Annotated in this window: 52 protein-coding genes, 2 tRNA genes and 1 pseudogene (1 of these 55 cut by a window edge); 34 read left to right on the top strand and 21 right to left on the bottom strand. The window is 33.8% G+C overall.

Annotated features, from left to right (window positions below):
• Window positions 1-37 precede the first annotated feature (37 nt).
• Together apaG and LQ189_RS12625 are read right to left on the bottom strand one after the other, a co-directional pair.
• Window positions 38-424, bottom strand: coding sequence for a Co2+/Mg2+ efflux protein ApaG (gene apaG, locus LQ189_RS12630; protein ID WP_086453974.1), 387 nt, complete (start codon window positions 422-424; stop codon window positions 38-40).
• Between the two features lie 82 nt (window positions 425-506).
• Window positions 507-1,757 carry a DUF5103 domain-containing protein gene (locus LQ189_RS12625; protein WP_230157629.1) on the bottom strand — a complete coding sequence of 417 codons (1,251 nt, stop codon included), beginning with the start codon at window positions 1,755-1,757 and terminating at the stop codon, window positions 507-509.
• 165 nt (window positions 1,758-1,922) lie between these two features.
• On the opposite strand from LQ189_RS12625, the gene LQ189_RS12620 reads away from it, so the two are divergent.
• The gene (locus LQ189_RS12620) at window positions 1,923-4,733 is read left to right on the top strand and encodes a pitrilysin family protein (protein ID WP_230157627.1); all 2,811 of its coding nucleotides are present in this window, start codon (window positions 1,923-1,925) and stop codon (window positions 4,731-4,733) included.
• Between the two features lie 54 nt (window positions 4,734-4,787).
• Here LQ189_RS12620 and LQ189_RS12615 read toward each other — a convergent pair whose 3' ends face one another.
• The 12 genes from LQ189_RS12615 to LQ189_RS12560 form a co-directional block, all read right to left on the bottom strand.
• Entirely contained in the window at window positions 4,788-7,694 is a 2,907-nt protein-coding gene (locus LQ189_RS12615; protein WP_230157625.1) for a DEAD/DEAH box helicase, read from the bottom strand.
• Window positions 7,695-7,805: 111 nt separating this feature from the next.
• On the bottom strand, window positions 7,806-8,570 hold the full coding sequence (locus LQ189_RS12610; RefSeq protein WP_230157623.1) for a class I SAM-dependent methyltransferase: 765 nt from the start codon (window positions 8,568-8,570) through the stop codon (window positions 7,806-7,808).
• Window positions 8,571-8,671: 101 nt separating this feature from the next.
• A complete protein-coding gene (locus LQ189_RS12605) occupies window positions 8,672-9,046 on the bottom strand; it encodes a GxxExxY protein (RefSeq protein WP_230157620.1) in 375 nt (124 codons plus the stop codon).
• A gap of 56 nt (window positions 9,047-9,102) precedes the next feature.
• A complete protein-coding gene (gene map / locus LQ189_RS12600; RefSeq protein WP_086453979.1) occupies window positions 9,103-9,921 on the bottom strand; it encodes a type I methionyl aminopeptidase in 819 nt (272 codons plus the stop codon).
• 43 nt (window positions 9,922-9,964) lie between these two features.
• Window positions 9,965-11,353 (bottom strand): TolC family protein, encoded by a 1,389-nt coding sequence (locus LQ189_RS12595; protein WP_230157618.1) that lies wholly within the window; start codon window positions 11,351-11,353, stop codon window positions 9,965-9,967.
• Window positions 11,353-12,699: an HlyD family secretion protein gene (locus tag LQ189_RS12590; RefSeq protein WP_230157615.1), complete on the bottom strand. Its 1,347-nt coding sequence runs from the start codon at window positions 12,697-12,699 to the stop codon at window positions 11,353-11,355. Before LQ189_RS12590 ends, LQ189_RS12595 begins: the two co-directional genes overlap by 1 nt.
• Window positions 12,700-12,701: 2 nt before the next feature.
• Window positions 12,702-14,369 (bottom strand): peptidase domain-containing ABC transporter, encoded by a 1,668-nt coding sequence (locus LQ189_RS12585; protein WP_230157613.1) that lies wholly within the window; start codon window positions 14,367-14,369, stop codon window positions 12,702-12,704.
• Window positions 14,370-14,374: 5 nt separating this feature from the next.
• Complete coding sequence (locus LQ189_RS12580; RefSeq protein ID WP_230157605.1) at window positions 14,375-15,046, bottom strand: TetR/AcrR family transcriptional regulator; 672 nt, start codon at window positions 15,044-15,046, stop codon at window positions 14,375-14,377.
• Window positions 15,047-15,098: 52 nt separating this feature from the next.
• Window positions 15,099-15,731, bottom strand: coding sequence for a leucine-rich repeat domain-containing protein (locus LQ189_RS12575; protein WP_230157603.1), 633 nt, complete (start codon window positions 15,729-15,731; stop codon window positions 15,099-15,101).
• 172 nt (window positions 15,732-15,903) lie between these two features.
• Window positions 15,904-16,056 carry a hypothetical protein gene (locus LQ189_RS12570; RefSeq protein ID WP_230157601.1) on the bottom strand — a complete coding sequence of 51 codons (153 nt, stop codon included), beginning with the start codon at window positions 16,054-16,056 and terminating at the stop codon, window positions 15,904-15,906.
• An 8-nt stretch (window positions 16,057-16,064) separates the two neighbouring features.
• Window positions 16,065-17,582, bottom strand: a complete 1,518-nt coding sequence (gene gpmI, locus LQ189_RS12565; protein WP_230157600.1) for a 2,3-bisphosphoglycerate-independent phosphoglycerate mutase — start codon at window positions 17,580-17,582, stop codon at window positions 16,065-16,067.
• A gap of 139 nt (window positions 17,583-17,721) precedes the next feature.
• Entirely contained in the window at window positions 17,722-20,142 is a 2,421-nt protein-coding gene (locus tag LQ189_RS12560) for a DUF5916 domain-containing protein (protein ID WP_230157598.1), read from the bottom strand.
• Window positions 20,143-20,493: 351 nt separating this feature from the next.
• Here LQ189_RS12560 and LQ189_RS12555 point away from each other — a divergent pair, with 351 nt between their 5' ends.
• From LQ189_RS12555 to LQ189_RS12545, 3 genes are all read left to right on the top strand, one after another.
• A complete protein-coding gene (locus LQ189_RS12555) occupies window positions 20,494-21,216 on the top strand; it encodes a murein L,D-transpeptidase catalytic domain family protein (RefSeq protein WP_230157590.1) in 723 nt (240 codons plus the stop codon).
• A 252-nt stretch (window positions 21,217-21,468) separates the two neighbouring features.
• Window positions 21,469-21,541, top strand: a tRNA-Gly gene (locus LQ189_RS12550).
• Window positions 21,542-21,584: 43 nt separating this feature from the next.
• Window positions 21,585-21,657 (top strand) — tRNA-Gly (locus LQ189_RS12545).
• A 163-nt stretch (window positions 21,658-21,820) separates the two neighbouring features.
• Here the strand turns inward: LQ189_RS12545 and pepE are convergent.
• Window positions 21,821-22,528 carry a dipeptidase PepE gene (pepE, locus tag LQ189_RS12540; protein WP_230157584.1) on the bottom strand — a complete coding sequence of 236 codons (708 nt, stop codon included), beginning with the start codon at window positions 22,526-22,528 and terminating at the stop codon, window positions 21,821-21,823.
• 180 nt (window positions 22,529-22,708) lie between these two features.
• Here pepE and LQ189_RS12535 point away from each other — a divergent pair, with 180 nt between their 5' ends.
• From LQ189_RS12535 to LQ189_RS12495, 9 genes are all read left to right on the top strand, one after another.
• The gene (locus tag LQ189_RS12535) at window positions 22,709-23,431 is read left to right on the top strand and encodes a hypothetical protein (RefSeq protein ID WP_230157582.1); all 723 of its coding nucleotides are present in this window, start codon (window positions 22,709-22,711) and stop codon (window positions 23,429-23,431) included.
• Entirely contained in the window at window positions 23,421-24,152 is a 732-nt protein-coding gene (locus tag LQ189_RS12530; RefSeq protein ID WP_230157580.1) for a carboxypeptidase-like regulatory domain-containing protein, read from the top strand. The genes LQ189_RS12535 and LQ189_RS12530 overlap by 11 nt, the downstream gene beginning before the upstream one ends.
• Window positions 24,136-24,858, top strand: coding sequence for a hypothetical protein (locus tag LQ189_RS12525; RefSeq protein WP_230157578.1), 723 nt, complete (start codon window positions 24,136-24,138; stop codon window positions 24,856-24,858). The genes LQ189_RS12530 and LQ189_RS12525 overlap by 17 nt, the downstream gene beginning before the upstream one ends.
• Window positions 24,845-25,606, top strand: coding sequence for a carboxypeptidase-like regulatory domain-containing protein (locus LQ189_RS12520; RefSeq protein ID WP_230157576.1), 762 nt, complete (start codon window positions 24,845-24,847; stop codon window positions 25,604-25,606). The genes LQ189_RS12525 and LQ189_RS12520 overlap by 14 nt, the downstream gene beginning before the upstream one ends.
• A gap of 26 nt (window positions 25,607-25,632) precedes the next feature.
• Window positions 25,633-26,382: a hypothetical protein gene (locus tag LQ189_RS12515; protein ID WP_230157575.1), complete on the top strand. Its 750-nt coding sequence runs from the start codon at window positions 25,633-25,635 to the stop codon at window positions 26,380-26,382.
• Complete coding sequence (locus tag LQ189_RS12510; RefSeq protein WP_230157573.1) at window positions 26,379-26,882, top strand: DUF6702 family protein; 504 nt, start codon at window positions 26,379-26,381, stop codon at window positions 26,880-26,882. The genes LQ189_RS12515 and LQ189_RS12510 overlap by 4 nt, the downstream gene beginning before the upstream one ends.
• Window positions 26,883-26,945: 63 nt before the next feature.
• Complete coding sequence (locus LQ189_RS12505; RefSeq protein WP_230157571.1) at window positions 26,946-29,189, top strand: M1 family metallopeptidase; 2,244 nt, start codon at window positions 26,946-26,948, stop codon at window positions 29,187-29,189.
• 123 nt (window positions 29,190-29,312) lie between these two features.
• Entirely contained in the window at window positions 29,313-29,714 is a 402-nt protein-coding gene (locus LQ189_RS12500; RefSeq protein ID WP_158729564.1) for a twin-arginine translocase TatA/TatE family subunit, read from the top strand.
• Window positions 29,714-30,286, top strand: a complete 573-nt coding sequence (locus LQ189_RS12495) for a phosphatase PAP2 family protein (protein ID WP_230157569.1) — start codon at window positions 29,714-29,716, stop codon at window positions 30,284-30,286. The genes LQ189_RS12500 and LQ189_RS12495 overlap by 1 nt, the downstream gene beginning before the upstream one ends.
• A 145-nt stretch (window positions 30,287-30,431) precedes the next feature.
• Here the strand turns inward: LQ189_RS12495 and LQ189_RS12490 are convergent, their stop codons facing one another.
• Window positions 30,432-31,073, bottom strand: coding sequence for an O-methyltransferase (locus LQ189_RS12490; RefSeq protein ID WP_230157557.1), 642 nt, complete (start codon window positions 31,071-31,073; stop codon window positions 30,432-30,434).
• An 80-nt stretch (window positions 31,074-31,153) separates the two neighbouring features.
• Between LQ189_RS12490 and rlmN the strand changes: the two genes are divergently transcribed.
• From rlmN to dnaG, 6 genes are all read left to right on the top strand, one after another.
• The gene (gene rlmN, locus LQ189_RS12485; RefSeq protein ID WP_230157549.1) at window positions 31,154-32,212 is read left to right on the top strand and encodes a 23S rRNA (adenine(2503)-C(2))-methyltransferase RlmN; all 1,059 of its coding nucleotides are present in this window, start codon (window positions 31,154-31,156) and stop codon (window positions 32,210-32,212) included.
• A 63-nt stretch (window positions 32,213-32,275) separates the two neighbouring features.
• Complete coding sequence (locus LQ189_RS12480; RefSeq protein ID WP_158729689.1) at window positions 32,276-33,253, top strand: polyprenyl synthetase family protein; 978 nt, start codon at window positions 32,276-32,278, stop codon at window positions 33,251-33,253.
• 211 nt (window positions 33,254-33,464) lie between these two features.
• Window positions 33,465-34,034 (top strand): RNA polymerase sigma factor, encoded by a 570-nt coding sequence (locus LQ189_RS12475; RefSeq protein ID WP_230157547.1) that lies wholly within the window; start codon window positions 33,465-33,467, stop codon window positions 34,032-34,034.
• Window positions 34,021-34,746, top strand: coding sequence for a hypothetical protein (locus LQ189_RS12470; RefSeq protein WP_230157545.1), 726 nt, complete (start codon window positions 34,021-34,023; stop codon window positions 34,744-34,746). Before LQ189_RS12475 ends, LQ189_RS12470 begins: the two co-directional genes overlap by 14 nt.
• Window positions 34,747-34,773: 27 nt before the next feature.
• Window positions 34,774-36,369 carry a hypothetical protein gene (locus tag LQ189_RS12465; RefSeq protein ID WP_230157543.1) on the top strand — a complete coding sequence of 532 codons (1,596 nt, stop codon included), beginning with the start codon at window positions 34,774-34,776 and terminating at the stop codon, window positions 36,367-36,369.
• 130 nt (window positions 36,370-36,499) lie between these two features.
• A complete protein-coding gene (dnaG, locus tag LQ189_RS12460) occupies window positions 36,500-38,476 on the top strand; it encodes a DNA primase (protein ID WP_230157537.1) in 1,977 nt (658 codons plus the stop codon).
• On the opposite strand, the gene LQ189_RS12455 is transcribed toward dnaG, so the two are convergent.
• Window positions 38,473-39,102, bottom strand: coding sequence for a response regulator transcription factor (locus LQ189_RS12455; RefSeq protein WP_086453011.1), 630 nt, complete (start codon window positions 39,100-39,102; stop codon window positions 38,473-38,475). The genes dnaG and LQ189_RS12455 overlap by 4 nt on opposite strands.
• Window positions 39,103-39,200: 98 nt before the next feature.
• Complete coding sequence (gene nadE / locus LQ189_RS12450; protein WP_230157536.1) at window positions 39,201-39,998, bottom strand: NAD(+) synthase; 798 nt, start codon at window positions 39,996-39,998, stop codon at window positions 39,201-39,203.
• A gap of 98 nt (window positions 39,999-40,096) precedes the next feature.
• Between nadE and gldB the strand changes: the two genes are divergently transcribed.
• Together gldB and gldC are read left to right on the top strand one after the other, a co-directional pair.
• Entirely contained in the window at window positions 40,097-41,053 is a 957-nt protein-coding gene (gene gldB, locus LQ189_RS12445; RefSeq protein WP_230157534.1) for a gliding motility lipoprotein GldB, read from the top strand.
• The gene (gene gldC / locus LQ189_RS12440; RefSeq protein ID WP_086453014.1) at window positions 41,053-41,391 is read left to right on the top strand and encodes a gliding motility protein GldC; all 339 of its coding nucleotides are present in this window, start codon (window positions 41,053-41,055) and stop codon (window positions 41,389-41,391) included. Before gldB ends, gldC begins: the two co-directional genes overlap by 1 nt.
• Window positions 41,392-41,419: 28 nt before the next feature.
• On the opposite strand, the gene LQ189_RS12435 is transcribed toward gldC, so the two are convergent.
• From LQ189_RS12435 to LQ189_RS12425, 3 genes are read right to left on the bottom strand one after another with little or no spacing between them, the layout of a single operon-like run.
• On the bottom strand, window positions 41,420-42,067 hold the full coding sequence (locus tag LQ189_RS12435) for a hypothetical protein (protein WP_086453015.1): 648 nt from the start codon (window positions 42,065-42,067) through the stop codon (window positions 41,420-41,422).
• 13 nt (window positions 42,068-42,080) lie between these two features.
• Window positions 42,081-42,701, bottom strand: coding sequence for a ribosome biogenesis GTP-binding protein YihA/YsxC (gene yihA / locus LQ189_RS12430; protein WP_086453016.1), 621 nt, complete (start codon window positions 42,699-42,701; stop codon window positions 42,081-42,083).
• A gap of 30 nt (window positions 42,702-42,731) precedes the next feature.
• Window positions 42,732-43,505 carry an alpha/beta fold hydrolase gene (locus LQ189_RS12425; RefSeq protein ID WP_086453017.1) on the bottom strand — a complete coding sequence of 258 codons (774 nt, stop codon included), beginning with the start codon at window positions 43,503-43,505 and terminating at the stop codon, window positions 42,732-42,734.
• Between the two features lie 372 nt (window positions 43,506-43,877).
• On the opposite strand from LQ189_RS12425, the gene LQ189_RS12420 reads away from it, so the two are divergent.
• The 13 genes and pseudogenes from LQ189_RS12420 to ftsA all read left to right on the top strand — a co-directional run.
• On the top strand, window positions 43,878-44,351 hold the full coding sequence (locus LQ189_RS12420) for a division/cell wall cluster transcriptional repressor MraZ (protein WP_086453018.1): 474 nt from the start codon (window positions 43,878-43,880) through the stop codon (window positions 44,349-44,351).
• Complete coding sequence (rsmH, locus tag LQ189_RS12415; protein WP_176330677.1) at window positions 44,326-45,234, top strand: 16S rRNA (cytosine(1402)-N(4))-methyltransferase RsmH; 909 nt, start codon at window positions 44,326-44,328, stop codon at window positions 45,232-45,234. The genes LQ189_RS12420 and rsmH overlap by 26 nt, the downstream gene beginning before the upstream one ends.
• A 3-nt stretch (window positions 45,235-45,237) precedes the next feature.
• Window positions 45,238-45,585, top strand: coding sequence for an FtsL-like putative cell division protein (locus tag LQ189_RS12410; protein WP_230157533.1), 348 nt, complete (start codon window positions 45,238-45,240; stop codon window positions 45,583-45,585).
• Window positions 45,576-47,579 carry a penicillin-binding transpeptidase domain-containing protein gene (locus tag LQ189_RS12405; protein ID WP_230157531.1) on the top strand — a complete coding sequence of 668 codons (2,004 nt, stop codon included), beginning with the start codon at window positions 45,576-45,578 and terminating at the stop codon, window positions 47,577-47,579. Before LQ189_RS12410 ends, LQ189_RS12405 begins: the two co-directional genes overlap by 10 nt.
• Window positions 47,576-49,039, top strand: coding sequence for a UDP-N-acetylmuramoyl-L-alanyl-D-glutamate--2,6-diaminopimelate ligase (locus tag LQ189_RS12400; protein WP_230157529.1), 1,464 nt, complete (start codon window positions 47,576-47,578; stop codon window positions 49,037-49,039). The genes LQ189_RS12405 and LQ189_RS12400 overlap by 4 nt, the downstream gene beginning before the upstream one ends.
• Before the next feature lie 74 nt (window positions 49,040-49,113).
• Window positions 49,114-50,343 (top strand): phospho-N-acetylmuramoyl-pentapeptide-transferase, encoded by a 1,230-nt coding sequence (gene mraY / locus LQ189_RS12395; RefSeq protein ID WP_086453022.1) that lies wholly within the window; start codon window positions 49,114-49,116, stop codon window positions 50,341-50,343.
• A gap of 41 nt (window positions 50,344-50,384) precedes the next feature.
• Window positions 50,385-50,738, top strand: a pseudogene (locus LQ189_RS12390) (four helix bundle protein).
• Between the two features lie 110 nt (window positions 50,739-50,848).
• Entirely contained in the window at window positions 50,849-52,180 is a 1,332-nt protein-coding gene (gene murD / locus LQ189_RS12385; protein ID WP_230157527.1) for a UDP-N-acetylmuramoyl-L-alanine--D-glutamate ligase, read from the top strand.
• A 79-nt stretch (window positions 52,181-52,259) separates the two neighbouring features.
• Window positions 52,260-53,546, top strand: coding sequence for an FtsW/RodA/SpoVE family cell cycle protein (locus tag LQ189_RS12380; RefSeq protein WP_230157525.1), 1,287 nt, complete (start codon window positions 52,260-52,262; stop codon window positions 53,544-53,546).
• A 19-nt stretch (window positions 53,547-53,565) separates the two neighbouring features.
• Entirely contained in the window at window positions 53,566-54,657 is a 1,092-nt protein-coding gene (murG, locus tag LQ189_RS12375; protein WP_230157523.1) for an undecaprenyldiphospho-muramoylpentapeptide beta-N-acetylglucosaminyltransferase, read from the top strand.
• 42 nt (window positions 54,658-54,699) lie between these two features.
• Window positions 54,700-56,049 carry a UDP-N-acetylmuramate--L-alanine ligase gene (murC, locus tag LQ189_RS12370; RefSeq protein WP_230157522.1) on the top strand — a complete coding sequence of 450 codons (1,350 nt, stop codon included), beginning with the start codon at window positions 54,700-54,702 and terminating at the stop codon, window positions 56,047-56,049.
• Window positions 56,036-56,758, top strand: coding sequence for a cell division protein FtsQ/DivIB (locus LQ189_RS12365; protein ID WP_230157520.1), 723 nt, complete (start codon window positions 56,036-56,038; stop codon window positions 56,756-56,758). The genes murC and LQ189_RS12365 overlap by 14 nt, the downstream gene beginning before the upstream one ends.
• Before the next feature lie 6 nt (window positions 56,759-56,764).
• Window positions 56,765-57,671: the 5' portion of a cell division protein FtsA gene (gene ftsA / locus LQ189_RS12360; RefSeq protein ID WP_086453028.1), read on the top strand. The gene runs 485 nt beyond the window's last position; 907 of the gene's 1,392 nt are visible here — the first part of the coding sequence; the start codon lies at window positions 56,765-56,767; its stop codon lies beyond the right edge, outside the window.

Genomic DNA, 57,671 nt, shown 5'->3' with positions numbered 1-57,671 from the left:
TGAAATGGATCGCAGGATGTGCTCCTAAGTAAATATATTAATTAAGTGCAAATGGTGCACAAAGTCTGAAAGCAGGAACTATTACTTTGAAATTTCTAGTTGAGGTAAAGTTAATCATGTTGAAGTGCCCTTTCATAGCTCCATACGGTGATGATAGCAAGCAACCTGAACTGTAAGTGTGTTGTTCACCTGGTTTTAATACTGGTTTTTTTCCAATAACACCTTCGCCATCCACAATTTCTATATCGTTAAGAGAATCAAAGATTTCCCAATGACGTGAAATTAATTGTACTGAATCTTTACTGTGGTTTTCTATGGTAATTACGTAACTAAAGGCAAAATGAATCTTGTAGTTCTTGAAGTAAGTGCCTTCAAAACTAGTTAAAACTGAAATTTTTATGCCTCTTGTTATTTGAGAAACCATATATAATGGATAAATACGTAATTATTATTGACAAATTTACAAAAAAATGATCTACATGCGGCTATATGATAAAAAGATTTTTCTAGTTAATTATATTTAGTGAGTTAGCTACTCCTTTGCCTACAACGCGCTCATACCTATCAATACTTTCTCTATAGTAAACTAATATGGTGTACTCATTTTCAGTTTGATAGAAATTACCATCTACGTTATTTTCGAGGTCAATTATACCCTTATCATCGGCAATAGTGTATTGAAAATTTGTGAATCCTTGCTTGATTAAAATTGCTTTTTCGTATCGACCATTTTTTGGGTTGTATTCCATTTTATACTCGGGAGTCAATGCATAATTGTTGAACATTCCTGTAACGTAAATACTTTTTTTTAACTGAAAAGCAGGCGCAGAAAGGTTGAAGTATACCCAAGCATAATCGGCCTCTATTTCACTTTTTTGGGTGTTAATGTTTTTTACTACAAAGGTACCATTAGCATCTTGAGTAAAAAGGTAAGGAAAGTTACCACGAGCAGGACTTGTATGTAAAAGGGTGCCGTATATAGGTGTGCTAGAATCTATTCTGGCAACGTTATTACTGGCTGATCGGATGTCTTTGTTTTCAAAAAATAAGAATTCATTTCCAGCCCAAAACTGCGTTTCGGTATCGTATTTATAAACTAAATCATTGCCTATTGTAAACTGCGGTGGAATATTTTTTAAGGCTGTTTTGAACTGAGCATTTTGTAAAATCAGCACTTTTACGTTTTTTATAGGGTTTTGAAAGGTGATACTGCTAGATTTAATGCTAAAATCAAGATTATGCTTGGCGTCATTACTTTGTACTGTTCTTGCTCTTTTTATTTGTAAAGGAACCGTAACAATGTCTTCATAGAGAATGAATTTTCTAGAAAAAACTACCTCCTTATTATCATCGGTAATTTTAAGGATGTAGTTTCCACTAATTTTAAGGCGTTGTGTAAATTGGTTTGGAAAAGCTAGTTTGTAATGAGAATAGATTTGTAAGGCATTGAAAGAGTTGGTGTGATCTTGTATTCTTTGATTGTCAAAGCCGTCTAGGTATTCAATTTTAGGGATAGGAGTGGGATTCCAGTTGTAATCACAGTGGATGATTTCATAGTAATAATTAGCCTCATTGCCGTAAAGATCATCAAATTCTAATTGAAATCCTTCGCCAAGTTTTATGAACGGAACGATATTTTGATTGTTTTGGATGAATGAAACGGTTTTTATGTGGTATGGTGGATCAATTTCTTTTTCGGGTTGTGCTTGTACAATAGTTCCCAATAGAAGAGCAATAAAAACAAAAAATTTAGTCATTTTATGGTTTTTTTATTTTGGTAAAGATAAGAATAACCTTTGTGTTATGCCATTATTAGCAACTGTTTTAGCAATTTCTTTCGTGTGTAATTTCTGTTAAATAAAATATAACTAAGCAATAAATTAGTAAGATTGTATTATTTTTACCCTAAACTAACAAAACTTATGAAAAAAATCACAAATTTGGTTCTGGGTATGATGTTGTTTCCAGCGGCTGTTTTTGCACAGCAAATGGATTTTTCAACAGCAATTCCCTTAGACCCTTCGGTCAAAACAGGAAAATTACCTAACGGGTTAACGTATTACATCAAGAAAAATGCCAAACCAGAAAAGAAAGTAGATCTTAGACTGGTTGTTAATGCAGGTTCTATTCTTGAGGAAAATGATCAGCAAGGTTTAGCGCACTTCATGGAGCACATGTGTTTTAATGGAACAAAGCGTTTCCCTAAAAATCAATTGGTAGATTACCTTCAAAGCATTGGTGTGAAATTTGGTCAACATTTAAATGCATACACTAGCTTTGATGAAACGGTATATTTTTTACCAATTCCATCAGATGATCCTGAAAAATTAGAAAAAGGATTTCAAATCATTGAGGACTGGGCTTTCAACACTGTTTTGACACCAGAAGAAATTGATAAAGAAAGAGGTGTTGTTCTTGAAGAATATCGTTTAGGTCTAGGCGCTGGAAAAAGAATGATGGGTCGTTATCTTCCTAAAATGATGCACGATTCAAAATACGCTACTCGTTTGCCAATTGGTCAAAAAGAGGTATTAGAAAAGTTCAAACATCAGTCCTTAATTAATTTTTACAAAGATTGGTACCGTCCTAACTTAATGAGTGTTATTGTAGTAGGTGATATTGATGTAGCCGAAATGGAGAAAAAAATTGTTTCTCACTTCTCTTCTTATAAAAATCCTGCAAATGAAAAACCAAGAAAAGTATTTGAAGTCCCTAATCACAAAGAAACTTTTGTAGCTGTAGAAAGCGACAAAGAAGCATCGAATACACAAGTACAATTATTGTACAAAGATTATGCTGCACCTAAGAAAATGGTAAATCTAGGTGATTTTAAAAATTACATGATCGAAAATTTATTTGCAACGCTTTTAAATACGCGTCTTGATGAGTTAACAAATTCTGCAACACCACCTTTCACTTATGGGTATTCTTATTATGGTGGTACTTTTGCAAGAACCAAAAAAGGATATCAATCTGTGGCAATGTCATCAGAAGACAAGCAACTAAGTGCCTTGAAAACATTGGTAACAGAAAATGAACGTGCTAAGAAATTTGGATTCACACAAGGAGAGTTAGACCGTGCTAAGTCTGAATTTATGGCTTCTATTGAAAAAGCATACAATGATAGAAGTAAAACGAATTCAGAGAACTTTGTTGGGGAGTTACAAGCAAATTTCCTTGAAAACGAGCCAGCTCCAGGAATTGAATGGACTTTTCAAACCTTTAAGCAAATCTTACCGATGATTGATCTTAAAGATGTAAATGGGTTAATTAAAGAGTACGTTAAAGAGGATAACCGAGTTATCATTTTAACGGGTCCTGAAAAAGAAGGCTTGAAGAAAGTAACAGAGCAAGAAGTATTAGCTGCAATAAAAGTGAATACTGACGAATTAAAACCTTACGAAGATGCTGCAGTCGCTACTAGCTTGCTTAGAAAAGAGGTAAAAGCGGGAACAGTGGTAAGCAGAAGTAGTAATGATAAATTGGGTACAAAAACCTTAGTTCTTTCCAATGGTGCTAAAGTGACGTATAAAAACACCGATTTTAAAAATGACGAAGTGCTTTTTGAAGCGGTTAGTTTAGGAGGGTCTAATTTGTATTCGAATGAAGAAATGAAAAAAGTTCAGTTTGCCAATGGTGCACTTGCTGAGGCTGGTTTCTCTGGATTAAAATTGAATGACATTAACAAATTCATGACGGGTAAAATTGCAAGAGTTAATCCTTATATTGGAGGTACTAGCGAAGGACTTAGAGGTACATCAACTCCTAAAGACTTAGAGTATTTAATGCAAATGACGTATGCTTACTTTACAGATTTAAATTTTGACCAAGAAGCTTTTGAAGGATTCAAACAAAAACAATCAAGCTTTTTCAAAAACATGGCTTCTACGCCACAGAATTACTTCCAACAGGAGTTTTATACCTATTTGAACCAGAATAACCCACGCTTTTTTGGAATCATGCCTACTGATAAATCATGGGCTGATACCGATTATAAATTGGCTTACGAAAAATACAAAGAGCGTTTTGCAAATGCTGCTGATTTTGAATTTTTCTTCGTAGGAAATGTTGATGATGCAACAATCGAAGCTTTGGCTACAAAATATATTGCCTCATTACCAGCGAATGATAAAAAAGAAAAAGCAGTAGATTTAGGTTACCGATTGCTAAAAGGCGACTTGAAAAAAGTAGTAAATAAAGGAGCAGATCCAAAGAGTAACGTTACAATCATGTTTTATGGTGATGCTAAATATTCTGCCAAAGATGCTATGAGTATGCAAGCGTTAGGAGAAGTACTTACTATTAAACTGGTAGAGCAATTACGTGAAAATGAAAGTGGTGTTTACGGTGTAAATGCTAGAGGAAGCATGAACAAAATGCCTTATGGATCGTATACTTTCTCAATAGGTTTCCCATGTGGGCCAGAAAATGCCGAGAAGTTGACTGCATCAGCCTTGAAAGAACTTCAGAATATTATTGATAAAGGACCAGATGAAAAAGATGTAGCTAAATTCAAAGAAGGTGAATTAGCCGATTTTAGAAAAGATAGTAAAGAGAACCGTTTTTGGTTGTCTAACTTGACAAGATCGTATTTAAACGCATCTAATGCTGAAGATGTTTTGAAAATGGAAGAAATGGTAAATGCCGTTACTGCCAAAGATATTCAGAACATCGCCAAACAATATCTTACAAAAGATAAAGTGATAGGTATATTGATGCCAGAGAAAAAATAATTTTTTTAGTCTTAAAACTAAAACCTGCTATTTCATTGAAGTAGCAGGTTTTTTTTATGCTAAAATAAAATCTAAATTTTCTTCAATTTCAGGGCTGATGTGGTTTTCATCAAGCAACGCATCCGAAAGTAGTTTTTTGTTTTCCTGCAAACGAATGATTTTTTCCTCGACGGTATTCTTGGTAATGAATCGAACGACATTTACTTTGTTCAACTGTCCAATACGATGAGCCCGACCAATTCCTTGCTTTTCAGCAAAAGGATTCCACCATGGGTCCAAGAACAAGACATAAGAAGCTTTAGTAATATTGAGTCCCACGCCACCCGCTTTTAAGGAAATGAAAAACAATTTTGAGGGTTCTTGTTCTTGAAATTTTTGCACTTGATACGCGCGTTCATTTTGTGGAGTTGCACCAGTCAATTCACAAAAATCAATTTTGTTTTCGATGCTCCATTTTTTATAAAATTCTAAGTTAGACACAAACGAACTGAACACTATCGTTTTTTGATTGGATTGCACTAAGGTTTCCAAATATCGGGTCACCGCAATATATTTTCCCGAATCAATTTCTGATTTTTTATCAATCATTTTAGGATGATTACTCAATTGCCGTAAGCGCATCAACGTATTGATAATATTGATTTTGCCAATTCCAAAACCATCGGTTTTTAAAAGTGCGTTTCTTGCTTTTGACTTTTCTTCTTCGTATAGTTTTTCTTGTTCAGGTTCCATATCACAATAAAAAACTTGTTCTGATAGTTCCGGCAAGTCTTTTAAAACCTGTTCTTTCGTTCGGCGTAAAATAAACGGACTGACTAGGTTTTTGAGTTCCAGCAGGCTGTTTTCGTCTTGGTTTTTCTCTATTGGAATTTTGTAATGCTCCGCAAAAAAAGCGTAACTCCCCAAAATATTCGGATTTATAAATTGCATTTGTGACCACAAATCGTCCAATGAGTTTTCGATAGGAGTTCCGCTCAATGAGATTTTATGAGTGGTTTGCAGTTGATTTATAGCCTTAAAAATTTTCGAGTTTTTATTTTTGATGTATTGACTTTCGTCCAAAATCAAAAAACGAAATTGGTATTTTTCTAAAATGGAAAGATCTCTCGCCACTACCGCATAACTCGTAAAGATCAAGTCGTATTTTTCTAATTTTTTAGAAATTAGTTTACGCTCTTGTCCTACATATTGAATTCTCCTGAAATGAGGCGTAAACTTTCTAGCTTCGTTGTACCAGTTGAACACCAAAGAGGAGGGAAGCACAATCAAAGCTTTTAGGTATTCTTTGGCTACAGGAATTTCATTGCCAAACAAATCGAGTTGTATGTTTTCGGCTTTTTCAAAATCTAATTTTTCTTGAACGGCGACCAGTGTTGATAGGGTTTGCAATGTTTTTCCCAATCCCATATCATCGGCCAAGCAAGCGCCTAAACCGTTATTGTAATGTTCTAGAAGCCATTGTACGCCTTCAATTTGGTACGGTCGTAACGTGGCATTAACCAAATCCGAAGGTTGGTATTGAACCGTTTCTTTTACATGCAAGGTCTGTTTTAATTGCGGGATGTCTTCAAAAACACCAAAATTACTTTTGAGCACTGCCATAGTTCCGTTGTTGATTTTAGCCAGCTTAGCCATAGCTCCGTAACGCGTCATCCATTCTAACGGAATCAAAAAATAATTCCCATTGGGTAAGAGAAACAAGCGATTTTGGCTTTTTATATTCGGAATCAAGTCGCTGAAATTGAATTCAAAATCATCACAAACTACAGTCATTTTAATATCAAACCAATCATTTTGAATGGTGTTGGAGAATGTAATGGTAACTGCATTATTATCAATATTTTTTCCGTCGATTTTAAGATTCTCTAACGAAAAACCTAATGATTCTAATTTTACACGATTTTCTAATGCCCATTGCACACAAGCGTAGGTGTCTTTTTGTTCTGGTTTTTGCAAAAGTCCAAAAAGCTGATTTTCTTGTTTGCCAAGACCAAGCGTTTGAAGGGATTCCGTAAATTTATCCTCACCTTGACTGCGCTTGTATTGGATTAATTTTATGTTCTCTAAGTCTTTTAAATCAATTTCAGTATGAGTATTTTTGGTTTTAGTGGCATCAAAAACGTATCCATCATAATCAAAAGAAAGACTGATGAAATAGGTGTTTTTAAAAAAATCATGCACCAATTGTAGGTTGCAAGAACGAATACTGGTTTGGGTAATCACCTCAAACCCCGTGGCGCTAATATCTACTTTTTGGGCAATGTCTTTAATGAATTTTTCAAAATAGTCGGGTACTAATTTCGAAGGAATTTCGACCGTTTTTTTATTTAAAAAAGGGGTTGCTTTTTTGGAATTGATGCTTTTTAACACATACAGTTTATGGTGTGAAACCAACCATCCCGGCTCATCTAACAACAATGTTACTGTTGTGTCCGAAGGATAAAAAGCAAGGTCATTTTCCTTGAGTTTTAAAGTATATGAAATTCCGTTTTCGTGTTTATCAAAATGGAGTTCGGTTTCTAAAGCTGGATTTTGAGTGCGAATACGACTGATCCGAAAATCTTTTTCTTTACCCAATTGAAATGAAAGTGGAAAATCATGTTCGCGAACTAAAGCATAAAAGGATGCTAATTGCAGTTGTATGAATTGTGTGATTCCGAATTTTAATTTCTCGTCTTGTAACAAGTCCTCAATCTTTTTGGCAGCTTTACTTTTTGTGCGGTATTTTTTAAACAGGACTTCTGGCTGCAGGCTTTCGCAAATGCTAAGTGTTTTTTGCGTTGCAAGCGGGAGTTTTTTTGTCTCAACGCCCATACTCTGCAGGACTTCTGAACTTGCTTTTTTTTCTAAATACGTGATGGTATCCACATGACCAACTACATACGAAGTAGGGATATAGCAATTGAGTTTCGCTTCAAAACTAAGATCAAAGCAAAACTGGAAATGATTTTCGGGTTCCAAAAGCAATACGTTATTTAATTATTTAGTTTTTTTAAACAAAGATTCCACAAATTTACACAGATTAATTTGTGCTAATTTGTGGAATCTAACTCGGCTTTTATTTTACAATAATTATTTAAAACAAACTGGGATAATTTCTCCTTTGGCCAAACAGTATTTTTCGACTAGTTCAGGAGCAATTTTGTTAGTGTAATCCTCTTCAACAACTGTAAAACCTATGCTTCTTAATTTGTCAAAATAATCACGACCGTAAATGCGCACGTGGTCGTATTGGCCAAATATTTTGGCACGTTCTTTTTGGTCGGTAATGCTATCATCTGCAAAAGTTACGTCTCTTTTTAAATCCTGCGGAATTTGTAAAATAGCCATTCCACCTGGTTTCAAAACGCGATACAATTCCTGCATGGCTTTGGTATCGTCTGGAATGTGTTCCAAAACGTGGTTGCACAAAATGACATCGTATTGATTGTCTTTGAAAGGCAAATTACAAATATCTGCTTTCACATCTGCCAACGGCGAAAACAAATCGGTGGTGGTGTAGTTTAGGTTCTTTTGCTTACGAAACAATTTATAAAAAGCCTGCTCAGGAGCAAAATGCAATACTTTTTTTGGAGCAGTAAAAAAATCAGTTTGTTCGTTGAGGTACAACCACAATAAACGGTGTCTCTCTAATGAAAGCGTACTTGGCGAAAGCACATTGTTACGTTGCGTTTCGTATCCGTATGGTAGCATCGATTTAAAGCTTTTGCCGTCAATAGGATCAGTGAATTTATCTCCTTTAAGAGTAAAGGCTATTATAGGGCGTGCCACATAACTCAAACGAATTAATAACGGACGCGGAATGGTATTGAGGATAAGTTTAAAAGCAGATTTCATTTAAAATTTATTATTGAACACGAATTTCAGATTAGTAAAATTATACGACACAGATTGCACAGATTTTCACAGATTCAAATAGGAGCGAAATAGATTTTTTATCATAATATAACTCTTTTGTATTTTAAACTATCCTCGCCAAAATTAATAACAAGTCCTATTTTATTTTTCGAACAAGCTAAATAGTTTAGAGTTTGCCCCGTATCACTAGTTGTTAATTGTGAGATTGCTTTTATTTCTAATATTATTTCATCAAAAACTACAAAATCAGCAAAATATTTTTTTGACAAAATAATATCCTTGTACTCAATTTTGTATTCTTTTTCTCTTTCAAAAGGAATATTATTTTTTATAAATTCATATTGCAAAGCTTCCTTGTAAACAATTTCATTGAAACCTTTCCCTAGAATTTTATGTACTTCCATACAGAGTCCAATTATTTTGTATGTTTCTTGTTTTAAATAAAATTCCTCCATATTCAAAAAAAAATAATCTGTGAAAATCTGTGTAATCTGTGTCAATCAAAGAAGTGTTACATCACCAATGGCACTTTTCTAAATTCATCTTCTTCATTGCTCACAATTCCCAGTTCTTTATAGATGTATGCAAAAGTGGATAAAATTTCAGGTTTTCCATCAATAATGGCTACATCGTGTTCAAAATGAGCTGATGGTTTTCCATCGGCAGTAGTGATTGTCCAGCCGTCTTTATGTTGTTTGATGTTGCGTGTTCCCATATTGATCATCGGTTCTATGGCAACCACCATACCTTCAATAAAAAGTTTACCACGACCTTTTTTACCATAATTTGGCATTTCTGGATCTTCATGCATTTTTTGGCCTAAGCCGTGACCTACCAGCTCACGCACAACACCATATCCATGTGCTTCGGTATATTTTTGAATTGCATTGCCCACATCTTCCACGCGATTTCCTAGACGGAGTTCGCGAATTCCTACGTACAATGATTCCTTTGTAACTTGTAATAATTTTTTTGTTTCGGGTGCTACTTCGCCAATTTCGAAAGAGTACGCATGATCACCATGATATCCGTTTTTGAAAGCCCCGCAATCTACCGAAATCACATCACCACTTTCTAGAGGTTTGTTGTTTGGGATTCCATGAACTACTTGTGAGTTAGGACTCATGCATAATGAATTAGGAAAACCGTACAATCCTAAGAAACTTGGAACTGCACCGTGATCACGAATAAAGGCTTCGGCAAGTTTGTCTAGGTATAATGTGGTTACTCCTTCTTTAATCTCAGAGGCAATCATTCCTAAAGTTTTGGATACGATTAAGGCACTTTCGCGCATTAATTCTATTTCTTCACGTGACTTTGCTATAATCATAATTTCGAATTTTCAGTTGGCAAAAGTACGATTTTATAATTATTTAATCCGGATTGGCCATAATTTTAAACAGCTCCGAATTTGAAATGTAAAAGCGGTTTTCCAATGCTATTTTTGAGAGTTGCGCACTCACTAAATTGTTCTCTCTAGTATTGATTAAAAACAGCGAGCTTTCGCCAAAAGAAAACAAGCGTTCCTCAGAGTTGAGCATGGTTTGATTGTCTTTTACCAAACCTTTTATTAATTCCTTTTGTTTTAATAAAGATTCAATTTCTGTCTTTTGAGCATTAATCTTGTTGGTCAATTGTACTTTTTCAAGATTTAAAGCAAACTCAGTTTCTTGTACTTTGAATTTAGCTAATTTAAGGCTACCTCGTTCTTTTCTTAAAAATAGTGGAAAGTAAAAGTTCAATCCAATTTTGTAATCTTCAAAACGATAATTATCTATATAACTTGGTTCAGAAAGATAGGAGTAACCGATGTCAATTTTGGGTAAAAGCATGTTGGCTTTGAGTTTTTGATCTACAGTTAACATATCAATCTTACTTTCAAGGGCGTTAATTTTAGGATGATTGGTTATGGAAAAGTCTTGATTAACCAGATCATTAGTTCTTAAACTTTCCTGAATGGTAAATTCTAATTGACTTTCCGGAATTAAATCTTCAGCTAGTTCGAGCGGAATGTTGTTCTCAAGCCATAAATAATTAGAAAGTTCTAATTTGGCTTTGGTAAGTTTTAATTTAGAATCTTCAAGACTTAAAGCTCTATTTTTTACAATAATTCCTGTCTCAACACTATCTATAGCGGGCTTGTCACCTTGAATAATTAAAGATTGAATTCCTTTAAATCGTATTTGAGCATTTTTATTGTATTCTTCATAAAGTTCTACTTCATTAAAGTTTCTTTTCCAATTAAAATAAGCCAGAGAAGCATCATAAAGAACAGCAATTGCTTCTAATTTTCGCTCTGCTTCACTAAGTTGTAATTGCATTTTTGCTTTCCTCACATCGGCCATTCTTTGATTAATAAGAAGACCTTGACCTAATGGAACCGTAATTCCAAGAGAGGTAAGCCCTTGATTAGGTACTGTATTTTCGGGATTCAGGTATATGCCTTCATTGTTATCAAATCCAGCTTTAATTTCAATTCCATACCAAGTTGGGATTTTAAAGCTGCTGTTTAAAATAGAATAATACTCTTTGTCTTTGAATTGTTTATTGCTAAAATCGACTTCTATTTTTGGATCAAAGCCACCTCTTGCCATCATTAAGTTAGCTTGTGCTTTGCTTATCTCAAGGTTAGCATTTTTTACTAAAGGATGGTATTTTTTTACGTAACCTAAAAATTCAGTGTATGTGAATTCCTTTGAAACCGTAGTTTGTGCAGATAATGTGATGCAAAAAAATAAAAACGCTACTAGTATTTGTTTCATTACTTCTTGTCTTTTGTAGGCTGTGCAGCTGGTTTGTAATAATTAGGTGGAAATCCGTTGAGTGTTCTCCAAAGTTCAAACCATACAGGAACATTGTTAAGTAAGGCTAGGGTTTGAGCACCAGCTCCTATACTTAATTGTTTAGGCCACTTATCTTCGTTTTCATCAGGAGCAATTAGCACTCGGTATTTACCGTTTACACTGATGAAATTTTCAATGGCTACAATTTTCCCACCAAAAGTTCCATAAGACATATTAGGCCAACCCGAAAAGACAATTGTAGGCCATCCATCAAACCAAACGCGTACTTTTTCACCTTTACTCAAAAGTGGTAAGTCAATTGGGTTTACAAATGTTTCTACAGCAATATCATAGGCAGATGGCATAATAGTAGCAATTGGGGTTCCCTCTTTTATGGTTTCTCCAATACCAGATTGAATAGCTCTGTTGACATAGCCGTTTTGAGATGCTTTGATATAATACATGCCGTTTCTGATGCTGTAGTTTGCATATTGATTTTCTAACTTATTCACTTGAGCATCCGTATCAAACTGGCTGCTTAAAGCAGTAAATTTGTCACTATTAGCTTTTGATGCTTTTTCTGCATACTCAGCACTAATTCGGTTAATTTCTACTTTTGCATTTATAAATTCGTTTTTACTAGTCAAGTATTTATTTTCTTGCGTAATAATCTTGGCTTCAACTTCCTGTAATTTCAGTCTTTTTTCTTCAATATCTGTAAGTGGTTTTAATCCCTCTTTGTTTAAAGCAACTGAACGATTATATTGGGTATTAGCAATTTTTAATTGTGTTTTTACAGCCACAAGATCAATACTGTCACTTTTAATTTTTAGTACCGCCTGTTTAATTTTGTTTTGAGCTTGTTCTAGTTTAAGCTCTTTTTCTCGTTCTATAGCCTCTATTTGTCCTGATAAAGTAGTCACTTTTGAACTGTAAGATTCTAAGGATTGTTTTTTTGCATTGATTTGGTTCCTAGTATTTTGTACTAAGTTTGGATCCATGTAATCTTCCTTAATCTCGGATATAAAAACTATGGTGTCTCCTTTTTTTACATAATCTCCTTCTTGTACGTACCATTTTTCAAGTCTACCGCTAATAACACTTTGTATGGATTGCGGTCTCTGGTCTGGTTTTAATGTAGTAACACTACCGCTTCCAGATATGTTTTGTGTCCAAGGTAAAAATAAAGCGATGACTCCAACCACTGAAACCGCAGCAATAATCTTATTTAAAATTTTGTAATGAGGTCTATTAGCCAAGTTATGTACCGTTTTGAAACGATCAAAGGACGGCAGTTTTGTTTTATTTTCGGATATGTTTAGCATGCCTAATTATTTATTAAATCTTGTTCTATTATACCGTTATTCATGATAATTACTCTAGAGCATTTCGTTTTCCAGTATGGATTTTTTGATGATACTACAATGGTCCATTTGTGTTTTTCTGACGTTATAAAATCTATAATTTCCTTTGCAACTGCAGCATCCATTTTATCTGTAGGGTCTTCATAAAATAGAATTTTAGGTTTATGTACGATGCTACGAGCTAATAATACCTTTTGAGCATTAGAGGATGAAAGTTGTTTTCCTTCGGGGAAAATAGCAGTATCTAGTCCATTTGGTAAGGATTTTATAAATGAAGTAAGTTGTACACCATCAATAGCCCATCTTAAATCATCGGCACTGATAAATTTATCATTAAAAGTGATGTTTTCTTGTAATGTCCCTTCAAACGGAGTTTCTCCCGTGATAATAGTTCCTATTTGAGAACGATATTGTTTTAAGTTTATCTTTTTAAACGTATCGTCATTGATAAACAAAGCTCCCGATGTGGGTTGTAATAAACCCGATAGGATTCTAATGATGGTAGATTTTCCTGATCCGTTTTCACCTTCTATAGCAATGCGTTCTCCTTGTTCAATATTTAAGGAGAGGTTGCTTAAGATTTCTGTAGGCGAATCTGGGAATTTAAAATATACTTTCTCCATTTCAAGAGATATTTTATTGTAACATGTATCACTAGTAAATGGTAATTCTTCTTCAAGTTCAAGATCAGTTACTTGTCCTATTTTTTCAATAGAAGTAAGAACATCATAAAAAGTTTCAAGTCCTAAAATTATTTTTTCTACAGAGTTGATGACTAGTAAGATGATGATTTCTGCAGCCACAAATTGACCGATGTTCATTTGTTGTGATAGCACTAAAAAACCACCTATAGAAAGTAAACTGGCCGTAATTATTATTTTAAAAATAATTAACTGGGTAAATTGTCTTTGTATAATTTTAAAATGTTTTTCACGATATGACAAGTAATCACTAACTAAATTGTCATTTTTTTGCAATCCAAAATTGTAATTTAAATCGTTTTTAAAACTGTAGCTGTTTCTGGCCATTTCTTGAATCCAACTTGCCACTTTATATTTGAATTTCGATTCTTTTAAACTCGTTTCAAGTCCAGATTTGTACGAAAATTTGAATATAAAATACAGTAATAAAAATAAAAGTGCTCCAAAAACAATGAAATAGGGGTGGTATAATGACAATAATATAATACCAAATACAATTTGAAGTAAGGCAGCCGAAAAGTCAATAAGCAATTTAGAGGTGCCTTTTTGAATGGCTAAAGTATCAAAAAAACGATTGGCAAGTTCTGGGGGATAGGTGTTGTATAGTTCTTCTATTTTTATTTTGGGTAAACGAGCGCCAAAATCAAATGAGGAACGTACAAATATTTTTTGTTGTAAGTTTTCTGTGATTCGGAGTTGCATTAAAGATAAAAGCCCTACTAAAGCTACTCCAAAAACAACTAATACAATTAACACAATCCAGGAGGCGCTTACTCGTCCAGATTGAATAAAATTTGTAATAGCTTGAATACCCAGCGGAAGAGATAAGCTTATTAATCCAGCAAAAATGGCATAGAAGAAAATTTGGTAAACATCCTTTCTATCTAAGGCAAGTAAATTATAAAATCGTTTTAATGGTGTTTTTTTCATAGTTTTTATTTTGCAATTTTTTCTACTAGATCTATGTAAAAATCTGTTGGTGAAGTGGTTTCATTACAATTTGTTATGGTTTTTAAATGGTCTTTTAAAAAATGTTGGTGCAAGGCTCCTTCAACAATAGAGGAGGCTAAGCTTTTAGCAAAAGGATAATCCTCATTTATATCCTTAATCATTTCTATCAATCTATTTATTACTCTCTTGTAAACTAAAAAGAAACCTTCTTTGTTTTCCTCATCAACTTCTTTAGTGAGTAGTGTTTTTGTAAACTCTGCAACAATAATTTTGTTCAAAACACTTTCGTTGATATGCGTTGTGGCGTAATCATCCTCTATTTTTTCAGTAACAATAGTGATGGCTCTTTTTAATCGGTCAAGAGGAACAAGAATATTATTTGTAGCAAATACAAGTTTGTACTCAATCCATCCCCAGTACCATGAAGAAAGGTAAAGGAGTAGTTTGTGTTTGCTTTCAAAATAGCGGTATATAGAACTTTCATTAGATCCTATTCGTTCTCCCAGCTTTTTGAAGGTGAAATTTTCAAAACCTATTTCATCAATAAGCAAAATACTGTTTTCTATTATTTTCTTACCTAAAGTGGAAGTTTCGGGATTTTTCACAAACAATTTTTCGTTGATTGCAATACTAATATTTGATAAAATAGCGTCCATAATGGTTGTTTAATCTCAATTTTAATATGATCAGTTTCAATTTATGTTGGTTTTAAAAGTTAACTTTTATACCAAAATTCAAATTTTTCATATCTTGTAAATCAGTTTTTATTTTGTTGTCTTTTAAGTCTAAATATTTAAGATGATCTAATTTTTTTAAAACGGGAACTTTATCTATTTGATTGTTTCCTAAAAATAAATTTTCTAGACTTTTCATTTTTAAAACCTCACTTGGGATGGTTTTAAGCTGATCGTTTTCTAGGTACAATGATTTCAACATGGGTAATTTTGCCAAAACATCAAGTGTTTTAGGTAGATTCATCTTTGTTTCATCATTTAGTTTTATTTCTTCAAGGAATTCTAGATTAGCAAAATCACTAGGAAGAACATCAAAGTCGTTACCACTTAAATCAATTGATTTTAATGTTTTTATTTTGGTAATACCACTTGGAATTTCTTTCAAATGGTCATTTTTTAAACTTAAATATTCAAGATTAATAAATTTAGACCAGTCTACACCATCAAGTTTAAGATTTTGATTACTCAAATTCAATCGATAGATTAGTTCTGGAGTTTTTAAAGCGTCATTAAGATCATTAAACTCTCTATTTTTATCATTCTTAATTTGACTCCATAGACTAGTTGTGCACAAAAGAACGAGGGCAGAAAGAAAGTATGTTTTCATGATTTTGATTTTTATTTATACAAAAGTACATCATAATTAATAGTAATACTTTTATTTTTGATTATTTAACTTTAATTTAAGACGTGATTACTCTTTAAATAAGAGAGTGCTGTTAACAAAAAAAAGAGGCTATTCAAAATACTTTTGAATGCCTCTTTCTTATTAATTATTGTTAGTTATAGTGGGACTTACCGTTTTTACCAGGAGTGCCATTTTTACCTTTCTCGGTTCCTATTGCATTTGAGCCATCTTGTCCGGGTGTACCATTCTTGCCTGATCCTAATGAGCTGCAACTATATAAAGTTATAGCTAATAGCGCAGTCATATACTTTTTCATAATAGAGAATTACAAGTCATTACCGCAGGTTTTTCAATACCCATCAATTCAAGTATTGTTGGGGCTATGTCTCCCAACACACCATTTTTAATCATTGTTAAGTCCTTATCTACTAAAATTAGTGGGACTGGATTTGTGGTGTGTGCTGTATTTGGACTTCCATCAGGGTTAATCATTGTTTCGCAATTGCCATGGTCAGCAATTACAAGCGTGGTGTAATTGTGAGCGAGTGCTGTGGTGATAACTTTTTCAGCGCATTGATCTACGGCTTCACAAGCTTTTATTGCTGCGCTCATGATACCTGTATGTCCTACCATATCTCCATTGGCATAGTTTAAGCACACAAAATCAACTTCCTCTTTTTCAAGTTCTGGAATAAGTGCCTCCGTGAGTTCATACGCGCTCATTTCAGGTTGTAAATCATAGGTAGCTACTTTCGGAGAGTTTTTTAAGATTCGGCTTTCACCAATAAAAGGCAGCTCTCTACCACCTGAAAAGAAAAAAGTAACATGTGGATATTTCTCTGTTTCAGCAATTCGGATTTGTTTTTTGCCAGCTTTTTCGAGAACTTCACCCAGTGTTTCAGTGATGTTGTCTTTATTGTAAACTACTTTTACGTTTTGATACGTTTCATCATAATTGGTTAGGGTTACATAATACAAATTAAGCTTGTGCATGTTTTGTTCATGACAATCCATTTGTGATAGTACCTCTGTTAATTCTCTGCCTCGGTCTGTTCTAAAGTTAAAGAAAATAACTACGTCGTCATCTTCAATTACAGCAATTGGTTCATTGTTGTTGGTCGTGATTACGGTTGGGTTAATGAATTCATCAGTAATATTTGCCTCATAACTTTCTTGTATAGCCTGTACAGCATTAGTGGCAGCAGTTCCTTTTCCGTTTACCAGTAAATCATACGCAAGTTTGACTCTTTCCCAGCGTCTATCTCTATCCATAGCATAATACCTACCAATAACCGATGCTATTTTAACAGAAGTGTTGCTAATGTATTCTTGCAAATCTTGAATGTAATTTTTTCCTGATTTAGGATCTACATCACGACCATCAGTAAAGGCATGAATATATACTTTCTCTAAACCATATTCTTGTGATGCATCAATCAATCCTCGTAAATGCGAAGTATGTGAGTGTACACCACCATCTGATACTAGTCCAAGAAAATGTACTTTTTTATTGTTGGTTTTGGCATAAGTAAAGGCATCTACTAGTACCTGTTCTTGTGCTAAAGTGCCGTGTGCAACGGCCAAGTTAATTTTGGCTAAATCTTGGTACACAATTCGTCCGGCACCCAGATTCATGTGACCTACTTCACTATTGCCCATTTGTCCTTCTGGAAGCCCCACATTTAAGCCATCTGTGCGTAATTGTGCACTTGGGTATTTGTGATATAAACTGTTTATAAAAGGGACATTTGCATTATCTATTGCAGATACTTTTGGATCAGGTGATTTACCCCATCCGTCTAGTATCATAAGAATTACTTTTTTGTTCATCGTTTTAGTTTTAAACAAAGATAAAGTTTTTCTAAAAAGGATAAAGCACCTGTGTTTCACTATTGCAAAATCTTGAAAAATCCCCGTAAATATTGATTATTTAAGGATATAAATGCCTTGTTTTTCAATTTAACTGCATTTAAAAATATTTTTTTACTGAGTTGTAATCAATAAAATAGCGCACACTAATAGAAAAAACGTGACTTAAAGCTTCGTTATTTAACAATTGGGTTACATTGTTTTCAAAATTCTTATTGATGGTTCTTTCAAATGCGCCTGCATTATTTCGGTATAAAATAGAAATTTGGCTTCCGGGTGCAAACCACCAAGTGTAGGATACATCAGCATTCCACGAGTAAAAACTAGAATTTTTATTGGTGTTGTATCCTGTAAAATCCTGTAATCTGCCGTTTTGTTCTAGGGATAAAATATTTTTATTCTCGGCATAAGACCAGTAATGACGCAAAGCAATATTAAAAGTCATCTGACTGTTCAAAGCATACTTTCCTGATAAAGTGTTAGAGTAGGTAATTACATTTCTATTTGCAAAGACTATAGTTGGAGGTACGTTTATGTTTGGATCCGGGTTTGAAAAAGTGTCTATATATCCTTTATTGTTATTCTGTCTAAAAAAATTGAAATTATGAGCTAGTGTAAATTTGTCATTAAAACGGTATCTCGGACCAAAAGAAAAGCCATACGTTTCTCTTCCAGCTTCATTAAATATAGCATACGAAGGGTTGAAATCAATAGCAAAATTGTTATTATAATTAGTAGATATGTACAGAAATCCTCCTATTCGTTGTGGTATAATTACAAATCTATTTTCAGCTCTTGGTTCATAATAATCGTATGATTCTAGTGGGTTGCTATTTAACCCAAAACCAATGTAATGATTTTTTCTAGTATCAGAGTTTATTTGAAAATTAACATTGTTAGATTGTATTTTTCCAGTTTCTTTTTGAAATTGTGTGTACACATTTAGCCTTGTGTTAAAGGAGTTAAAATATTTAGTAGGGTTTAAAATTCTATAACTCGCATTTCCATATACACTGTAATAATTGGTTTGAAAGTTGATTCCTAAATCATTATTATCAAAATCTTTGGTCATGATTTCAGCCCCCATGCCATAGCGGTATTTACCACTTGTTTCTGAAAAATTAAGTTGGGAATAGATCCCTTTTTTATCCTCGGCTGCATTGATAAAACTGTATTTAAAATCTCCGGCTAAATTATAAGTGTTTTTCTTAGTGTTTAAATCCCATGCTAGTGCAGTAACGTTTCCATCTCTAAAACGCCCATTTCTAGTTACATTTGTATTGATGAATGCCACTGAGGAATTTTTGCGAAAGCGCTGGTCTAGCACCAGTACATTATAATTTGCTAACGGTTCTACTACTTGTTCTCGTGTAGCGCCAGTTACGGTATTACGAATCGATGCGGTTGTTTTTTCGGTAACAGCATTCAATATTCCCACACCTAGTCCGCCCTTAGTTCTGCCCGAAACTTTAAAGGCATTAATTAGGTTTACAGAGGCAGGACTTGCATCAATTACCTCATTAGTTTCTAAATTAGGTCTAGTGCTTGGGCTTCCGCCAATACGTCTCGAATACAGTAAATTCCCTTTGCTAAACAAATCCGTTCCTTCTGTAAAAAAAGGTCTGTTTTCATTGAATTGCTGTTCAAACGGGCCCAAATTCAAGATTTGATCGTCAAATTTTGTTTGTCCAAAATCAGGAATCAAAATCATATCTAGCGTAAAAGCATCGTTAATACCGTATTTTAAATCCAGTCCGCCTTTAAGTGTGCCATATGTTTTTTGTTTAGCATTGGCATTTACATAAAAAGAGGAGTAAGGCAATAAGAAAAGTCTAACGGGTGGTTTGATGTTTTCAATACCTTCCAGAATGCCGTTTTGTTGTGTAAAAGTCCCTAGTTTTGAATCAATAAAATTCCAAGAATATTTATAACGATCTCTTCTTACTTCTCTAAAAAAGTTCAGTCCCCAAGTTTGTTTGTTTTCTGCAGAAAAGCGAAGTGCGGCATACGGAATTCGCATTTCTACAATCCAGCCTTTATCAGTAATAACGGCCTTGCTTTCCCAAACTGCGTCCCAAGAATAATCTTCTCCATTTGAATCAGTTGTAATACAATCGGCTTGACCATCAGCAGCATTTACAAAAAATTGAAAATCTTGTTGACCATCATTAAATCCATTTATAAAAACCCCAAAAATATCCGAAGTCCCAAAATCATCTCGCTGTGTGATCTCTCTTAAAATTTTATCAGGATTTTCATCATTCATCAGCGCACCTATATATATTGCATCATTGTCATACAATACTTTAACTTCTGTTTTCTTAGATTCAGGAATTGGCTTTCCATTATCAGGTTCAAATGTGATAAAATCACCCGCTACAGCTGCTGAGTTCCAAATAGCTTCATTTAGTTTACCGTCAATTTCTATTTTTTCAGAAATGAATTTGGTTTGTAATGTTTTCTTTTGGCTGTAGCCAATGAAAGAAAGTGAAATAAAACAAAATAAAAATAGATTTTTCATGTAATGATTGAAGCTGATTGATGATTAAAACCGGTTTAGATGTAAAGCTCAAGACCTCAACAAATTCATAGTTTGTCATAATAGACTTGCTTTATCTCGTTTTGTTACACTTTTCTTAATTAAATAACCAAAAAAAAGTAATCATTATCATTATGGATTAAAATTGCGAAAAGAAATCAGGTATAACGGTACTGCTTCCCATCTAAAATGAAAGGAAGAAGTGTAGGGAATAGTGGTTTAAAACATTCATTATCAAGTATTTTTTAAATAAAAATATGTTAAATCCGTTAAACGACATGTTATTATGTGTAATTTTGCAATCCCAAAACAAATTGTAACCTATAGACACGCATGATTTATACAATACTGCCTACTATTTTATTGCTTTTAGTTTCTTTATCAACTCAAAAACCACGTTTGGTTGATAAGTCCACAAGCAATCACAGTGTATACGCAAGTAATACTGTACCTACCGAAGAATCAAAAATGGAACAAGTATACCGAAGTTTGCACTCGGATCGTTTTTCATTACCTAAACTAGAAAGCTTTACTGAGGCTCTCAAAGGATATTATTCTTTAAAAGAAAAAGGAATTATTAAAAAAGAAATACTCACCATCATTGATTTTAGTATGTCCTCAAATGCTAAAAGACTTTGGGTGATTAACATTGAGACCGGTGAAATTTTATTTCACTCCCTTGTAGCGCATGGTCGCAACACCGGTGAAGAGTATGCTTCTCAATTTTCTAATGCTTCAGAATCGTATAAAAGTAGTTTGGGTTTCTATGCCACTGGCGAAATTTATACAGGAAAACACGGTATGTCACTGCGTCTGGATGGATTAGAAAAAGGAGTAAATGATAATGCTAGAGCACGTGGCGTTGTTATGCATGCCGCTGATTACGTATCAGATTCTTTTATAAAAAATAATCAACGCTTAGGCCGTAGCCAAGGATGTCCGGCAGTTCCTGCAGAATTATCTAAAGAGATCATCAATACGATTCAAAATAAATCTTGTTTTTTTATTTATCATCCTTCAAGAACAACAGTTTTTGGAAGTAAAAGCATTTCGTAATGCTTCATAAAAACAAGTAGGAACACTTATTGAGTAGTGTTTTTTATCTTATAGGTGCTTAAAACAGGTGTTTTTAAAATATTTTTTATAATTTTTTTTAAAGCTTTCAAGCGTTATAATAAATTCATATTAAATTATTTAGGGTTGTAATTTCTCGTTTGTGTAAAGGTTGAACGGTTGATAGCTTTGACTTTTTCTAAAAAAAACTTGCATTAAAGGAAACTTATTAAGTATATTTGCACCGTTGTTAATGCGAAAGTAGCTCAGTTGGTAGAGCTCCAGCCTTCCAAGCTGGTTGTCGCGAGTTCGAGCCTCGTCTTTCGCTCTAAGTTTCAAGTTTTACTTAGAAATTTTTTTACTGTTATAATGCGAAAGTAGCTCAGTTGGTAGAGCTCCAGCCTTCCAAGCTGGTTGTCGCGAGTTCGAGCCTCGTCTTTCGCTCTAAAACCTCAAACTTTTGTTTGGGGTTTTTTGTTTTAAGGTTGTTCTAGTCCCGAAGCTTCCGGATATCCCATGAACGAAGAGATACGGGAAGCCTTGTCTTTAACTTTTTGAAGCCGAAACTTTATGTTTCGGCTTTTTTTATTTCAAAAGTTTCTTTAAATTATTTAATATAACTCAAGTCAGTTTCTGTTTCAAGTTCTGTGGGAGTTTGATTTTGACCAAATAATCTTGCGGTTAAATTGCCTTTCAAAGTTATTTTATCTCCTTTTACTTCTAGCCAGCTGCCTTCTCGCAATCCTAATACGGGAACCGAATTGTATGCGTGGAATTCCTTAATTCTAGTCTCGCGTGTTTCACCCATGTGAGTAGATGTTGTATCTGGATCAAGGTAATGCGGATTTAAATTAAACGGAATCATTCCTAAAGTTTTAAAACTAGGCGGATAAACAATAGGCATGTCATTTGTGGTTTGCATGCTAAGTCCGCATATATTACTGCCAGCACTTGTGCCTAAATACGGGGTTCCTTTCTTAATAGCATCAGCAAGTGGTTGCATGATGTTGTTTTTGTATAATTGAGTTACCAAAACAAAGGTGTTTCCGCCACCGGTAAAAATTCCAGATGCTTCTTGTATGGCTTGTACGGGATTTTCAAATTCCTCAATTCCATTTACAGTAATATTAATTTTGGCGAAAGCCAATCTAACAATTGCTGTGTATTCCTCGTGGGTAATACCGCCAGGTCTAGCATATGAAATAAAAAGGATGTTATTACAATCCTTAAAATGTTTGGTTAGGGTGGGTAATAGATATTCTAAGTAACTTTGATGAGCAAGTGTTGAGGTACTTGCAATAATCATATTTTTCATTGTTCAGGTATTATTTTTTTATAAAGATATTAAAACCGTCTTTTTTAACTGCGATTTTTAATTAACATTTTTTTACCATCCTATTAGTAATTAATTTGCAAAGCATTACGATACTTTTACAACGAATCAATACTCCTTTTTTTACGAATGTTTAAAGTGCTGTGCTTGCTTATAATTTTGATGACTACACAAATGGAGTCGCAAGAGTTGCCTAGAATTGTTCTAAAGGGTTCGGTAGTGGTGCAAGATGAGGTTTTAGAGGGTGTTGATGTTGTGAACAAAAAGACTAAAGAAACCACTCGTACGAATGCTCAAGGAAATTTTTCGATACTTGCAGCGGTTGGAGATACTTTGGTATTTACTGGATTTCAAATAAAAGATATTTATTTTCCAATATCGGCACAGCAATTTCTTCAAGGATTTATTTCGGTACAAGCAAACTTACGCTCGTATCAATTAAAGGAAGTTGTAGTTCAAAACGGAATCAATGCTAGAGCACTTGGAATAATCCCAAAAGGACAAAAGACGTACACTCCAGCTGAAAGAAAATTATATACTGCAACTGACTTGAATGCCTCTTTAAATGCAGGTTCAATGGCTGGTGGCTCAGTATCAGTAGATCCATTGCTCAACTGGATTTCTGGTAGAACAAAAAAGTTAAAAAAGCAGTTGAATGCAGAGAAGAAGGAATTTTATATAATTCAAATAGAAAATTGGTTTACCAATGAATATTTTATGACTAAGTTTCAAATACCAGCTTTGTACGTAAAAGGATTTGAATATTATTGTATAGAAAACGATAGTTTTGTTGCGGCTTTAACCTCAAAAAATGTGGCATTGACTACCTTTTTGATGGGAGATTTAGCCTTACAATATAAAGAAATAATTGCCAGTGAAAATTAAAAATACATTATTGTTTGTGCTGTTTATGATGGTGCAATCAATGTACAGTCAAGATGCGCCCGTAAAAGAGATTCGGGGTAAAATTGTAGCAGATTCTGTTGCTGTAGATCGCATTAATATTGTTAACCTTACTACCGAGAAGGCAACAACATCTGATGCAAATGGTTTCTTTACAATTCCTGTAAAAGAAGGTGATATACTTGTTTTTACCGCTGTAAATCTAGAAGGATTCCGAAAAAAAATTGAGAAACAAGATCTTGATCAAACGGTTTTATTGGTAAAAATGAATTCCAAAAGTATTATTTTAAAGGAAGTTATTATTAACGAAAACAACATTACTGCCGAAAGTTTGCGAATCATTCCTTACGGTCAAAAAAAATACACTCCCGCTGAACGAAAGTTGTATACCGCAACATCTGGAGGAGGTATTGACGGTTTGCTCAACACTTTATCAGGACGAAAAGCGATGCTTAAAAAGGAAATAATTGTAGAGAAAAAAGAACAGTTGTTAGCAAAGTTAGGCTCTTTATTCGAGGAAAAATATTATGTAGAAAATTTAAAAATTCCGCAAGAATATATCTTAGGATTCCAGTACTACTGTGTTGATGATATTGAATTTGCCGACGCTTTAAAAACCAAAAACAAATGGAAGGCTATGTTTTTAATTTCGAAACTAGCTCAAAATTATAACGAAATCATTGCACTTGAGACTAAACAATAGTATAACGCTACTTGTCCTAGTATGGAGTATTTATACACAAGGACAGGTTGTTAAGGAGGAATATATAACAGGTAAAATTATTGCAAATGCAAAGCCTGTAGTCGGTGTTCATGTATTGAATATTGTAACTGAAAAAGAAGTGGTTAGTGATAGTTTGGGTTTTTTTAAAATCTTGGTAAAACCAGATGATCTTTTGGTTTTTACCTCGGTGAATTTAGAAATCCATAGGTACAGCATTGACGAAGAGGATATGAATCAAAAACATTTAGATATTGAAATGTTTACAAAAGCAATTGAATTGCAAGTGGTTTATGTTAATGCTCATCCAGGAATTAATGCTAGAGCACTAGGTATAATCCCTAAAAATCAAAAAGTAGTAACGCCAGCGCAACGCGGTAGATATTCCCAGCCTAATGGACCACTGCAAGCAATAAAAATAATGATAACAGGTAAAAATCCTGCACTTGAAAATGCTCTTAAAGTTGAACGGAATATAGCATCATTAAATAGACTTAATGGGATTTTTCAAGACAACTATTATATTGAAACCTTAAAAATCAATAAAGATTACATCAAAGGGTTTCAGTATTATTGTATAGAAGATGCAGAATTTAGTGCGTCTCTAAAAAGCAAAAACAAGTGGAAATTAATGTTCAGAATTGTAAAGCTCGCCGAAATTTATAATGAAATGAATGCGTCACAATAAATTTAAAATAGTCTTTTGTGTTCTTTTTTTATTCCAAATTGCATTTGGTCAATCTACTGTTGAGAAGGTTTATAGTGGAAAAGTAATTGTAAGCAATCAGATTGTAGCAGGTGTAATCATTACCAATAAAAAAACAGGTTTGCAAGTTAGGACTAATCCAGATGGCTTTTTTTCTATGGCGGTTCATGTTAAAGATACTCTAGTTTTTGAAGCCGTTCACTTGCAAAAGAAACAAATAATAATTTTAGATGCTGATTTAGAAAAAGCAGATGCTATAATAGAGATGCAACTAAAGAATACGGTGTTGAAAGAAGTTGTTGTCAATGGTAAAAAGATTGATGCTTACAGTTTAGGAATAGCGTCAAAAAATACTAAAAAGTTCACTCCTGCAGAACGAAAGTTACAAACAGCGGGCGATTGGAAACCCATCATGCTGTTAGGTTTATTAGGTGGTTCAATGGAATTAGATCCCTTGATCAATAAAATAAACGGCAGAACCAAACGCTTAAAAAAATTGATTGTTCTTGAAAAAAAAGAACTGAATATCAAATGGATTTCCGAGGAGTTTCAAGATGCCTTTTTTATAAATCAATTAGGGATTAAACAGGAATATATCAGTGGGTTTAAATATTATTTGGTTGAAAATGATAGCTTTACAAAAACACTACTTACTCGGGACAAAGATCAAATTATTTTTAGCATGATACCCTTGGCACAAGAATATAAAGATAAATTAAAAGGCAACTGAAATAGCAATTTTGAAAAATCAATAATATGAAGCAGCTCTTACTTATTTGTGTTCTTTTTGGTAACGTTTTGTGGGCTCAAAATAATGATAGAAAGCCATTGCATGCTCGATTGATCAATGATTTTACCCTAGTAGATAATGGATATGTTTTTAATTTGAATGCCAAGACTAAAACGTTTATCAGCAAGCAGGGTTTCTTTGATATTTTGGCTCAAGCCAAAGATACGTTGCTCATTTCCAGCTTAAATTTTAAGTCGAGAAAAATCATTGTTTCTGAAAATGATTTTTTAAAACCGCTCGCTTTATTTGATATGGAATCTCAGTTGACGGCCTTAAAAGAAGTTGTGGTCAAAGGAAAGTTAGACCCAAAGCCTTCTTTGCCTAACACCCAAAAAATAGTTGATATGAAATTTATAAGTGATGAAAAATCAGCTGTCAAGAATAGCGCTATGCCATCGGATAGATCCATTGAAAACGGATTAGATTTTGTACGCGTTTTTAAAATGCTTAAAAAAGCATTCTCAAAGAAAAACGGAGAGGTGGCTGAGAGCAACAATACAGATGTGTTTCCTGAACTAGTTTTGTCTAGAATTGATGGTTATTTTTTTACGAATACTTTAAAATTAGCACCAGATGAAGTCAATTTATTTTTGGATTATTGTAAAAACGATACTGCTTCAAGTAAGTATTTAAAGGATACAGATACCTTTTTACTAATGGATTTTTTGGTTAACAAGAACAAAGAATTTAAAAGATTCACTACTTTTGAAAAATGAAAAAAATAATTACTAGGGTTCTTTTTGTATTACTCATTCTCTCTATGTCATCTTTTGCGGCACACAAATTTTATGTTGCCTTGTTTCAAGTAAATTATGTTTCTGAGAAAAAAATGATTCAAATCACGGCTCGTATTTTTGTAGACGATTTGAATAATGCCTTGGAAAAAAAGCACAATAGAAAAATAAATTTAGGTTCAGAAATGGAGACAGCTGAAGATGTCTTGCTTTTAAAAAAATATCTTAATGAAAAGTGTATTATTAAAGTAGATGGACAAACTAAAGTTATAAATTTTGTGAGCAAAGAGATGGAAGGGGATGTGCTTATTTGTTATTTGAGTATCAAAGAAATCAAAAAAATTAAAGCACTAGATATATATAATGCAGTATTGACACAAAATAATGCTGAGCAACAAAACATTATGCATTTTAACGTTTTGGGGGTCAAAAACACACTTTTATTTACGACATCAACATCAAAAGGTGTGTTAAAGTATTAATTTGTACCTTTTTAAACAAAAAAAATATTATTTTCACGCATTGAAATAACCAGATTTCCAACTATGAAAAAATTATCCTTATTCTTGCTGCTTCCTGCAATGCTATTTGCTCAAGAGAAAACGGCACCTGTAACTCCTAAGCAAACAGGGAGATATGACAACAACAAATTTAGCCAGATGTACGATGTTTTGGCAACGCCAAACATGTTTCGTACTGCATCTGGAGCCCCGGGACCTGCTTACTACCAGCAACAAGCGGATTATAAAATTAACATTGAATTAGACGATAAAAAATCACGATTGACAGGTTCAGAAACCGTGACTTATTCCAATAACTCACCAGATACGTTAGAGTATTTATGGGTTCAATTAGATCAAAATCAAGCAGCTAAAAATTCGCAAACACCATTAGCAGATAGCCAAAGAATGGAGCAAGTTTTTCCAGCGGGAAGTTTTGCTACTAAATTTTTAAAAGAGCCAGCAGAACGCGGTTTTAATATTGAACAAGTTAAGGATGCTAAAGGAAATCCTTTATCTTACACGATTAATCAAACCATGATGCGTATTAATTTGGCATCACCATTAAAACCGGGAGAAAAAATTTCTTTTTCTATTAACTGGTGGTACAACATTAATAATTATAGACTAGAAGGCGGTCGTTCTGGATATGAATTGTTTGAAAAAGAAGGCAACAAATTGTATGTAATTGCTCAGTTTTATCCAAGAATGGCGGTGTACAATGATGTTGAAGGATGGCAAAACATGCAGTTTTGGGGTACAGGAGAGTTTACATTGCCGTTTGGTAATTTTGATGTAAATATCACAGTTCCTGCTGATCACGTAATGGAAGCAACAGGAGAGTTAACCAATAGAAGCGAAGTTTTTACTGCAGAGCAAGTGAAAAGATACGAATTGGCAACAAAATCATATGATAAGCCAGTGGTTATTGTAACGCAGGCAGAAGCTGAAGCGGCTGAAAAAGGTTTCTCAGATAAAAAGAAAACATGGAAATTCAGTGCTAAAAATGTTAGAGATTTTGGTATTGCAACTTCTAGAAAATTCATTTATGATGCAATGGCGGTGAAACTAAATGAGAAAACGGTAATGGCTGTTTCGGTTTACCCAAAAGAAGCCAATCCATTGTGGGGAGAAACTTCAACTAGAACAGTAGCACATACTTTAAAGAGTTATTCAGCACATACTTTTGATTATCCGTATCCAAAAGCAGTTTCGGTTTCAGCAGAAGATCAAGGGATGGAATACCCAATGATTTGCTGGAATTACGGGCGTCCTGATGAAAAAGGAGTTACAAGTGATCGTATTAAAAACGGAATGATAGGTGTTGTAATTCATGAAGTAGGACATAACTTTTTCCCAATGATTGTAAACTCTGATGAGCGTCAATGGTCTTGGATGGATGAAGGATTGAATACGTTTATGCAATACATGGCTGAGCAAGAAATGAATGTTAATTTCCCTTCAAGCCGCGGACCAGCAAGTAAAATAGTTCCTTACATGAGTGGTGATCAAAAATTCTTAGAGCCAATCATGTCAAATTCTGAAACCATAGTTCAATTTGGAGCTAATGCCTACGGAAAACCTGCTACAGGATTAAACATCCTTAGAGAGACCATTATGGGTAGAGAATTGTTTGACCATGCGTTCAAGGTTTACGCTAACAGATGGAAATTCAAGCACCCTACTCCTGAGGACTTTTTTAGAACCATGGAAGATGCTTCGGCAGTTGATTTAGACTGGTTTTTCAGAGGTTGGTTTTACTCCACTGATTTTGTAGACATCGGTGTAAAAGAGGTAAAACAATTTTATGTATCTGAAACTGCAACAAAGGAGTTAAAGGATGCAGTAGTTCGTAGAGGGCGTTTTGGTCAAGAAAAAGGGCCATTCGTATACTTAGTTCCTGCTACAAGTGAGGAATTAGCTGCCAAAGACAAAAAAGCACTGGCTATTAACGAGGTAAGTTTATTATCTGAGTACGTAGAAAAAAACTTTAATGCCGAGGAAAAATCAGCATTAAAATCACCAAAATATTTTTACGAAGTAGAGTTCAATAAGCCAGGAGGAATGTTAATGCCAATCATTGTGGAGTTAACGTATGAGGATGACTCAAAAGAAACGTTTAAATACCCAGCTCAGATTTGGAGAAAAAACAATGACACTGCTAAGAAAGTATACGCAACAGATAAAGCGATCAAAAAAATTGTTGTAGATCCAAAATTAGAAACAGCTGATATTGATGTAGCTAATAATACTTGGCCAAAAGAAGAAGTGAAATCAAAATTTGATTAATTACTTTTTTAATAAAATACAATACCCCCAAAAGCAACTGCTCTTTGGGGGTATTTTTATGAAATAATTAAAAGTCAAACATTCAAAAAGTAATATCTTTGTAACCATAAAAAATATAAAATTATGTTTGGTATAGGAGGAGGCGAATTAATTTTTATCATGTTTATTGTTCTCATGCTTTTTGGGTCAGATAAAATACCCGAAATTGCAAGAACCATGGGTAAAGCAATGGCACAGTTAAAAAATGCTACAAATGACATAAAAAGTGAAATTCAAAAAGGAGCAGAAACAAATGGTTTTGATACCAAATCAATTTCTAACATAACAGGATCGATCAATAGCGAAATTAATAAAGCAAAAGAATCTATCTTGGGCGATACCTCTCCATTTGATTCTATTACATCAGGTGTAACGGATGAAATTACAAAAGTAAAAGACAGTTTACTTGCAGAAACAAAGCCTGTTGAAGAGGCAACTTCTTCACTTGAGGATGAAATTACAGGACCTATAAAAAGACAAATGTAATGCTAGAAAAACTACGTGCACTTGATGTAGAACTTTTTGTTTATCTCAACAGCCTTGGCAATGAAACCTTTGATGCGACATGGTTATTTTTGACCAAACAAATCAACTGGCTTCCCTTTTTTTTATTGCTATTGTTTTTGGTTTACAAAAAATTAGGAAGCAAACAAACCTTGTATTTACTCCTATTTGTAGCACTATTAATTACCTTTACAGATCAAACTACCAACGCTTTTAAAAATGGTTTTCAGCGTTTACGCCCTTGTAACAATCCAGATATTAATACGTTTATTAGGGTGGTTCAATCCAGGAGTTCGTATAGCTTTTTTTCTGGGCATGCCGCAAATTCTATGGCTGTTGCTAGCTTTTTATACTTTGTATTCAAAAGTAGAATCAAGTATCTTGGATTCTTGTTTCTATGGCCCTTAATTTTTGCGTACAGTAGGATTTATCTAGGTTTGCATTATCCGTTAGACATACTCACGGGCTATTTCTTCGGCTTTGTTTTTGGGTATCTAATGCACCTTTTATACAAAAAAGCACAAAAAAAATATTTCCCTCAGCAGCTTTCATAACTCTTTTTATTTAGGAGCTATTTCCTGCTATCCGCTATATTCCCGATCTTAAAAAAACTACGGCAAAAAGAGCCTTGTTTTTTTAAGATCGGGAGATGTCGCTTCTATCAGGGCTAGGGTATTTGTTTTCAGTAGAATTTTTAAACTAAAGAACTCTGCTTACCGTTAAACCATCACGAATAGGCAGTAAAACGGTCTCTACTCTTGGATCTGTTGCTAATAAATGGTTGTATTCTAGTAATATTTTTGTACTTAAATCTTTAGGATTCAGGGGTTCTAAAACTTTTCCGCTCCATAAAACATTATCAGATAGAATAATCCCTCCTTTATTCATTTTGGGTAAGATCAATTCAAAATAGTTCAAGTAGTTTTCTTTATCAGCATCAATAAAAACCAAATCAAACTTTAAGTCAATCGTTGGGATAATGTCAACCGCTTCGCCGAGATGTTGAACAATTTGCGCACCCCAAGGAGATTTGTCAAAATGCTTGCGTTGAAAATCAACTAATTCTTCTTTGATGTCAATCGTGTGCAATTGTCCGTTTTCTTGCATGCCTTCGCACAAGCACAATGCTGAATAACCAGTATAGGTTCCAATTTCCAGAATATTCAGAGGGCGAATCAATTTTGACAGCATACTTAAAACCCTGCCTTGAAAATGGCCGCTCAACATGCGCGGAAGCAAAATTTTTTGATAGGTTTCTTTATTTAATGCTGCGAGCAATGCAGGTTCTTTTTCGGAATGTTGCTCAATGTAATCTTCTAATTCTGGAGAAATGAAATGCATTATTTTAAATTTTTCACAAAATTACAAATAACCAAATTCACAAATAACGAAAACCTCAAAATACTTATTAACTTTGCAGCATGGAAATCGAAAAAAAAGATATAAGATCCCTTTCAAAAGAACAATTGCGTGATTTTTTTGTTGCCAATAATGACAAAGCCTTTAGAGGGAATCAGGTATATGAATGGTTGTGGAGCAAAGGTGCTCACAGTTTTGAGGACATGACCAATGTTTCTAAGCAGACCAGGATTATGCTGGAAACTCATTTTGTGATCAATCACATCAAAGTAGATACCATGCAACGCAGCGAAGACGGAACCGTAAAAAATGCGGTTCGTTTACACGATGGTTTAGTAGTAGAGTCGGTTTTGATACCTACAAATACACGAACTACCGCTTGTGTTTCCAGTCAAGTAGGGTGTAGTTTAGATTGTAATTTTTGCGCTACGGCACGATTAAAAAGAATGCGCAACCTAGAACCTGCGGAAATTTATGATCAGGTAATTGCTATTGATAAAGAAAGTCGTTTGTATTACAATCATCCGTTGTCGAATATTGTTTTCATGGGAATGGGAGAGCCGTTGATGAATTACAACAATGTTTTGAAGGCCATTGAAATGATTACTTCCACTGAAGGATTAGGGATGTCTCCAAAAAGAATAATGGTTTCCACTTCGGGAGTTCCTAAAATGATTAAAAAACTAGCCGATGACGATGTGAAATTCAAACTAGCTGTGTCATTACACTCGGCAATAGATGAAGTTCGTGCGCGAATTATGCCTTTTAGTGCTAATTTTCCTTTGGCTGAATTACGGGAATCATTAGAATATTGGTACCGAAAAACCAAAAGCAAAATTTCCTATGAATATGTAGTTTGGAAAGGCATCAACGACAATAAAGAAGCGGTGGATGCTCTAGTCAAATTTTGTAAATATGTTCCTTGTAAAGTGAATCTTATCGAATACAACCCAATAGATGATGGGGAATTTCAACAAGCATCTGAAGAATCTATAAATGCTTATATAAAAGCACTTGAAGCAACCGGAATTGTGGTAAAAGTGCGCAGAAGTAGAGGTAAAGATATTGATGCTGCCTGCGGACAATTGGCAAACAAAGAAGCTCAAGAAATTACTGCTTAATAATAATCCAAAAGAAGATGCTTTGTTGCCTGATTTCTTGCTAATATCGTATCTTTGGAAATCATGAATGTCACCTCTCAAATAAAACAGCCAATCTTAAAAGAAATGGAACTTTTTGAAAAAAAGTTCTATGAATCTATGACTTCGCAAGTGGCTTTACTCAATAGAATTACCTATTATATAGTAAACCGCAAGGGGAAACAAATGCGTCCTATGTTTGTTTTTTTAACTGCAAAAATGGTTGCTAATGGTCTTGTAAATGAGCGTACGTATCGTGGTGCTTGTGTGATAGAGCTTATTCATACTGCTACACTGGTTCACGATGATGTAGTAGATGATAGTAATCGCCGAAGAGGTTTTTTCTCGTTGAATGCATTATGGAAAAATAAAATTGCTGTTTTAGTAGGTGATTATTTGTTGTCAAAAGGCTTGTTGCTGTCTATTGATAACGGTGATTTTGATTTACTTAGAATCATTTCTGTTGCTGTACGCGAAATGAGCGAAGGGGAATTACTCCAAATTGAAAAAGCCCGCAGACTGGATATCACTGAAGATATTTATTATGAAATCATTCGAAAAAAAACAGCTACTCTTATAGCTGCCTGTTGTGCTTTAGGTGCTTGTTCTGTCATTGAAAATGAAGAGCAAGTTGAAAAGATGCGAAAGTTTGGAGAACTTATAGGTATGGCTTTTCAAATCAAAGATGATTTATTTGATTATACGGATGAAGCCATTGGTAAACCAACCGGAATTGATATCAAAGAGCAAAAAATGACTTTGCCACTTATTCATGTTTTAAATACCTGTACCTCAAAGGAGAAAAGCTGGCTTATCAATTCGATAAAAAACCATAACAAAGACAAAAAACGCGTTAAAGAGGTTATTGCATTTGTGAAAAACAACAATGGTTTGGTTTATGCTGAAGCAAAAATGGTTGCTTTTCAACATGAAGCACTTTTATTACTTCAAGATTTCCCTGAATCCGATTATAAAAGCGCCCTAATTTTAATGGTCAACTACGTTATTGAAAGAAAGAAATAATTTTTTTAAAATATTTTATCTTCTGAACGCCTTATTTTACTGGTTTTTTTGATTTTCAAAGTTCAAAATCAAAAATAAATCAGATGACATGCAACCTTTTTATATCGAAAAGCGTCTATGTAAATAGAGATGAGGTTCAATATCAAGATTTAATTGCAACAGCACTAAAATGTATTGACATTGATATTGATTTTTGTCATTGAAACTATTTATGAAAGTAATCAACTTACATCACGAGGAAAAGGAATTAATTCGATTGGCTGTCGATAATAATCGACAAGCGCAACAGCAAATTTATACCCAGTTTTCTCCTAAAATGCTAAGTGTTTGCCGTCAATACATAAAAGATATGCATCAGGCCGAAGACGTCATGATTACCGCTTTTATGAAGGTTTTTACCAATCTTAAAAATTATGAACACAAAGGAAGTTTTGAAGGTTGGATAAGGCGAATTATGGTTAATGAATGTATTTCTTTTATCAGAGTAAATAAAAAAATTAAATACATCGTAGATGATTTCGTAATCGGTCGCGATGAGGAAAGTTTTAATGCTATTGAAAGTCAATTATCAGTAGACGACATTCAATCCTTGATAGATAATTTACCAGATGGCTATAAAATGGTTTTCAATTTATTTGCGATAGAAGGATTTAAGCATCATGAAATTGCAACCCTGTTGGGAATTAATGAAGGAACATCAAAGTCTCAATTATCGCATGCTAGAAAAATGCTGCAAGTACAAATTAGTACAATAAAAAATTATGAGTATGGAACCGAATAAATTTGAAATACAAATAAAAGAGCAGTTGAATGCTAGAGAAATTAAACCTTCGGCGATGGCTTGGGACAAATTAGATGCAATGCTTTCTGAGACAGAAAAACAAAAAACTAAATTCCCATGGTTGTATGTGGCGGCAAGTTTTGTTGGTTTTCTACTTATTGGAACCCTATTTTTTGATCAAAAAGAAAGTGTGAATGTAAATCAAGAAAATCGAGTTGTATTCCAAAATTCAAATAAGAATAAAGTTAATGTAAAAACAATTGATACGTTAAAAAATACAAATACACTGTCAAATGCTTTAAAACCTAACGTTCAAAAAGGCATTGTTGCTCCTCAATACCAAGCTTCAACGCAGCAAAAATCATTGAAATTAGAGAACAATCAATTAGCGGTATCCCAAATTAAAAATTCTAAGAAGGATAGTTTAAACATTTCATTAGAAAATAATAATCTAAAAAAAGATATTAAAAACAGGTATGTTTCAGCATCTGGATTGTTAGCAGAAGTGAGTAATACACAACTGGAGTCATCAACTTGTTTGCAAGTCAATCCAAAACCGATAAAAAGCACCACGGTTAATCCTCAGAATTTATTGTCGGATGTAGAAACAGAGATGAATCAAACCTTTAGAGAGTCGGCCATAAGTAAGTTTAATAAAAATTACAACGCCATAAAAACAGTTTTGGCCAATAGAAATTACGAAAAAGAATAATCAATCATCAATCAAAAATCGAACATTATGCAAAAAATTATTTTAATCACAGTACTACTGTTATCGGCCTTTTTAACAAAAGTTAATGCGCAAGAAAAAGGAGTTTATAAAAATATTCTAGACTGGACATATTGGCAACCGGTGTCGCCAAATTATGAAATGAGTCTTGAAAAGAACTCCGAATTTAAAGAAGAAAATATCTTAACCATTAAGTCGGTTAAAAGTAAAATCAATGGTTTTGGAACAATCATGAAATCAATTAAGCCAGACTTGTATTTAGGAAAAACAGTAAAAATGTCGGGATATGTTAAATGTAATAATATTAAATCTTGGACTGGTTTATGGATGCGTGTGGATTATTATGATGTTGCCGTTTTAGCTTTTGATAACATGCGAAAAAATCCCATAAAAGGCACAAAAGATTGGGCTAAATATGAAATTGTGTTGCATGTGCCAGTAGATGCAACTTCTATTTCCTATGGAGTTTTATTAGATGATACGGGTCAGGTATGGTTTAAAGACATTGCATTGGAAATAGTTGATGATACTACACCCGAAACGGGACTAACTAAGGGAAGAGACCACCAATCAATTCCATTTGAGACCAGAGCTAAAGCTATTGGTAACGAAATTAAATCAATAACAAGTTCAGAAAAAAAGGCGTTAAAAAAAGAGATTGAACAAATTGATAGCGATCTCGATAATAAAGTAATTACGAAGGAACAAGCGGATGATTTAAAGTTAAAAAAAGCAGCCGTTCACGCCGCAAATATTGATTCTAAAGTTAGTGTTCAAGAAGAGAAACTCAACCAGTTGGTACAAGATAAAGTGGATGGAAAAGTGCAGGACGCTAAAGACACTAGAAGTGGAGGCAGAATGGTTATTTTTGGAACAAATTCTGAAGAACTTAGACCAAATCAAACCGAATTTAATATTTCCTCTTTAAAAGTGTACAACGGACAAGAGGATAAGGATGAACGCCAATCCAAAAGAACAACGTCACAATTTGTTTTTGCTGCAGGATTGAACAATGTCATTACCGATGGTGAAGTTAAAAAATCAGATTTCAGGTATTTAGGATCTCATTTTTATGAAATTGGCGTTTCTTATAATTCTAGACTTTTAAACAATTCTAACCTATTGCATGCCAAGTACGGTTTGTCAGTGATGTACAATAACCTCCGCCCTACAGATAATCGTAGTTTTGAGGTGAATGGCAATCAAACTAATTTGACGGTGAATCCTATTGAATTAAAAGATTCTAGATTTAGAAATGTAAGCTTGGTATTTCCGTTACATTTAGAATTTGATTTTACAAAGCCAGAGGTTAAGAACGACAAAACCTATTTTAAATCTCATCAAAGTGTTAGAATAGGACTAGGCGGTTACGCAGGAGTAAACCTGAAAACAAAACAAATTTTACAATATGAAAATTCAGATTTAAAATCAACCGAAAAAACTAAAGGAGATTTTAACACAGGTGATTTTGTCTATGGATTGAGCACTTATATAGGATATAAAGCTACAAGTTTATACTTGAAATATGATTTAAATCCATTGTTTAAGGACAATGCTGTCAAGCAAAACAATGTTTCACTAGGTTTGCGTTTTGATTTTAATTAGTTGCTGATGGTATTTTAGCAGCATAAAAAAGCACTTTGTAAAGAAGTGCTTTTTTGTTTTTTAGATTGTGAATTATCCAATTTGATTTGTGTAATTTTACATTTTTCAATCCCTAAATATTTTATTCAACTTGATTTCAAAAGCTACAATTGATACTGTTTATGAAACTGCTCGTGTAGAGGAGGTTATTGGTGAATTTGTTCATTTAAAAAGAGCAGGAAGTAACTATAAGGGTTTAAGTCCTTTCTCTGAAGAGCGTTCGCCATCATTTATGGTTTCTCCGGCTAAAGGAATCTGGAAGGATTTTAGTTCTGGAAAAGGCGGAAATGCTGTTGCTTTCTTGATGGAGCATTCTCATTTTACGTATCCAGAAGCCATTAGATACTTAGCCAAAAAGTATAATATTGAAATTGAAGAAACAGAGCAAACAGATCAAGAAAAAGCACTCATAGATACTCGAGAAAGTATGTACTTGGTCTCGGAATTTGCCAAAACGTATTTCCACAATACACTTTTAAATTCCGAAGAGGGAAAAGCCATAGGCTACTCTTACTTTAAGGAAAGAGGTTTTACAAATGAAACCATCAAAAAATTCAGTCTAGGATATTCACCTGAAAGCTGGGATGCGTTTACAAAAGAAGCTCTTGGCAAAGGATATAAATTAGAATTTCTGGAAAGTACAGGACTTACAATTCCCAAAGAGGACAGGCCTTTTGATCGCTTCAAGGGGCGTGTGATGTTTCCTATTGAGAGCATGTCCGGACGAGTCTTAGGTTTCGGAGGGCGTATCTTAACTAACGATAAAAAAGCAGCAAAATACCTAAACTCACCTGAAAGTGAAATTTACCACAAAAGTAAAGTGCTATATGGTATTTTTCAAGCCAAACAATCCATAGCAAAATTAAACAATTGCTACCTTGTTGAAGGATATACTGATGTGATACAATTCAATCAATCAGGTATTGAGAATGTCGTAGCATCATCAGGAACTGCCTTGACACCAGATCAAATTAGACTGATAAATAGATTGACAAAAAACATTACCGTTTTATTTGATGGTGATGCAGCAGGATTGCGCGCCTCTGTGCGTGGGATTGATTTGATACTTGAGGAAGGTATGAATGTCAAAGTATGTACTTTTCCCGATGGGGAAGATCCAGATAGTTTTGCTAAAAAAACGTCGTATGATGATTTAGTCTATTATCTTGAAAATAATTCTAAAGATTTCATTCAGTTCAAAGCATCGCTCTTAATGAATGAAGCTAAAAACGATCCCGTAAAAAAAGCCGATCTGATTCGAGATATGGTAGGGAGTATATCTAAAATTCCAGATCGAATTCAACGTGAAATTTACATTCAGGAATGTTCCCGAATTATGGATATTTCAGAGCAAGTATTACAAAGTACTCTGGCGCAATTATCTCAAAAAGAAGTTGCAGAGGTTGGAAAAAAGCAAAAACAAGAGCAACAAGCTTTTGAAATTGTTAAAAACGAAAACCCTATTGCTGCCAATAAAGTTGATGTATTAAATCGATTGGAACGCAAAATAATTGAAATTTTACTGTTGTATGGCAACCTTGAAGAAGAATTTGAAGATGTTTTTTTGCGTACAAATGCTGAAGGCGAAATTGAAACTGTTTCAGAAAACAGAAACTATAAGGTTTACCAACGTATTTATCTCAGCTTGCAAGAAGATGAGGTGCAACTTGCCAATCCTTTGTTTAGGGCAATTTACAATGACTTGATCGCTTTTTATAATGAGAATGAATCCTTTAGTATGGAGCAGTATTTAATGCGATTGGATGTTGACTTTGCCCAAGAAGTGACGGATATTTTAATGGAAGATGAGCAACTCGTTCTCCATGATTGGGTAGGCCAAAATATTTTTCCAAAAACTAAAAATGAAACCATTGGTCAAGAAGTTACTGAGACTATCTTAACTCTTAGATGGTATCTTGTGGGCAGTATTATAGAAGAATTAAAAAGCTCCATATCATCTGAACCAAATTCAGATAATACAGAGCCTTTATCATTAGTTATGGATTATAATATTTTAATCCATTCTTTTTCAAAAAAATTAGGTCGTGTAATGTCAAGATATTACTAAACGATTTCTAATTTTTTTGCTTTGTCTACTAGATCAACTAGGTTGGTTACATTTAGTTTAGTTAATAAACGTAATTTGTAAGTACTAATTGTTTTTTCGTTTAGGTTTAAGATGTCAGCAATTTCGTGATTCTTTTTTCCTCCACTTAAGTAGCGTAATACTTCAACTTCACGGTTAGAAAGTTTGCGATACAAACGCTCACTTTTAGTTTGTTTTGCAATCAAGGCTAAGTTTTTCTTCACGGTTTCATTCATGATGATCTTACCTTGTGATACTTTTACAATAGCAATTCCTAGTGTTTCTAACTTTTCGGATTTGTGCACAAAGCCAGATGCTCCGGCTTTAATGGCATTTGGTGCATAAATCTGCTCAGAGAGACCACTGTATAAAATCACTTTTGTTTTTGGGAAATCTTTCAAGATTGTTTTGATCTCGAAGATACTTGAAAGTCCTTCCAGGTCCAAATCTAGTACTAATACATCAATGTCTTTCGTTTGAAGTATATCTCGTACCATCAAGAAATTGCCCACATTGGCTACAATAGAGATGTCAGCATTATCTTTAAAGTAAGATTTTACTCCAAAATGCACAACAGGATAATTATCGGCTATACATACTTTAATCATAATTTTAAATTTTTTTGAATTGTTTGTTATTGGAGTTGTAAAATTAATAAATAAATTCTGTAATTAATTGTAAATCAACATAAAAATTTAATTTTTTATCAAAAATTTATTTTACATACCGGAATAGGCTCCATTTTATGGCGGTTTGCGGTGTTTAAACGCTTGTAAATTTCGAATACAATTTTTTGTCGTCCTTCAAAATCTGATGCTTTTTTTTCAGATTCAGCTGCTAACATAGCCCATTCTAACTCATCATAACTGGCCCCGAGTTGGTCTTCATCGGTTCTGTCATCGCCAAAAAGGCCATCTGTAGGGGATGCTTTTTGAATAGATGTTGGAATTTTTAAATACTGCCCCAATTGATACACTTCTGATTTCATTAAATCAGCAATTGGACTTAAGTCAACACCACCATCGCCGTATTTTGTATAAAATCCAACACCAAAATCTTCAACTTTATTTCCAGTTCCAGCAACTAGTAATCCATGTATGCCTGCAAGGTAATACAATGTAGTCATTCGTATGCGGGCACGTGTGTTTGCTAGTGAAAGGTTGAACTTTGCCTCATCAATACTGTGAGGAACATTTTGTTTAAAAGTTTCAAATACAGCAGTCAAATCAGTTTGCACGCTTTGTACGTTTGAAAATCTAGATTTTAATTGCTCAATATGCTCTTGGGCTCTTTGCACGTGGCTTTGAGCCTGATGAATAGGCATTTCAACACATAAAACTTGTAAGCCTGTTTGTGCACACAAAGTAGAGGTTACTGCAGAGTCTACACCACCGGAAATACCTATGACAAAACCGTTAACTTTTGCATTTTCGGCATAGTTTTTTAACCAGTTTACAATATGAGTATTTACTTTTTCAGCTTCAAAAATACTTTTTTTAGTCATAATAATTCACGTTTTAAAAAGGAGGGATGTATATTTGCAAAAGCAATTTGTTATGCATTAATTCCCGAGGTTACATACACAAATTTAATTAAATAATTATGAAAAAATACCTATTAACGGCAGTCTTTTGTCTTGTTTTGATGGCATGCGAGAAAAAAACGAAAGTAGAGCATGAAGTTTCAGAGATTCCTGTAGATTTGAAGGTAGAAAGATTTGACAAACTTTTTTTTGAAACCAAACCAGAAAATTTAGAGAAGGTTAAAAAACAGTATCCTTATTTTTTTCCTGCAGGCAATGATAACACGGTTTGGATAGAGAAAATGCAAAATCCTCTTTGGAGAGAATTATACACAGAGGTTCAAAAAAAGTATGCCAACATACAACCTGTAAAGAAAGAGTTAGATGATTTATTTAAGCAAATAAAATATCATTTTCCAAAAACAAGAACCCCAAAAGTGATCACTGTTATATCTGAAATGGATTACAATACCAAAGCAATTTATGCAGACTCTTTGGTAATCATTTCTCTCGAATTGTACTTAGGAAAGGATCATAAATTTTATCAATTTCCCAATTACCTAAAACAAAATTTTGAAGAAAGACAAATTGCACCTGATGTAGTGTCAAGTTTTGCCATGCGTAAAATTCCTCCGGGAACTCAAAAAGAGTTGTTGTCTCAAATGGTTTATTGGGGTAAGCAGCTTTATTTGAAAGATGTATTGCTGCCAACTTACACTGATGCTGAGAAAATAGGATATACTCCTGAACAAATAAAATGGTGTGAAGAAAACGAAAGCTACATGTGGCGCTATTTCTTAGAGAAGGAAATGCTCTATAGTAGTGAGCAAAAATTAGCACTTAGGTTTATCAACCCAGCACCGTTCTCAAAATTTTATTTAGAAATTGATAACGATTCTCCTGGTCAAGTAGGGGTATGGGTAGGATGGCAAATTGTTAGAGCTTACATGGAAAACAGTGGCGCTTCACTAGAAGAATTGTTAAAAACAGATGCAAAAGAAATCTTTGTTAAATCAAAATACAAACCCAAAAAATAATGTCAAATACCAATACATCAGAAATAAAATTTTTAGTTGAACTAGATGAAAATCGCGTTCCAGAAAAACTAATGTGGACTGCCAAAGATGGTGGTGTAGAGCACGAAGAAGCTAAAGCTATAATGCTTTCAATATGGGATAGCAAAGCTAAAGAAAGTATGAGAATTGATTTGTGGACAAAGGACATGCCTGTAGATGAAATGAAAATTTTCTTCCATCAAACTTTAGTAGCCATGTCTGAGACGTTTCACAGAGCTACCAATGATGAAAAAATGTCGGCTACGATGAAAGATTTTTGTGATTATTTTGCAGAAAAACTCGACTTAACCAAAAAATAAAAAAAAATAAGAGCTGTTCCTGTAGCTCTTATTTTTTTTGGATAGATTTCTTTTTAAGATCTTTCAATATCTTTTTTAGACTCCCTAATACTAATTTATTGGAGCTTTTATGAAAATTGATGTTATCAATTAGTTTATTTGATTTTTTGGTTTCCCAGATTGACTTTTGTTTTTCTGCACGATCACTACCAATCGCCTTTTGAGTATATATAATTTGATGTAAATTCAAATCGTATATTTCTAAAGAAACTTCTGCATTGTTTTCCTCTCTTGATTGTTCATCGTCAAATAAAGAGATTGTTCCTAATTCATCTTTATTTTTTTTGGATGATACATTGATGAAGTAATCAAATCCGGTACCTGCTTGTAGTAATTTGATTTGTTCTTTATTGGGATTAAGAGGTATGTTTTCAGGAAGGAGCAAGCCCTTAGCATCGGCCCGAAAATGATAACGATTACCTATATTTTCAGCAAAAAACGATGCTGCTTCTTCAGTGAGTTTTTCTCGGTTTTCCTTAGCGCTGTAGACCGTGTTTAAGAGCCATTTTCCTTGGGTAAAATCTACACCTGTTTTGTAATCATGATTTGTAAGTAGGTAGGTGTGCGATTTACAGGAGGTCAGAGCTATAAAAAGGATTCCTACTTTAAAAAAGATGCTCCTATTGTTTGAATTCATTGAAAAATTAGTTCTAAAATTGACTGTTGTTTTTAAAAACTTCTTGATTCACTTCATCAATATAGGTCAATAACTCTTCCTTCCCAGTACATTCTGTTGCTGATGTAACAAAATATTGAGGCATTTCGGCCCAGTTATTTGCAAACATTTTCTTTTTATAGGCAGCAATGTGGGAGTCAATTTTTACTTTACTAATCTTATCGGCTTTGGTGAAAATAATACAAAACGGAATTTCACTTTCGCCCATGTATGACATGAATTCAACATCTATCGTTTGTGCTTCATGCCTAATATCAATTAACACAAAAGCGCAAACAAGTTGTTCTCTTGTTTCAAAATAATCAGTAATGAATTCTTGAAATATAGACTTCGTTTTTTTAGATACTTTAGCATAACCATAGCCAGGTAAATCCACTAAAAACCAGTTGTTGTTAATCAAAAAATGATTTATTAATTGGGTTTTTCCTGGGCGTCCCGATGTTTTGGCTAATTTTTTGTGGTTGGTAATCATGTTAATCAAGGATGATTTTCCCACATTGGATCGGCCAATAAAAGCATACTCCGGTAAAAAGTCTTTTGGACATTTTGATACATCGGAGTTACTGATAACAAATTCGGCGGTATTAATTTTCATGTTCTAAAGGTGTAAAATGCAAACTTTGCCTTAATGTATGGCAAGATGCGTATTGGTAAGCCATTCTTCTAGCAGGCGGTTGAATTCTTCTGGATGCTCCATCATTGCAGCATGACCGCATTTATCAATCCAGTACAAAGTAGAGTTTGGTAATAATTTATGAAATTCTTCGGCAACATCTGGAGGTGTTACTTTGTCATTTTTTCCCCAAATAATACAAGTTTGTACATGCATTTTAGGTAGATCTTTGGCCATATTGTGGCGTATAGCGCTTTTTGCAATCGTAAGCGTTTTTATTAATTTGATACGGTCGTTTACAGATTCGTACACTTCATCGATAAGTTCTTTTGTGGCAACTTTTGGATCGTAGAATACGTCTTCGGCTTTCTTTTTTATGTATTCGTAATCACCTCTTTTTGGATAACTGTCACCCATGGCGCTTTCGTAAAGACCAGAACTACCAGTAATTACAAGTCCAGCTACTTTTTCAGGATACATTTTGGTGTGATACAATGCAATATGTCCTCCTAGGGAATTTCCAAGTAAAATAACACGCTCTAATCCTTTGAAAGTGATGAAATCTTTAACGTATTTTGCAAAACTTTTTACATTAGTCTTTAAAATGTTTTGTGTGTAAATGGGTAAGTCTGGAATGATAATTTTGTAACCCTTTGAAGAAAAGTGATCAGCAACAGCATCAAAATTACTAAGTCCGCCCATAAGTCCGTGTAAAATGACAATTGGAGTCCCTTCACCTGCTTCATAATAGCTGTATCTTCCCTCTTTTTTATAGTGTTTTTCCATTTTTTTTTAATCCCTATTTTCAATTTTGACAAATATAGGATTTAATAAATAAAAATGAATTTTTAAGACAATTTTTAATTGTAAAATTATCACTAGCGTACCATAAATAATTCTTTTTATGTAGTAAAATACTAGTGTTTTTTTACGTGAAAATATCTTTTTAATTGCTTGATATTTCCATATTTTGAACAATCCTGCTACGGTTTTTATTCTTGAAGAGGGAATTAACAAAAATGAGGCTAACCTGTTGACAGTATATAAATTAAGGATTTTGGCTAGAAAGTGGTTAAACTTATTAACAAAGTGGTAGCAAGTGGTAAATTGTGGTAGATTTTTTTATATTTTTGCTCTACATCATTTAATACTTTTTGTTTGGACACAATTGTAGGAACATATGAATGCAAAGTTGATGCAAAAGGCAGGATGCTACTGCCAGCACCGCTTAAAAAGCAATTGGCTTCATCACTTCAAGACGGGTTTGTTTTGAAGCGTTCTGTGTTTCAACCATGTCTTGAGTTGTATCCTATGCAAGAGTGGAATGTAATGATGGCAAAAATTAACAAGCTCAATCGCTTTGTAAAAAAAAATAATGATTTTATCCGAAGGTTTACCGCAGGAGTAAAAGTGGTAGAGATTGATGCGCTAGGTAGATTATTGGCTCCAAAGGATTTAGCAGTTTTTGCAAGTATTACTAAAGATGTTGTTTTCTCGTCATCTATTAATATGGTAGAGATTTGGGATAAAGATTTGTATGAGAAATCAATAAGTGGAGATGATCTGGATTTTGCAGATTTAGCAGAAGAAGTAATGGGGAATTTAAATGACGACAACAATGGAATATCATAATCCTGTTTTGCTTCAGGAATCAGTAGATGGTTTAAATATTCATCCTGATGGAGTATATGTAGATGTAACTTTTGGAGGAGGAGGTCATTCAAAAGAAATTTTGAAACGGCTGGGGCCAAATGGGAAGTTGTTTGCCTTTGATCAAGATGAAGACGCATTAGCCAACGCATTAGCTGATGATAGATTTACCCTGATAAATGAAAACTTCCGTTTTATAAAACGGTTTTTGCGTTTTTATGGAGTAAAGAGTGTTGATGGGATTTTAGGAGACCTTGGAGTTTCTTCACATCAGTTTGATGTTCCAGAGAGAGGTTTCTCAACTCGTTTTGATGCGGACTTAGATATGAGAATGAGCCAGAAAAATGACTTGAGTGCTTACAAGGTGGTAAACGAATATGATGAAGCAAATTTAAAAAGAGTTTTTCTGGATTATGGAGAGTTAAAAAACGCTCCTGTACTGGCAAGGACTATAGTAGAAGCCAGAACGCAATACCCAATAAAAACTACTGATGAGTTAAAAGAGGTTTTGTCAAGGTATTTGCCAGAAAGAGTTAAAAATAAAATACTAGCTCAGATATATCAAGCTATAAGGATAGAGGTGAATCAAGAAATGGATGTTTTAAAGGAATTCTTAGAGCAATCTTTAGAAATCTTAAAACCAGAAGGACGTTTGAGTGTTATTTCATATCATTCTCTTGAAGACCGATTGGTGAAAAGATTTGTAAAAAACGGAATGTTTGATGGAGAGCCTGAACGTGATTTTTTTGGAAATTTTTCGGTTCCATTTAAAACCATTGGAAAATTAATTGTTCCCAATGCTAACGAGATTAAAGAGAATAATAGAGCAAGAAGTGCCAAATTAAGAATTGCTGAAAAAAGATAAAAAATGAAAAACGGGGTTTACAGTTTATTAAAAGCAAAGTTTCTTGTAAACGATGATGCTGTAAAAAACTGGCGATTCATTGTTTTTGGAATTGCACTTGCTATTATTATGATTGCAAATACACAAAGATTTGAACAAAAAGTATTTGAAATAGCGGCACTCTCTAATCAAGTTAAAGAATTGCGATCAGAGTTTGTAGATAGAAGGTCAGAGTTAATGAAATTAAAAATGGAGTCCACTATATCTGAGAAAATGTTGCAAAAACAAATTTTTCCATCCACAGTGCCGCCAGTAAAAATAAAAGTAGTCAAAGAAGAAGAAAAAAGCTTTTTCAAAAAAATATGGGAGTAGACGATAAAAATATATCCTACAGAATTTATCTGGTTGCTGCATTCATCTTTGTGATTGCAGTGGCTATTACTATTAAATTAACCAATATTCAATGGGTTGAGGGAGATTATTATCGAAAATTAGCCAAAGAAAGAACGGTAAGGAACTTTGTAATACCAGCCAATAAAGGAAATATTTACTCGGCTGATGGCAGTCTATTGGCTACATCAATTCCTAATTATGAAATACGTTTTGATGCCGTTGCGCCCAAAACCGAAGTCTTTGAAAAGAATGTAAAATCACTTTCAGACTCTTTAGCAACAGTGTTGGGTAAAACATCTAGCTATTTTGAAAATGAGTTAAGAAAAGCACGTGCCAACAAGAATAGATATTATTTAATAGGTCGTAAACTAGGTTATACTTCTTATTTTAAAATTAAAGGTTTTCCATTATTTAATTTGGGAGCTTTCAAAGGAGGGATAATTGTAGAGCAAGAAACAGTTAGGGAGCATCCCATTGGTAAAATTGCCGAAAGAACCGTAGGGTATGAACGTACTCAAAATGGTCAATCTGTTGATGGAAAAGGAATAGAATGGGCTTTTAGAAAATATTTGAATGGGAAAGACGGTAAGATTTTAAAACAAAAAATTGCAAAAGGACAATGGAAACCTATTCGTGATGTTAATGAGGTAGATCCTCAAGACGGGTATGATGTCATCTCAACTATTGATGTGTACATTCAAGATATAGCACATCACGCTTTATTGAAACAGCTGGAGTCTTATGAGGCAGATCATGGATCAGTAGTAGTGATGGAGACTAAAACGGGTCATATTAAAGCAATTTCTAATTTAGGAAGAGCTAATGACGGTACTTATTATGAAACTACAAATTACGCCGTAGCAGAGTCTCATGAGCCTGGTTCTACTTATAAATTAGCAGGATTAATGGCATTGTTAGATGATAAAAAAGTAGATACAAGTGCAGTTTATGATAGCAAAAACGGAGTGATAACGTATTTTGGTAAAAAAGTAGAAGATTCTCATGAAGGTGGATACGGCAAAATTTCTCTGGCTAGAGGTTTTGAGGTTTCATCTAATACAATATTAGTTCAAGCGGTTTATAATGCATACAAAGAGAATCCGTCGCAGTTTGTAAATCATCTTAATAATTATGGACTTAATAAAACATTAGGACTCTCTATCAAAGGGGAAGGAATCCCTTATGTGCCTCAACCTACAGATAGAAGTTGGTCTAAAATATCATTGCCTTGGATGGCTTTTGGATACGGAGTGCATATTACACCAATGCAAACATTAGCTTTTTATAATGCCGTTGCAAATGATGGGGAAATGGTAAAACCACAATTTGTATCTGAAATAAAAGAGTGGAATAGAACCATAAAAAAATATGAAAAAGAAGTTTTAAACCCTAAAATTTGTTCTAAGGAAACCATTGTTAAACTCAAAGCAGTCTTGGCTAATGTGGTGAAAAAAGGAACAGGATCTAAATTGTTTTCTAAAGATTTTTCAATGGCAGGAAAAACCGGTACGGCACAGGTAAACTATGGTAAAGCAGGAAGAACAGGAATGTATTACGCCTCCTCTTTTGTGGGCTATTTTCCAGCTGATAATCCTAAGTATTCTTGTATAGTGGTGGTGCATAAGCCTAATACAGCACTTAATAATTATTACGGTGCTGATGTGGCTGGGCCAGTTTTTAAAAGAATTGCACAAAAAATATTTACCGATGCTCCTTCAACCAATACCATAAAAAATCTTGACAGGAAAATTGATAAGCAAGAACAAAGCTATGAGGCTTACTATTCAAAAGTTCAGAAAAAGCAGAAAGTAGTCCCTAATCTTAAAGGTATGTCAGGCATGGATGCTGTAGCGCTTCTTGGAAATTTAGGGATGAAAGTAAAAGTTGTAGGTGTAGGAAAAGTTAAAAAACAGTCGTTGCAAGCAGGTGAAAATGTAGTAAAAAATGCAACAATATTATTAGAGTTATCATGAAAGTACTAAAAGACATATTATACAAAGTAGCTATAGATTCGGTAACGGGTCTTACAGATATTCCTGTGAATAAAATAGAATTCGATTCTAGAAAAATTCTCAACGGAGATGTGTTTGTTGCTATTCACGGTACAGTTTCAAACGGTCATGATTTTATTGAAAAGGCAATTCAACTTGGAGCCACAGCAATAGTTTGTCAAATTTTGCCAGCTGAACTTTCACCAAGAGTAACGTATATCAAGGTTCAAGATACCAATGCTGCATTGGCTTGCATGGCTGCAAATTTTTATGATTCGCCTTCGCAAAAACTAAAATTAGTTGGTATTACAGGTACTAATGGTAAAACCACTATTGCCTCTTTATTATACCAATTATTTATAAATGCTGGGTATAAAGTTGGCTTGCTTTCTACTGTGAAAATCATGGTGAATGAGAAAGAGTATAAAGCTACTCATACCACTCCAGATTCGTTAACAATAAACCACTACTTAAATGAAATGATAGAAAGTGGTGTTGAATATTGTTTCATGGAAGTGAGTTCTCATGGAATTCATCAAAAGAGAACAGAAGGATTGCATTTTACAGGTGGAGTTTTTACCAATTTGTCTCATGATCATTTAGATTATCACCCCACATTTGCTGAATACAGAGATGTTAAAAAAGCTTTTTTTGATAGTTTACCAAAAACCGGTTTTGCTCTTACCAACGCGGATGATAAAAACGGATCTGTCATGTTACAAAATACCGTTGCTAATAAAAAAACGTACGCCTTAAAAACCTATGCCGATTATAAAGCACAAATTTTAGAAAATCAATTATCAGGATTGTTATTAAAAATAAACGGTCATGAGGTTTGGGTTAAATTGATTGGAGATTTCAATGCGTATAATTTGCTTGCAATTTACGGAACTGCTTTAGAATTAGGACTTGATAGTTTAGAAGTTCTTAGGTTATTATCTAATTTAGAAAGTGTTTCAGGCAGGTTTCAATATATAGTATCGAATTCTAATGTGACTGCTATTGTTGATTATGCTCATACACCAGATGCTCTTGAAAATGTTTTGAAAACAATAAACACCATTCGTACTCAAAACGAGCAGCTGATTACGGTTGTGGGTTGTGGGGGTGATAGGGATAAAGCAAAAAGACCAGTAATGGCTGATATAGCTGCAAGTTTAAGTGACAAAGCTATTTTCACTTCGGATAATCCAAGGAGTGAAGATCCTTTAGAAATCATCTCTGAAATGGAAAAAGGAGTAGCTCCACATCATTTTAAGAAAACAATTTCTATTACAGATAGAATGCAAGCTATTAAAACAGCGTGTCAGTTAGCACAGCCTAATGACATCTTATTGGTTGCAGGTAAAGGTCATGAAACGTACCAAGAGATTAATGGTGTTCGTCATGATTTTGACGATATGAAAATAGTAAAAGAACTATTAGAACAATTAGGAAAATAATTTGACATCGTTTAGTATTTAAAACGATTCATAAGAAAAAACAAAATAACAGTTAACCAGATAAACAAAGATATATGCTGTATTATTTATTTGAATATTTAGACAAAATGATGGATGTTCCTGGAACAGGAGTTTTTCAGTACATTACTTTTAGATCAGCATTAGCCTTAATGTTATCGCTATTATTGTCTACTATTTATGGTAAACGAATCATTCGCTTTTTACAAAAACAGCAAGTAGGAGAAACGGTTAGAGAGCTTGGATTAGCGGGTCAAAATGAAAAAGCGGGTACACCTACAATGGGTGGTTTGATTATCATATTTGCAACGCTTGTTCCGGTTTTGCTTTTTGCAAAACTGCACAACATTTATATTGTATTACTTATTGTTACCACGCTTTGGATGGGGACAATAGGGTTTATTGATGATTACATTAAGATTTTTAAAAAGGATAAGCAAGGTTTAAAAGGAATTTTTAAAGTAATAGGACAAGTAGGTTTAGGATTAATAGTAGGGACCGTTCTTTATTTTCATGCAGGTGTTACTGTACGTACAGATACGTCTACATCAGATATTTTTAGAGCACCTACTAGCACCGTTGTTTTACCAGCTCCAATTGAGGAGAAATCAACAGCAACTACAATTCCGTTTTTTAAAAATAATGAGTTTGATTACGCTGAAATTTTAGCTTGGACTGGAGAAGGTTATGAAAAATGGGCGTGGTTAATATTTATTCCGGTGGTAATTTTTATTATCACAGCTGTTTCAAATGGTGCGAATTTAACAGACGGTATAGATGGTCTTGCAGCAGGAACATCGGCCATTTCAGTGCTGGCGTTAGGTATTTTTACGTTTGTATCGGGAAACATTATTTTTTCCAATTACTTGAATATTATGTACATCCCTAATTCGGGAGAAATGACGGTTTTTATAGCGGCATTTGTAGGGTCTTTAATTGGGTTTCTTTGGTATAACTCGTATCCAGCATCGGTATTTATGGGAGATACGGGAAGTTTGACTATTGGGGGAATCATTGCTGTACTAGCAATTGCAGTTCGTAAGGAAATGCTAATCCCATTGTTATGCGGAATTTTTCTAGTCGAGAATTTTTCGGTAGTACTTCAGGTGAGTTATTTTAAGTATACCAAGAAACGTTTTGGCGAAGGCCGAAGAATATTTTTGATGTCCCCTTTACACCATCATTATCAAAAGAAGGGATATCATGAGAGTAAAATTGTTACCCGTTTTTGGATTGTAGCCATCATGTTAGCCATACTGTCCATAGTTACATTAAAATTGAGATAGGTTTCAATTAAAAATGCAGAATTAAAAATTAAAATTCTCTAATGAAAGAAAATATTGTTCAACAGAAATCATTTCTTTTTGCGGTTAGGATAGTTAATTTATATAAGTACTTAACAACGATAAAAAAGGAGTTTGTGTAAAGTAAACAGATTTTGAGAAGTGGGACATCAATAGGAGCAAATATTGAGGAGTCTATAGGAGGGAGATCTGATAAAGAGTTTTTGTTTAAGTTAGAAATCGCTTATAAAGAAACTAGAGAGACAATATATTGGTTGAAATTATTAAAAGAAACAGATTACATCTCTCTTCATGAATTTGAAAGTATATGTTCTGAAGCGGAGGAAATTTGCAAAATAGTTGCAAAGATTATAATAACGTTGAAATCGAAAATATAGAAATAGTTAAATAATTAATTGTGTGTCATAAAATTGAAGTTATAGAGCTAATTCCATGGAGTTGCTAACAAATTTTTAATTTTTAATTCTCAATTTTTAATTAAAATTACATGAGACTAGTTATTCTTGGTGGGGGAGAAAGCGGTATTGGAACTGCAATTTTAGGAAAGAAGAAAGGGTACGACGTTTTCGTATCTGACTTTGGAAAAATAAAAGGGAATTATAAAGAGGTTTTATCTCTCAATTCAATTCCATGGGAAGAAGAAAAGCATACCGAGGATTTGATTTTGAATGCCGATGTGGTTATGAAAAGCCCTGGTATTCCTGATAAATCTCCTATTGTTAAAAAACTAGTAGAGAAAGGGGTTTCGGTAATATCAGAGATTGAGTTTGCTGCTCCTTTTACAAATGCTACCATTATAGGAATTACGGGTAGTAATGGAAAGACAACTACAACCATGCTTACATATCATTTATTGAAATCAGCTGGGGTAAATGTAGGTTTAGGAGGAAACATAGGCAAAAGTTTTGCTTGGCAGGTGGCCGATAATAAGTTTGATTTTTATGTGCTTGAATTGAGCAGCTTTCAATTAGACGGGGTATTTAATTTCAAGCCACACATTGCAATTATTACGAATATAAGTCCAGATCATTTAGATCGATACGAATACAAATATGAAAATTATATCGATTCAAAGTTTAGAATAACTATGAATCAAACAGAGGAGGATTATCTAATTTATGACGCAGATGACGAAGCGATCAATAATTGGTTAACAACTCATCAAACAAAAGCAAAATTAATTCCTTTTTCATTGACAAAAACATTCAACGAAGGAGCTCACATAATACAAAATAAAATGGAAATTAAAATTAACCGAGAGGATTTTTCAATGGATACAGAGCATATCGCCTTAGAGGGAAAACATAATATGAAAAATGCAATGGCAGCCACTTCAGTAGCAAAATTAATGCAAATTCGAAAAGCTACCATTCGTGAAAGTTTATCAAATTTTCAGGGTGTTGAGCACCGTTTAGAAAAAGTCTTGAAAATTCAGAACATTCAATATATTAATGATTCTAAGGCTACAAATGTAAATGCTACTTTTTTTGCTTTAGATAGTATGAATGCGCCTACAGTATGGATTGTAGGTGGTGTTGATAAAGGAAATGATTATAACGAGTTAATGCCTTTAGTACGTGAAAAGGTAAAGGCAATTGTGTGTCTTGGAGTTGATAATAAAAAAATTATAGACGCATTTGGTAATGTAGTAGACATGATGGTTGAGGTAACTTCTATGAGTGATGCTGTTAAAATGGCGCAGCGTTTGTCAGAGAAAGGAGATACCGTATTATTGTCTCCTGCTTGTGCTAGTTTCGATTTATTTGAAAGCTATGAGGATCGTGGTAAACAATTTAAACAAGCAGTTAAAAGTTTGTAAGTAAATAGTATTTTAAAGTGGTGAATATCGGTTTTATCTGCTGCAATAAAAGGATAAGAATTGGTAACAAAGAATGAAAATGAAAAAACTAATAAGCAATTTAAAAGGGGATAAAGGGATTTGGTCATTTGTGGCCTTATTAGCCTTGTTGTCTTTTATGCCTGTTTTTAGTGCGAGTAGTAATTTAGCTTACATAGGAAAAGGAGATGGGAATACTCTGGGGTATCTGGTTAAGCATATCGTTCATATAGGAATTGGTTTTACAATAATTTTTATGGTGCATAAAGTACCATATCATTATTTCAAAGCTATTGCAAGGGGTTCTTTGTACTTTGTTTGGTTGCTTTTAGCGTTTACATTATTCAAGGGCACAGTAATTGCAGGTGCTAACGCTAGTAGATGGATTCAAATTCCTTTTATTGGTGTTACTTTTCAGCCCTCGACTCTAGCCTCAATGGTGTTGTTTATATTCGTAGCCCGTTTTTTATCAAAAAAAAGAACTGAACCCTTAACATTTAAAGCGTCTGTGTGGGAGTTATGGCTGCCTGTTTTTGTAACATTAATTTTTATTTTACCTGCAAATTTTAGTACAACAGCCCTTATTTTTTCTATGGTGTTGATGCTAGTTTTTATAGGCAAATATCCATTGAAATATATGGGTATCGTTGTAGGGACAGGAGTAGTAATGTTAGCTTTTTTTATGATTATTGCTAAGACTTTTCCAGATGCATTTCCCAACCGTGTGGACACGTGGATAAGTAGAGTTGAAAATTTCACCAGTGATAAACCTGGAGAAGATGATTACCAAATAGAGAAAGCAAAAATTGCAATCGCATCAGGAAAATTATACGGATTAGGACCAGGTAAAAGTGTCCAAAAAAACTTTTTACCGCAATCTTCATCTGATTTTATATATGCAATTATTATTGAAGAATATGGTCTTGTGGGCGGAGTTGGAGTAATTGTCTTGTACTTGTTGTTGCTATTTCGTTTTGTTGTGGCTTCTCATAAAGCCAATAGCCTTTTTGGAAAATTACTGGTCGTAGGTTTAGGTTTTCCTATGGTTTTTCAGGCCATGGTAAATATGGCAGTTGCTGTTGAACTATTGCCTGTTACAGGGCAAACGTTGCCGCTTATAAGTAGTGGAGGTAGCTCCATTTGGATGACTTGTTTTGCATTAGGAATCATCATTAGCGTGACCAAAAAAGAAGAAGAAATAGCAGAAGAAAAAAAGGACGCTGCAAAAAGAGAAGAAGCGTTGCAAAAACTTATTGATAGAGAGCTTGACCAAGAGTACGAAGTGGTGCAGGATTATTCCATCGAAGATAAAGCTATAAATCCCATGAAGGCAGTGTTTAATAAATAGGATTCGAAATTTTTTTAAAATGAAACAATATAAATTCATACTTAGCGGCGGAGGAACTGGCGGACATATTTATCCGGCAATTGCTATTGCTAATGAATTAAAATTGCGTTTTCCAGATGCTGAATTCTTATTTGTTGGAGCTCAGGACAAGATGGAAATGCAAAAAGTGCCTCAAGCGGGTTATGTTATAAAAGGATTATGGATCGCAGGATTACAACGTAAAATAACTCTTGATAATATTTTGTTTCCTGTAAAAGTACTTTCTAGCCTGTGGCGCTCTAGATCAATCATAAAAGAGTTTAAGCCAGATGTTGTAATAGGTACTGGTGGATTTGCAAGTGGGCCATTATTGCAATCAGCAGGGATGAGTGGTATTCCTACCTTGATTCAAGAACAAAATTCCTTTCCAGGAATTACAAATAAATTATTGAGTAAAAAGGCTAGTAAAATTTGTGTAGCATACGAAAATCTGGAACGGTTTTTTCCACAAGACAAAATCATTTTAACAGGAAATCCAGTTCGTCAAGATTTATTAGATATCGATTCTAAAAGAAGTGAAGCTATATCGTATTTTAATTTAGACGATAATAAAAAAACACTTCTAGTTTTGGGTGGAAGTTTAGGTTCAAGACGAATTAATCAGCTTATTGAAAAAGAGCTTGATTTTTTAATTGCCTCAGGAGTACAAGTTTTTTGGCAATGTGGTAATTTTTATATGGCCGAGTATAAACATTTTTCTGACAGGGAAAATGTTCAAGTAGTTTCGTTTATTGACAGAATGGATTTAATTTATGCTGCTGCTGATTTTGTGATTTCGCGTGCAGGTGCATCATCAGTATCTGAATTGTGCTTGGTAGCTAAACCCACAATTTTTATACCATCGCCAAATGTAGCCGAAGATCATCAAACCAAAAATGGTAAAGCAATTGTAGATAATGGTGGAGCTTTGCTGCTTAAAGAAAGTGAGTTGGATTTGAAGTTTGAATCTGTTTTCAATAAGCTTATTCATGACCATCAACTTCAAATAAATTTGAGTAATAACATGAAAAAATTGGCTAAACCTAATGCAACAAAAGACATTGTGGATGCCATTGTATCATTGTTAAAATAAAATAGAGATAAAGTAGTTTAATACTATCAGAATACAACAAAAATGAATTTAAATAACATACATAACGTTTATTTTATAGGCATCGGAGGAATCGGGATGAGCAATCTTGCTCGTTATTTTAAAACATTAGGAAAGCAAGTTTCTGGATATGATAAAACCCCTTCAAGTCTTACAAATGAATTAATAGCGTCTGGAATTTCAATTCATTTTGAAGATGATGTTCAATTGATTCCAAAAGATTTCTTGATCAGTAATACGCTTGTGGTGGTAACTCCAGCTGTTCCAAAAACGCATTCTGAATGGTGTTTTTTTTTAGAACAAGGATATGAGATAAAAAAGAGAGCGGAGGTTTTAGGTTTGATTACCGAAAATACGTTTTGTTTTGCAGTAGCAGGAACACATGGTAAGACAACTACATCGGGAATTTTGGGACATATTTTGAATGAAAGCGGTGCTGATGTGACAGCTTTTATAGGTGGCATTGTTGAGAATTACAATTCAAATTTAATAGGCAACGGTAAAACAATTACTGTGGTAGAAGCAGATGAATTTGATCGTTCTTTTTTACATTTGCACCCCAATATTGCTTGCATTACCTCTATGGATGCGGATCATCTAGATATTTATGGGACAAGTGCAGCAATTGAAGAGTCGTTTGTAGAGTTTGCCTCTAAAATAGAAGATAAAAATAATCTTTTCATAACAAAGGATTTGCCATTAGAGGGAATAACCTGCGCCGTAAATGAAGATGCTGTTTATAAAGCGTTTAACGTACGTGTCGGAAATGGAAGTTATGTTTTTGATGTTCAAACACCATCTGGTGTGATGCAGAATTTGCATTTTGGACTTCCAGGAAAGCATAATCTTATGAATGCCTTGATGGCAATTGGTATGGCAAATTTATATGGAACTCCTCAAGATGCTATTGCAAAAGCTATTGCGTCATTTAAGGGTATAAAAAGAAGATTTTCATATCAAATAAAAACGGATCATAAAGTCTATATAGATGATTATGCACACCATCCTACTGAGATTAACGCAGTGCATCAAGCAGTAAGAGAGTTGTATCCTAACCAAAAAGTGTTGGCAATTTTTCAGCCACACTTATTTAGTAGAACTCATGATTTTGGGGATGAGTTTGCCAAAAGTTTATCGGCTTTTGATGAGATTTTGCTTTTGGATATTTATCCTGCTAGAGAATTGCCTATGCCAGGGATAACATCAGATTGGTTGTTGCAAAAAATGACTAATGAGCATAAAGAATTGGTTGAAAAGAAAGATTTAGTTCAAAAGATTGTAAATAGTGATGCAGCAATTATTGTAACAATTGGTGCGGGAGATATAGGAGAATGGGTGCCAACAATTAAAAAAGCATTAAATGAAACTCTTTAATTGGACAAATGTACGATTAGTACTCATGTTTGTACTGTTGATTTTTTTATTTTCTTTCACATCAAAACGAAATGAAAATAGAAAACTGAAGCAATCTACAGTAACATTTGTGGGAGTTAATTCGCCATTTGTTAAACAAGAAATAGTTAATAAATTGTTGATAGAAAATAGTGACAACGTAAGAAGTATTCAAAAAGTTAATTTAGATTTGAATAAACTAGAAACCACTATTGATTCACATGCTATGATTAAAAAATCAGAAGTATATGTGACCATTGATGGTGTGTTAAAAGCAGTGGTAGAACAAAAGACTCCAATTGCTAGGGTGTTTGATAATGGTAAGTCTTTTTATATTGATTATCAAGGCGGTAAAATGCCTTTGTCAGATAACTTTACAGCGAGAGTACCGCTTGTTTCAGGAGCGAGAAATAAAAAAAATAGCGAAGAATTAACAAAATTATTTCAAGTTATTTACAATGATGAGTTTTTGAAAAAGAACATCATTGGAATACAAATAATGCCAAATGGTAGCTTAATTATGCACAATAGAAATTTTGATTATCAAATAGATTTTGGTAGTCTAAATTTTGCTGTGTTAAAATTTAGGAATTATAAAGCTTTTTTTCAAAAGGCTGTTTTGGATGGTTCTTTGTATAAATATAAAAAAATTGACCTCCGATTTACGGATCAAGTAGTTTGCACTAAATAATTGATAATGGAAAAAGAGAAGATTGCAGTAGGACTAGATATTGGGACAACTAAGATAGTTGCCATGATAGGCAAAAAAAATGAGTATGGTAAACTGGAAATTTTAGGTTTAGGTAAATCTAAAAGTCTTGGTGTGGCTAGAGGTGTGGTTAATAATATTACACAAACTATACAGTCTATACAACAAGCAATCCAAGATGCCGAAAATAATTCAGGTTTTAAAATAAAAGATGTAGTAGTAGGTATTGCAGGTCAGCACATACGTAGTATTCAACATACAGATTATATTAGCAGACACAATCCAGAAGAAGTAATAGGCGAAAGTGACATTCAGCTTCTTATTGATCAAGTAAATAAATTAGCCATGTTACCTGGTGAAGAAATTATTCATGTTTTGCCTCAAGAGTTCAAGATTGATGGTCAGTCAGAGATTAAGGAACCGATAGGAATGTATGGCGGAAGACTTGAAGCAAGTTTTCACGTGGTTGTAGGGCAAGCAGCATCTATAAGAAATGTTGGGCGCTGTATTCAAAGTTCGGGTATTGAGCTTTCTGGGCTTACACTGGAGCCATTAGCGTCTGCTGATGCGGTACTTAGTCAAGAGGAAAAAGAGGCTGGTGTTGCCTTAATTGATATAGGTGGAGGAACCACTGATTTAGCCATTTTTAAAGATGGAATCATTCGTCATACCGCTGTCATCCCTTTTGGAGGGAATGTTATTACTGATGATATTAAGGAAGGATGTTCTATTATTGAAAAGCAAGCCGAGCTTTTAAAAGTGAAGTTTGGATCTGCTTGGCCTGGAGAAAACCGTGACAATGAAATTGTATCAATACCAGGATTAAGAGGAAGAGAGCCAAAAGAAATTTCATTGAAAAATCTTTCTAAAATTATTAACGCACGTGTAGTTGAAA

It is taken from the genome of Flavobacterium sp. CECT 9288, from assembly GCF_918731615.1.
GTDB lineage: Bacteria > Bacteroidota > Bacteroidia > Flavobacteriales > Flavobacteriaceae > Flavobacterium.
Note: the sequence above shows the minus strand (reverse complement) of the source record. Positions and strands in the feature narration are given on the sequence as shown.

Excerpts from the sequence above, each read along its gene's own strand:
- LQ189_RS12555 (WP_230157590.1), top strand. The coding sequence starts at position 20,494 with ATGATTTATACAATACTGCCTACTATTTTATTGCTTTTAGTTTCTTTA.
- map (WP_086453979.1), bottom strand. The coding sequence starts at position 9,921 with ATGATTATAGCAAAGTCACGTGAAGAAATAGAATTAATGCGCGAAAGT.
- LQ189_RS12625 (WP_230157629.1), bottom strand. The coding sequence starts at position 1,757 with ATGACTAAATTTTTTGTTTTTATTGCTCTTCTATTGGGAACTATTGTA.
- rsmH (WP_176330677.1), top strand. The coding sequence starts at position 44,326 with ATGACGACAACAATGGAATATCATAATCCTGTTTTGCTTCAGGAATCA.
- LQ189_RS12590 (WP_230157615.1), bottom strand. The coding sequence starts at position 12,699 with ATGCTAAACATATCCGAAAATAAAACAAAACTGCCGTCCTTTGATCGT.
- nadE (WP_230157536.1), bottom strand. The coding sequence starts at position 39,998 with ATGACTAAAAAAAGTATTTTTGAAGCTGAAAAAGTAAATACTCATATT.
- gpmI (WP_230157600.1), bottom strand. The coding sequence starts at position 17,582 with ATGAACAAAAAAGTAATTCTTATGATACTAGACGGATGGGGTAAATCA.
- murC (WP_230157522.1), top strand. The coding sequence starts at position 54,700 with ATGAATTTAAATAACATACATAACGTTTATTTTATAGGCATCGGAGGA.
- LQ189_RS12465 (WP_230157543.1), top strand. The coding sequence starts at position 34,774 with ATGCAAAAAATTATTTTAATCACAGTACTACTGTTATCGGCCTTTTTA.
- LQ189_RS12455 (WP_086453011.1), bottom strand. The coding sequence starts at position 39,102 with ATGATTAAAGTATGTATAGCCGATAATTATCCTGTTGTGCATTTTGGA.
- LQ189_RS12620 (WP_230157627.1), top strand. The coding sequence starts at position 1,923 with ATGAAAAAAATCACAAATTTGGTTCTGGGTATGATGTTGTTTCCAGCG.
- mraY (WP_086453022.1), top strand. The coding sequence starts at position 49,114 with ATGCTGTATTATTTATTTGAATATTTAGACAAAATGATGGATGTTCCT.
- LQ189_RS12515 (WP_230157575.1), top strand. The coding sequence starts at position 25,633 with ATGAAGCAGCTCTTACTTATTTGTGTTCTTTTTGGTAACGTTTTGTGG.
- LQ189_RS12435 (WP_086453015.1), bottom strand. The coding sequence starts at position 42,067 with ATGAATTCAAACAATAGGAGCATCTTTTTTAAAGTAGGAATCCTTTTT.
- LQ189_RS12405 (WP_230157531.1), top strand. The coding sequence starts at position 45,576 with ATGGGAGTAGACGATAAAAATATATCCTACAGAATTTATCTGGTTGCT.
- murD (WP_230157527.1), top strand. The coding sequence starts at position 50,849 with ATGAGACTAGTTATTCTTGGTGGGGGAGAAAGCGGTATTGGAACTGCA.
- LQ189_RS12605 (WP_230157620.1), bottom strand. The coding sequence starts at position 9,046 with ATGGAGGAATTTTATTTAAAACAAGAAACATACAAAATAATTGGACTC.
- apaG (WP_086453974.1), bottom strand. The coding sequence starts at position 424 with ATGGTTTCTCAAATAACAAGAGGCATAAAAATTTCAGTTTTAACTAGT.
- LQ189_RS12400 (WP_230157529.1), top strand. The coding sequence starts at position 47,576 with ATGAAAGTACTAAAAGACATATTATACAAAGTAGCTATAGATTCGGTA.
- LQ189_RS12490 (WP_230157557.1), bottom strand. The coding sequence starts at position 31,073 with ATGCATTTCATTTCTCCAGAATTAGAAGATTACATTGAGCAACATTCC.
- LQ189_RS12380 (WP_230157525.1), top strand. The coding sequence starts at position 52,260 with ATGAAAAAACTAATAAGCAATTTAAAAGGGGATAAAGGGATTTGGTCA.
- LQ189_RS12425 (WP_086453017.1), bottom strand. The coding sequence starts at position 43,505 with ATGGAAAAACACTATAAAAAAGAGGGAAGATACAGCTATTATGAAGCA.
- yihA (WP_086453016.1), bottom strand. The coding sequence starts at position 42,701 with ATGAAAATTAATACCGCCGAATTTGTTATCAGTAACTCCGATGTATCA.
- LQ189_RS12575 (WP_230157603.1), bottom strand. The coding sequence starts at position 15,731 with ATGAAAACATACTTTCTTTCTGCCCTCGTTCTTTTGTGCACAACTAGT.
- LQ189_RS12495 (WP_230157569.1), top strand. The coding sequence starts at position 29,714 with ATGCTAGAAAAACTACGTGCACTTGATGTAGAACTTTTTGTTTATCTC.
- gldC (WP_086453014.1), top strand. The coding sequence starts at position 41,053 with ATGTCAAATACCAATACATCAGAAATAAAATTTTTAGTTGAACTAGAT.
- LQ189_RS12535 (WP_230157582.1), top strand. The coding sequence starts at position 22,709 with ATGACTACACAAATGGAGTCGCAAGAGTTGCCTAGAATTGTTCTAAAG.
- LQ189_RS12585 (WP_230157613.1), bottom strand. The coding sequence starts at position 14,369 with ATGAAAAAAACACCATTAAAACGATTTTATAATTTACTTGCCTTAGAT.
- LQ189_RS12505 (WP_230157571.1), top strand. The coding sequence starts at position 26,946 with ATGAAAAAATTATCCTTATTCTTGCTGCTTCCTGCAATGCTATTTGCT.
- LQ189_RS12475 (WP_230157547.1), top strand. The coding sequence starts at position 33,465 with ATGAAAGTAATCAACTTACATCACGAGGAAAAGGAATTAATTCGATTG.
- LQ189_RS12510 (WP_230157573.1), top strand. The coding sequence starts at position 26,379 with ATGAAAAAAATAATTACTAGGGTTCTTTTTGTATTACTCATTCTCTCT.
- LQ189_RS12595 (WP_230157618.1), bottom strand. The coding sequence starts at position 11,353 with ATGAAACAAATACTAGTAGCGTTTTTATTTTTTTGCATCACATTATCT.
- LQ189_RS12610 (WP_230157623.1), bottom strand. The coding sequence starts at position 8,570 with ATGAAATCTGCTTTTAAACTTATCCTCAATACCATTCCGCGTCCGTTA.
- LQ189_RS12560 (WP_230157598.1), bottom strand. The coding sequence starts at position 20,142 with ATGAAAAATCTATTTTTATTTTGTTTTATTTCACTTTCTTTCATTGGC.
- LQ189_RS12480 (WP_158729689.1), top strand. The coding sequence starts at position 32,276 with ATGAATGTCACCTCTCAAATAAAACAGCCAATCTTAAAAGAAATGGAA.
- murG (WP_230157523.1), top strand. The coding sequence starts at position 53,566 with ATGAAACAATATAAATTCATACTTAGCGGCGGAGGAACTGGCGGACAT.
- gldB (WP_230157534.1), top strand. The coding sequence starts at position 40,097 with ATGAAAAAATACCTATTAACGGCAGTCTTTTGTCTTGTTTTGATGGCA.
- LQ189_RS12580 (WP_230157605.1), bottom strand. The coding sequence starts at position 15,046 with ATGGACGCTATTTTATCAAATATTAGTATTGCAATCAACGAAAAATTG.
- LQ189_RS12470 (WP_230157545.1), top strand. The coding sequence starts at position 34,021 with ATGGAACCGAATAAATTTGAAATACAAATAAAAGAGCAGTTGAATGCT.
- LQ189_RS12570 (WP_230157601.1), bottom strand. The coding sequence starts at position 16,056 with ATGACTGCGCTATTAGCTATAACTTTATATAGTTGCAGCTCATTAGGA.
- LQ189_RS12410 (WP_230157533.1), top strand. The coding sequence starts at position 45,238 with ATGAAAAACGGGGTTTACAGTTTATTAAAAGCAAAGTTTCTTGTAAAC.
- pepE (WP_230157584.1), bottom strand. The coding sequence starts at position 22,528 with ATGAAAAATATGATTATTGCAAGTACCTCAACACTTGCTCATCAAAGT.
- LQ189_RS12365 (WP_230157520.1), top strand. The coding sequence starts at position 56,036 with ATGAAACTCTTTAATTGGACAAATGTACGATTAGTACTCATGTTTGTA.
- LQ189_RS12520 (WP_230157576.1), top strand. The coding sequence starts at position 24,845 with ATGCGTCACAATAAATTTAAAATAGTCTTTTGTGTTCTTTTTTTATTC.
- LQ189_RS12500 (WP_158729564.1), top strand. The coding sequence starts at position 29,313 with ATGTTTGGTATAGGAGGAGGCGAATTAATTTTTATCATGTTTATTGTT.
- rlmN (WP_230157549.1), top strand. The coding sequence starts at position 31,154 with ATGGAAATCGAAAAAAAAGATATAAGATCCCTTTCAAAAGAACAATTG.